This window comes from Cedecea sp. FDAARGOS_727 (assembly GCF_012273235.1).
GTDB classification, from domain to species: domain Bacteria; phylum Pseudomonadota; class Gammaproteobacteria; order Enterobacterales; family Enterobacteriaceae; genus Cedecea; species Cedecea davisae.
The window spans coordinates 3,390,631-3,448,301 of sequence record NZ_CP050966.1 but is presented as its reverse complement, the minus strand read 5'-3'; the positions used below and the strand labels follow the sequence as shown (position 1 = coordinate 3,448,301).

50 protein-coding genes, 1 pseudogene and 1 riboswitch (2 of these 52 only partly in view) are annotated in these 57,671 nt (G+C 54.4%); of the genes and pseudogenes, 23 read left to right on the top strand and 28 right to left on the bottom strand.

Annotated features, from left to right (window positions below):
• The 6 genes from baeS to yegS form a co-directional block, all read left to right on the top strand.
• On the top strand, positions 1-1,360 hold the 3' portion of the coding sequence (gene baeS / locus FOC35_RS16230; RefSeq protein ID WP_016537262.1) for a two-component system sensor histidine kinase BaeS. Its footprint begins 35 nt before the window's first position; the window shows 1,360 of its 1,395 coding nt (coding positions 36-1,395); its start codon lies off the left edge, out of view; the stop codon is at positions 1,358-1,360.
• Complete coding sequence (baeR, locus tag FOC35_RS16225) at positions 1,357-2,079, top strand: two-component system response regulator BaeR (protein WP_016537263.1); 723 nt, start codon at positions 1,357-1,359, stop codon at positions 2,077-2,079. Before baeS ends, baeR begins: the two co-directional genes overlap by 4 nt.
• 108 nt (positions 2,080-2,187) lie before the next feature.
• Positions 2,188-2,445 carry a hypothetical protein gene (locus FOC35_RS16220; protein WP_172569483.1) on the top strand — a complete coding sequence of 86 codons (258 nt, stop codon included), beginning with the start codon at positions 2,188-2,190 and terminating at the stop codon, positions 2,443-2,445.
• 129 nt (positions 2,446-2,574) lie between these two features.
• On the top strand, positions 2,575-3,936 hold the full coding sequence (gene yegQ / locus FOC35_RS16215; protein WP_016537265.1) for a tRNA 5-hydroxyuridine modification protein YegQ: 1,362 nt from the start codon (positions 2,575-2,577) through the stop codon (positions 3,934-3,936).
• Between the two features lie 427 nt (positions 3,937-4,363).
• Positions 4,364-5,494 (top strand): acyltransferase, encoded by a 1,131-nt coding sequence (locus FOC35_RS16210; RefSeq protein WP_172569482.1) that lies wholly within the window; start codon positions 4,364-4,366, stop codon positions 5,492-5,494.
• A gap of 179 nt (positions 5,495-5,673) precedes the next feature.
• Complete coding sequence (gene yegS, locus FOC35_RS16205; RefSeq protein ID WP_172569481.1) at positions 5,674-6,573, top strand: lipid kinase YegS; 900 nt, start codon at positions 5,674-5,676, stop codon at positions 6,571-6,573.
• A 40-nt stretch (positions 6,574-6,613) separates the two neighbouring features.
• Here yegS and fbaB read toward each other — a convergent pair whose 3' ends face one another.
• The 3 genes from fbaB to thiM form a co-directional block, all read right to left on the bottom strand.
• Positions 6,614-7,666 carry a class I fructose-bisphosphate aldolase gene (gene fbaB / locus FOC35_RS16200; RefSeq protein ID WP_039898441.1) on the bottom strand — a complete coding sequence of 351 codons (1,053 nt, stop codon included), beginning with the start codon at positions 7,664-7,666 and terminating at the stop codon, positions 6,614-6,616.
• A gap of 168 nt (positions 7,667-7,834) precedes the next feature.
• Positions 7,835-8,635 carry a bifunctional hydroxymethylpyrimidine kinase/phosphomethylpyrimidine kinase gene (gene thiD / locus FOC35_RS16195; RefSeq protein ID WP_172569480.1) on the bottom strand — a complete coding sequence of 267 codons (801 nt, stop codon included), beginning with the start codon at positions 8,633-8,635 and terminating at the stop codon, positions 7,835-7,837.
• Positions 8,632-9,420, bottom strand: coding sequence for a hydroxyethylthiazole kinase (gene thiM / locus FOC35_RS16190; RefSeq protein ID WP_172569479.1), 789 nt, complete (start codon positions 9,418-9,420; stop codon positions 8,632-8,634). Before thiM ends, thiD begins: the two co-directional genes overlap by 4 nt.
• A gap of 38 nt (positions 9,421-9,458) precedes the next feature.
• A riboswitch (TPP riboswitch) is annotated at positions 9,459-9,555 on the bottom strand.
• A gap of 227 nt (positions 9,556-9,782) precedes the next feature.
• On the opposite strand from thiM, the gene lpxO reads away from it, so the two are divergent.
• Positions 9,783-10,685, top strand: a complete 903-nt coding sequence (gene lpxO / locus FOC35_RS16185; RefSeq protein ID WP_172569478.1) for a lipid A hydroxylase LpxO — start codon at positions 9,783-9,785, stop codon at positions 10,683-10,685.
• 44 nt (positions 10,686-10,729) lie between these two features.
• Here the strand turns inward: lpxO and FOC35_RS16180 are convergent, their stop codons facing one another.
• Both FOC35_RS16180 and FOC35_RS16175 read right to left on the bottom strand, forming a co-directional pair.
• Positions 10,730-11,134 carry a DoxX family protein gene (locus FOC35_RS16180; RefSeq protein ID WP_172569477.1) on the bottom strand — a complete coding sequence of 135 codons (405 nt, stop codon included), beginning with the start codon at positions 11,132-11,134 and terminating at the stop codon, positions 10,730-10,732.
• A 42-nt stretch (positions 11,135-11,176) separates the two neighbouring features.
• Entirely contained in the window at positions 11,177-11,788 is a 612-nt protein-coding gene (locus FOC35_RS16175) for an FMN-dependent NADH-azoreductase (protein ID WP_216845769.1), read from the bottom strand.
• A 269-nt stretch (positions 11,789-12,057) separates the two neighbouring features.
• On the opposite strand from FOC35_RS16175, the gene FOC35_RS16170 reads away from it, so the two are divergent.
• The 4 genes from FOC35_RS16170 to FOC35_RS16155 all read left to right on the top strand — a co-directional run bounded on the left by FOC35_RS16170 (position 12,058) and on the right by FOC35_RS16155 (position 19,646).
• Complete coding sequence (locus FOC35_RS16170; RefSeq protein WP_172569475.1) at positions 12,058-12,984, top strand: LysR family transcriptional regulator; 927 nt, start codon at positions 12,058-12,060, stop codon at positions 12,982-12,984.
• 292 nt (positions 12,985-13,276) lie between these two features.
• On the top strand, positions 13,277-15,997 hold the full coding sequence (locus FOC35_RS16165; protein WP_172569474.1) for a hypothetical protein: 2,721 nt from the start codon (positions 13,277-13,279) through the stop codon (positions 15,995-15,997).
• 215 nt (positions 15,998-16,212) lie between these two features.
• Entirely contained in the window at positions 16,213-17,343 is a 1,131-nt protein-coding gene (locus FOC35_RS16160) for an ABC transporter substrate-binding protein (RefSeq protein ID WP_172569473.1), read from the top strand.
• A gap of 167 nt (positions 17,344-17,510) precedes the next feature.
• Entirely contained in the window at positions 17,511-19,646 is a 2,136-nt protein-coding gene (locus FOC35_RS16155; protein ID WP_172569472.1) for a TonB-dependent siderophore receptor, read from the top strand.
• Between the two features lie 72 nt (positions 19,647-19,718).
• On the opposite strand, the gene FOC35_RS16150 is transcribed toward FOC35_RS16155, so the two are convergent.
• Together FOC35_RS16150 and ascF are read right to left on the bottom strand one after the other, a co-directional pair.
• Complete coding sequence (locus FOC35_RS16150; protein WP_172569471.1) at positions 19,719-21,149, bottom strand: 6-phospho-beta-glucosidase; 1,431 nt, start codon at positions 21,147-21,149, stop codon at positions 19,719-19,721.
• Positions 21,150-21,161: 12 nt separating this feature from the next.
• Positions 21,162-22,616 (bottom strand): PTS cellobiose/arbutin/salicin transporter subunit IIBC, encoded by a 1,455-nt coding sequence (ascF, locus tag FOC35_RS16145; RefSeq protein WP_172569470.1) that lies wholly within the window; start codon positions 22,614-22,616, stop codon positions 21,162-21,164.
• Positions 22,617-22,784: 168 nt separating this feature from the next.
• Here ascF and FOC35_RS16140 point away from each other — a divergent pair, with 168 nt between their 5' ends.
• Entirely contained in the window at positions 22,785-23,831 is a 1,047-nt protein-coding gene (locus tag FOC35_RS16140; RefSeq protein WP_172569469.1) for a LacI family DNA-binding transcriptional regulator, read from the top strand.
• A 54-nt stretch (positions 23,832-23,885) separates the two neighbouring features.
• On the opposite strand, the gene FOC35_RS16135 is transcribed toward FOC35_RS16140, so the two are convergent.
• The 3 genes from FOC35_RS16135 to FOC35_RS16125 form a co-directional block, all read right to left on the bottom strand.
• A complete protein-coding gene (locus tag FOC35_RS16135) occupies positions 23,886-24,299 on the bottom strand; it encodes a heme-binding protein (protein ID WP_172569468.1) in 414 nt (137 codons plus the stop codon).
• Positions 24,300-24,311: 12 nt separating this feature from the next.
• On the bottom strand, positions 24,312-25,535 hold the full coding sequence (locus FOC35_RS16130; protein WP_172569467.1) for an MFS transporter: 1,224 nt from the start codon (positions 25,533-25,535) through the stop codon (positions 24,312-24,314).
• Between the two features lie 83 nt (positions 25,536-25,618).
• On the bottom strand, positions 25,619-26,611 hold the full coding sequence (locus FOC35_RS16125; protein WP_172569466.1) for an aldo/keto reductase: 993 nt from the start codon (positions 26,609-26,611) through the stop codon (positions 25,619-25,621).
• Positions 26,612-26,682: 71 nt separating this feature from the next.
• Between FOC35_RS16125 and FOC35_RS16120 the strand changes: the two genes are divergently transcribed.
• Together FOC35_RS16120 and FOC35_RS16115 are read left to right on the top strand one after the other, a co-directional pair.
• Positions 26,683-27,612, top strand: coding sequence for a LysR family transcriptional regulator (locus FOC35_RS16120; RefSeq protein ID WP_216845768.1), 930 nt, complete (start codon positions 26,683-26,685; stop codon positions 27,610-27,612).
• A gap of 200 nt (positions 27,613-27,812) precedes the next feature.
• A complete protein-coding gene (locus tag FOC35_RS16115; protein WP_254065296.1) occupies positions 27,813-28,106 on the top strand; it encodes a hypothetical protein in 294 nt (97 codons plus the stop codon).
• A 43-nt stretch (positions 28,107-28,149) separates the two neighbouring features.
• On the opposite strand, the gene FOC35_RS16110 is transcribed toward FOC35_RS16115, so the two are convergent.
• The gene (locus FOC35_RS16110) at positions 28,150-28,623 is read right to left on the bottom strand and encodes a DUF1456 family protein (RefSeq protein WP_016537289.1); all 474 of its coding nucleotides are present in this window, start codon (positions 28,621-28,623) and stop codon (positions 28,150-28,152) included.
• Between the two features lie 171 nt (positions 28,624-28,794).
• Between FOC35_RS16110 and FOC35_RS16105 the strand changes: the two genes are divergently transcribed.
• On the top strand, positions 28,795-29,223 hold the full coding sequence (locus FOC35_RS16105; protein WP_016537290.1) for a GNAT family N-acetyltransferase: 429 nt from the start codon (positions 28,795-28,797) through the stop codon (positions 29,221-29,223).
• 49 nt (positions 29,224-29,272) lie between these two features.
• Here the strand turns inward: FOC35_RS16105 and apbC are convergent, their stop codons facing one another.
• A complete protein-coding gene (apbC, locus tag FOC35_RS16100) occupies positions 29,273-30,385 on the bottom strand; it encodes an iron-sulfur cluster carrier protein ApbC (protein WP_172569465.1) in 1,113 nt (370 codons plus the stop codon).
• Positions 30,386-30,547: 162 nt separating this feature from the next.
• On the opposite strand from apbC, the gene metG reads away from it, so the two are divergent.
• A complete protein-coding gene (metG, locus tag FOC35_RS16095; protein WP_016537292.1) occupies positions 30,548-32,581 on the top strand; it encodes a methionine--tRNA ligase in 2,034 nt (677 codons plus the stop codon).
• A 36-nt stretch (positions 32,582-32,617) separates the two neighbouring features.
• On the opposite strand, the gene FOC35_RS16090 is transcribed toward metG, so the two are convergent.
• A complete protein-coding gene (locus FOC35_RS16090) occupies positions 32,618-33,850 on the bottom strand; it encodes an MFS transporter (protein ID WP_172569464.1) in 1,233 nt (410 codons plus the stop codon).
• 193 nt (positions 33,851-34,043) lie between these two features.
• On the opposite strand from FOC35_RS16090, the gene FOC35_RS16085 reads away from it, so the two are divergent.
• The 3 genes from FOC35_RS16085 to deoR all read left to right on the top strand — a co-directional run bounded on the left by FOC35_RS16085 (position 34,044) and on the right by deoR (position 36,209).
• A complete protein-coding gene (locus FOC35_RS16085; protein WP_172569463.1) occupies positions 34,044-34,766 on the top strand; it encodes a phosphatase PAP2 family protein in 723 nt (240 codons plus the stop codon).
• Positions 34,763-35,371 (top strand): undecaprenyl-diphosphate phosphatase, encoded by a 609-nt coding sequence (gene ybjG / locus FOC35_RS16080; RefSeq protein WP_016537295.1) that lies wholly within the window; start codon positions 34,763-34,765, stop codon positions 35,369-35,371. The genes FOC35_RS16085 and ybjG overlap by 4 nt, the downstream gene beginning before the upstream one ends.
• Before the next feature lie 73 nt (positions 35,372-35,444).
• On the top strand, positions 35,445-36,209 hold the full coding sequence (gene deoR, locus FOC35_RS16075) for a DNA-binding transcriptional repressor DeoR (RefSeq protein WP_172569462.1): 765 nt from the start codon (positions 35,445-35,447) through the stop codon (positions 36,207-36,209).
• Positions 36,210-36,212: 3 nt separating this feature from the next.
• On the opposite strand, the gene dacC is transcribed toward deoR, so the two are convergent.
• A complete protein-coding gene (gene dacC / locus FOC35_RS16070) occupies positions 36,213-37,403 on the bottom strand; it encodes a serine-type D-Ala-D-Ala carboxypeptidase (protein WP_115586386.1) in 1,191 nt (396 codons plus the stop codon).
• A gap of 261 nt (positions 37,404-37,664) precedes the next feature.
• Between dacC and FOC35_RS16065 the strand changes: the two genes are divergently transcribed.
• Positions 37,665-38,291 carry a glutathione S-transferase family protein gene (locus tag FOC35_RS16065; RefSeq protein ID WP_016537298.1) on the top strand — a complete coding sequence of 209 codons (627 nt, stop codon included), beginning with the start codon at positions 37,665-37,667 and terminating at the stop codon, positions 38,289-38,291.
• Here FOC35_RS16065 and FOC35_RS16060 read toward each other — a convergent pair.
• The 6 genes and pseudogenes from FOC35_RS16060 to FOC35_RS16035 form a co-directional block, all read right to left on the bottom strand.
• Positions 38,283-38,387: pseudogene (locus tag FOC35_RS16060) on the bottom strand (PQQ-dependent sugar dehydrogenase); the annotation flags it as partial. The gene FOC35_RS16065 and the pseudogene FOC35_RS16060 overlap by 9 nt on opposite strands.
• A 213-nt stretch (positions 38,388-38,600) precedes the next feature.
• Positions 38,601-38,828 carry a hypothetical protein gene (locus FOC35_RS16055; RefSeq protein WP_172569461.1) on the bottom strand — a complete coding sequence of 76 codons (228 nt, stop codon included), beginning with the start codon at positions 38,826-38,828 and terminating at the stop codon, positions 38,601-38,603.
• Positions 38,829-39,011: 183 nt separating this feature from the next.
• Positions 39,012-39,836 (bottom strand): BglG family transcription antiterminator LicT, encoded by an 825-nt coding sequence (gene licT / locus FOC35_RS16050; protein WP_172570382.1) that lies wholly within the window; start codon positions 39,834-39,836, stop codon positions 39,012-39,014.
• Between the two features lie 72 nt (positions 39,837-39,908).
• Positions 39,909-41,327 carry a glycoside hydrolase family 1 protein gene (locus tag FOC35_RS16045; RefSeq protein WP_172569460.1) on the bottom strand — a complete coding sequence of 473 codons (1,419 nt, stop codon included), beginning with the start codon at positions 41,325-41,327 and terminating at the stop codon, positions 39,909-39,911.
• Between the two features lie 18 nt (positions 41,328-41,345).
• Positions 41,346-43,208, bottom strand: a complete 1,863-nt coding sequence (locus FOC35_RS16040; protein ID WP_172569459.1) for a beta-glucoside-specific PTS transporter subunit IIABC — start codon at positions 43,206-43,208, stop codon at positions 41,346-41,348.
• 209 nt (positions 43,209-43,417) lie between these two features.
• Positions 43,418-44,023: a hypothetical protein gene (locus FOC35_RS16035; protein WP_172569458.1), complete on the bottom strand. Its 606-nt coding sequence runs from the start codon at positions 44,021-44,023 to the stop codon at positions 43,418-43,420.
• Positions 44,024-44,358: 335 nt separating this feature from the next.
• Between FOC35_RS16035 and rimO the strand changes: the two genes are divergently transcribed.
• The gene (gene rimO, locus FOC35_RS16030) at positions 44,359-45,684 is read left to right on the top strand and encodes a 30S ribosomal protein S12 methylthiotransferase RimO (RefSeq protein ID WP_039898454.1); all 1,326 of its coding nucleotides are present in this window, start codon (positions 44,359-44,361) and stop codon (positions 45,682-45,684) included.
• Positions 45,685-45,724: 40 nt separating this feature from the next.
• Here rimO and FOC35_RS16025 read toward each other — a convergent pair whose 3' ends face one another.
• The 7 genes from FOC35_RS16025 to FOC35_RS15995 all read right to left on the bottom strand — a co-directional run bounded on the left by FOC35_RS16025 (position 45,725) and on the right by FOC35_RS15995 (position 55,042).
• On the bottom strand, positions 45,725-46,465 hold the full coding sequence (locus FOC35_RS16025) for a MipA/OmpV family protein (RefSeq protein ID WP_172569457.1): 741 nt from the start codon (positions 46,463-46,465) through the stop codon (positions 45,725-45,727).
• Between the two features lie 36 nt (positions 46,466-46,501).
• Positions 46,502-47,413 carry a glutathione ABC transporter permease GsiD gene (gsiD, locus tag FOC35_RS16020; protein ID WP_172569456.1) on the bottom strand — a complete coding sequence of 304 codons (912 nt, stop codon included), beginning with the start codon at positions 47,411-47,413 and terminating at the stop codon, positions 46,502-46,504.
• A 2-nt stretch (positions 47,414-47,415) separates the two neighbouring features.
• Positions 47,416-48,336 carry a glutathione ABC transporter permease GsiC gene (gsiC, locus tag FOC35_RS16015; protein WP_172569455.1) on the bottom strand — a complete coding sequence of 307 codons (921 nt, stop codon included), beginning with the start codon at positions 48,334-48,336 and terminating at the stop codon, positions 47,416-47,418.
• Positions 48,337-48,497: 161 nt separating this feature from the next.
• Complete coding sequence (gene gsiB, locus FOC35_RS16010; protein WP_172569454.1) at positions 48,498-50,036, bottom strand: glutathione ABC transporter substrate-binding protein GsiB; 1,539 nt, start codon at positions 50,034-50,036, stop codon at positions 48,498-48,500.
• Between the two features lie 11 nt (positions 50,037-50,047).
• Positions 50,048-51,922, bottom strand: a complete 1,875-nt coding sequence (gene gsiA / locus FOC35_RS16005; protein ID WP_172569453.1) for a glutathione ABC transporter ATP-binding protein GsiA — start codon at positions 51,920-51,922, stop codon at positions 50,048-50,050.
• A complete protein-coding gene (locus FOC35_RS16000) occupies positions 51,922-52,875 on the bottom strand; it encodes an isoaspartyl peptidase/L-asparaginase (RefSeq protein ID WP_172569452.1) in 954 nt (317 codons plus the stop codon). The genes gsiA and FOC35_RS16000 overlap by 1 nt, the downstream gene beginning before the upstream one ends.
• Before the next feature lie 205 nt (positions 52,876-53,080).
• Positions 53,081-55,042 carry an autotransporter outer membrane beta-barrel domain-containing protein gene (locus FOC35_RS15995; RefSeq protein WP_172569451.1) on the bottom strand — a complete coding sequence of 654 codons (1,962 nt, stop codon included), beginning with the start codon at positions 55,040-55,042 and terminating at the stop codon, positions 53,081-53,083.
• Between the two features lie 210 nt (positions 55,043-55,252).
• Between FOC35_RS15995 and moeA the strand changes: the two genes are divergently transcribed.
• Both moeA and moeB read left to right on the top strand, forming a co-directional pair.
• Positions 55,253-56,485 (top strand): molybdopterin molybdotransferase MoeA, encoded by a 1,233-nt coding sequence (moeA, locus tag FOC35_RS15990; RefSeq protein WP_172569450.1) that lies wholly within the window; start codon positions 55,253-55,255, stop codon positions 56,483-56,485.
• 1 nt (position 56,486) lies between these two features.
• Positions 56,487-57,239 carry a molybdopterin-synthase adenylyltransferase MoeB gene (gene moeB / locus FOC35_RS15985; RefSeq protein WP_172569449.1) on the top strand — a complete coding sequence of 251 codons (753 nt, stop codon included), beginning with the start codon at positions 56,487-56,489 and terminating at the stop codon, positions 57,237-57,239.
• A 34-nt stretch (positions 57,240-57,273) separates the two neighbouring features.
• Here the strand turns inward: moeB and FOC35_RS15980 are convergent, their stop codons facing one another.
• Positions 57,274-57,671, bottom strand: partial view of a magnesium transporter gene (locus FOC35_RS15980; RefSeq protein ID WP_172569448.1) — the final stretch only. The gene runs 649 nt beyond the window's last position; only the last 398 of its 1,047 coding nucleotides appear in the window; its start codon lies off the right edge, out of view — the gene reads right to left on this strand; it ends in the stop codon at positions 57,274-57,276.

Here is a 57,671-nt window from a genome sequence, read left to right as displayed (position 1 = left end):
ATTCCTGGCAATTTTCTCTACCTGCCTGCTGCTGCTGGCCATCATGCATTGGGGGGTCCGACTCAGTTTTGAACACGGTTTTATCGACTACATCAAACGCGGCAACGCCCAGCGGCTTGAGATGTTAAGCGATGCTCTCGGCGAGCAGTACGCGCTTCACGGAGACTGGAAATTTTTACGCCACAATGACCGCTTTGTGTTTCAGATTTTGCGTTCTTTTGAGCGTGACGGCGACGAAGGGCGTGGCCTGCCGCCCCACGGCTGGCGCACCCAGTTTTGGGTCGTTGACCAGAATTATCGCGTGCTGGTCGGCCCGCGAGAAAAGCCGCCGATGGACGGCATGCGTAAAGCAATCAATGTCGATGCCAAAGACGTGGGCTGGGTTATCGCCTCCCCGGTTGAGCGCCTGACGCGCAGCACGGATATCAATTTTGATCGCCAGCAGCGGCGAACCAGCTGGATAATCGTCGCGCTCTCTAGCCTGCTTGCGGCGGCGGCCACCTTCCTGCTCGCCCGCGGGCTGCTTGCGCCGGTAAAACGGCTGGTTGAGGGAACCCATAAACTCGCCGCCGGGGACTTTACCGCTCGCGTGGACGTCAGCAGCGGCGACGAACTGGGGCGGCTGGCCCAGGACTTTAACCAGCTAGCCAGCACGCTGGAGAAAAACCACACCATGCGCCGCGCCTACATGGCGGATATTTCCCACGAACTGCGAACGCCTCTGGCGGTATTACGCGGCGAGCTGGAAGCTATTCAGGATGGCGTGCGCAAATTTACCCCTGAGTCGGTGACCTCGCTGCAAATGGAAGTTGCCACGCTGACCAAGCTGGTGGACGACCTGCACCAGCTATCGATGTCCGATGAAGGCGCGCTGGCGTACCAGAAGAAATCCCTCGATATCATTACGCTTATCGAAGTGGTTGCCGGGGCGTTCCGCTCTCGCTTTGATTCGCGCGGCCTGACCATACGCCTGGCGCTGCCGGACAGCGCGATGATCTTTGGCGACGGCGACCGCCTGATGCAGCTGTTTAATAATCTGCTGGAAAACAGCCTGCGCTACACGGACGCAGGTGGCCAACTTGTGATTAGCGGCAAAGTGGTGAACCAGCAGTTTGTGATGAACTTCGACGACAGCGCACCGGGCGTTTCCGACGAGCAGCTGAAGCAACTTTTTGACCGTTTTTACCGCGCCGAAGGGTCGCGAAACCGGGCCAGCGGAGGCTCCGGCCTTGGCCTGTCTATCTGCCAGAACATCGTTACCGCCCACGGCGGTACGCTAAGCGCCGACCATTCGCGTTTGGGCGGGGTTAGCATTACAGTAGAACTTCCTCTGGAAGCCGAAACGTCGAGAACACTATGACCGAGCTACCGATTGATGAAAACACGCCGCGCATTTTGATAGTAGAAGATGAGCCAAAGCTCGGGCAGCTGCTGATTGATTACCTGCGCGCGGCCAGCTATGCGCCCACTCTACTGACCCACGGCGACCAGGTGCTGCCTTATGTGCGCCAGACCCCGCCGGATCTGATCCTGCTGGATCTGATGCTCCCCGGCGTAGACGGCCTGACGCTGTGCCGGGAAATCCGCCGCTTCTCCGAGGTGCCCATCGTAATGGTGACGGCTAAAATCGAAGAGATCGACCGCCTGCTGGGGCTGGAAATTGGCGCGGATGACTATATTTGCAAACCCTACAGCCCACGCGAAGTCGTCGCCAGGGTAAAAACCATTCTGCGCCGCTGCAAGCGCCAGGCCGCCAATATTCCCGGCTCCGAAGAAAGCCCGCTGATCATCGACGAAGGCCGTTTCCAGGCCATATGGCGCGACAAGCTGTTAGACCTCACGCCAGCCGAATTTCGACTGCTAAAAACGCTCTCCCACGAACCGGGAAAAGTGTTCTCACGCGAAATGCTGCTGAATCACCTGTACGACGATTACCGCGTGGTCACCGACCGCACCATCGACAGCCACATCAAAAACCTGAGGCGCAAGCTTGAGGCGCTGGATGCCGATCAGTCGTTTATTCGTGCAGTTTACGGGGTTGGCTACCGTTGGGAAGCCGATGCGGGGCGGGTTATCTAACGTTAAGGGCGACTACTACTTTTAGTAACTGCCCTACACGTCGAAAACGCTCTACGATAGGTTATTAGCCAGCCTTGTTGACCGGCACTTCCCTTCAAGGAGTTCATCGTGGAAAAGTATGTTTTCTATAGCAAAGATATTGCCTTCAATATCTACCCGAAAACATCTCTCGGTGCAGAAGAGAAAAGGCAGCTGGCCGCCGACGGGTTTCAAAAAATCGGTTTCCAAACTCGGGCGGCGGATGAAGCCGAGGCGCTGGAAAACTTCATCGCTCACTTCAAAGAAAATACCGAGGCGTTAAAAGAATACACGGAGAACATTGCCTTCGCGTCGCTGCTTTTTGTCGGCATCCCGCTGATAGCCTGACTTAGCAAGAGGGTTTACTCCCCCGCCCCACGGCGCTACAATTCCCGCCCTTAAATTGTGGTAATCCACTCGACTTTAGCCGTTCCACCTGGTGGGGCGGTTCTGACCTGATATCAGAACGAGAAATTCATGTTTAAACCGGAACTCCTTTCCCCGGCGGGAACGCTGAAAAATATGCGTTACGCTTTCGCCTATGGCGCAGATGCCGTGTACGCTGGCCAGCCTCGCTACTCGCTGCGCGTGCGCAACAACGAATTCAACCACGAGAACCTGCAGCTGGGCATTAATGAAGCCCACGCGCTGGGTAAAAAATTCTACGTGGTGGTTAACATCGCCCCGCATAACGCCAAGCTGAAGACCTTTATTCGCGATCTCAAGCCGGTCATCGACATGGGGCCAGACGCCCTGATTATGTCCGATCCTGGGCTGATAATGATGGTGCGTGAAGCGTTCCCGGAGATGGACGTTCACCTCTCGGTGCAGGCCAACGCCGTCAACTGGGCCACAGTGAAATTCTGGAAACAGATGGGCCTGACGCGCGTCATCCTCTCCCGCGAGCTGTCGCTCGACGAAATTGCCGAAATCCGCGAGCAGGTTCCTGAGATGGAGCTGGAAATTTTTGTTCACGGTGCACTGTGTATGGCCTACTCCGGCCGCTGCCTGCTCTCCGGCTATATCAACAAGCGCGACCCGAATCAGGGCACCTGCACCAACGCCTGCCGCTGGGAATATAAAGTTCAGGAAGGCAAAGAGGACGATATCGGCAATATCGTTCACGTTCACGAGCCGATTCCGGTACAAACCGTAGAGCCTACGCTCGGCGTTGGCGCGCCGACGGATAAAGTGTTTATGGTGGAAGAAGCCCAGCGCCCTGGCGAATACATGACCGCCTTTGAAGACGAGCACGGCACTTACATCATGAACTCGAAGGACCTGCGCGCCATCGAGCACGTAGAGCGCCTGACCAAAATGGGCGTACACTCGCTGAAAATCGAAGGGCGCACCAAGTCTTACTACTACTGCGCACGTACCGCTCAGGTTTATCGCCGCGCAATTGACGATGCCGCCGCGGGCAAGCCGTTCGACCCGACGCTGCTGCAAACGCTGGAAGGCCTGGCCCACCGCGGCTATACCGAAGGCTTCCTTCGTCGCCACACCCACGACAGCCACCAGAACTACGAATACGGTCATTCAATTTCTGAGCGCCAGCAGTTCGTCGGCGAATTCACCGGCGAGCGCCGCGGCGAGCTTGCTGCGGTAGCGGTAAAAAACAAATTCCTGTTTGGCGACAGCCTGGAAATGATGACCCCGCAGGGCAACATCACCTTCCAACTGGATAAAATGGAAAACGGCAAGGCGGAACCGATTGAAGTGGCCCCGGGCGACGGTCATACCGTATGGATACCTGTACCCCAGGACATCGCGCTGGATTATGCGCTGCTGATGCGCAATCTGGCTGGTCAGACAACCCGTAAACCGCACGCTAACTAGTTAATTAAGGTTATTTTTTCGCGCTAAGACCATTCTTAGAAACCGATCACATACCGTTACACAAGATGACGTTATTATCCGCGAGCTGAAAAACATAACCGATAAATGCTAGCTGTACCAGGAACCACCTCCTTGGCCTGCGCAATCTCCCTTGCGCAGGCTTTCTTTTTTGTCATCGTTTAACTAGACTCACGCTCTCCTACCTGCTACAGATGGGTTGCTCAGGCCATCAGTGAGCCCCCAGTAAAAATGTCGCCTTTCTGCATTAACTTTACCGCCTCTGGTCCGCAGATTTGCCAAAACAATGTGAAAGACATATCCCAACAATTATGCTCTCATAAAAGAAAACTGGTTTTGACAAAAGAGAATATAGGTGCCTTGAAGGAGGAATTTGAGTATAGTTTGCCAGAAAATTTATGAGGTATGTATGAATAAGAAACTAGAATCTTTGCAGGCTCTGCGCGGTATAGCAGCACTTTTAGTTATGTTTTTTCACTATCGTTTTTTCTTAAAAGAGCAACAAAAAATTAGCCAAAGCATTTGGGATGCACTATTCGGCTGGGGGATAATCGGCGTAGATATTTTCTTCTTAATTAGCGGCTTCATTATGGTTTATACTACTCAGCATTATTCAAAAAACTTACTTTCAGCAAGGCGATTTCTGATCAATCGAGCAATACGCATTTTCCCATTATATTATGCAGGACTTTTTATTGCATTCCTTTTAGCAGGTGCGATGAGTACTTTTCATTACCCCGATAAAGTACAAAACTTACTGAGTGCACTGACATTCACTGTATATAAAACGTCTATAACACCGCATTATATTGATGATGGTGGCATGTATAATGTCCGCTGGACTCTTAATTATGAGGTTTATTTTTATATCGTATTCGCATTATGCCTACTGGTTAAACATCGCTTGTTAGCTCTTATTGGCTTTGGTGCATTAACGACATGTATTATCCCTGTTATTTTTGGGTTCCAGCCTACAATTAGTGTAGCAGGTTACCCTTTCAATTCCCCTACACCAGGGCTATTAACCAACCCTATTTTTCTTGAGTTCATCATCGGAGCTGTCGTTGGTAGTTTATATCTCAAGCTTAAAAATAACAAATTATCTGAAAAAACACCGATTATTGCGAGTTTAATTAGCCTGGCTCTTTTTTTATACATTTCCTTTGGCATCTACAGCGGAAGCATACGGGCACTTAATATAGAAAGCACTCTAATTATGGGCATATTTATTCTTTTCATCGCACTTGGAGAACCTGTCCTAAAAAAAGCCATCCCGAACATACTCATCTATATCGGTGATATTTCGTTTTCACTCTACCTACTTCACGGTGCCGTAGGCATAGCTGTAATGAAAAAAATGGATTCATTTGGAGCTTTTGCATACAAAGGATTCGCGACTCTGATAATGGCTATTTTATTATCTATACTGGCATCTCATTTAACACACAAATACATCGAAATCCGATTAACTCGAAAACTGAAAAATAAATTATTGCCAAAATCGCCATCTAAATATACGGTTGATAATTTGGTTAATTAAGACTACATACAACTGATAAGCAGCCAGTACGCACCAGGGTTGAGATGATATTTCAGGGGGATCAGAGTATCTGGCGTTACTCTCCCTCCTTGCTTTTTTCTGCTGATTCAGCCAGTTCTTACTCCTCCGCCCCCGGTTTGCTCTACACTTTGATAATGCTCATTTTTCTGAGGTAAGTCATGGAGACATTTCCACTTTCACTTTTGGTATTAAACGGCAAGGGTGCCGGTGACCCGCTGCTGCGTGAAGCGGTGAAAACACTGCGCGAGGAAGGTTACACACTGCATATCAGAGTGACCTGGGAGAAGGGCGACGCGGAACGTTATATCGAAGAAGGGCTGGAGCTCGGCGTGGATACCGTGGTGGCCGGAGGCGGCGACGGCACCATCAACGAAGTCGCTACCTGCCTCGCAAAACTCGCCCCTGACAGGCGCCCGGCTCTGGGTATTTTACCGCTCGGGACGGCCAACGACTTCGCCACCAGCGCGGGTATTCCGGAAGATCTTGAAAAAGCGCTGCGCCTGGCAATAGCTGGCAAAGCGGCGGATATCGATCTGGTACAGGTCAATGACCACGCCTTTTTCATCAACATGGCGACCGGTGGATTTGGCACCCGCATCACCACTGAAACGCCTGAAAAGCTGAAAGCGGCGCTCGGCGGCGTCTCCTACTTCATTCACGGACTCATGCGTATGGATATGCTAAAGCCCGATCGCTGTGATATTCGTGGAGACAATTTTAGCTGGCAGGGCGACGCGCTGGTGATCGGCATCGGCAACGGGCGTCAGGCTGGCGGCGGCCAGCAGCTTTGCCCCGAGGCGCTGATCAACGACGGTTTGCTTGAACTGCGAATTTTTACCGGGGAAGATTTACTCCCGGCGCTGCTGACGACGTTAACGCGGCCGGAAGAAAAACCCAATGTGGTAGAAGCAAAATCGGCGTGGTTTGAAATTTCTGCTCCGCACGATATTACTTTTAATCTGGACGGAGAGCCGCTGAGCGGCAAGCACTTCCGAATCGAAGTACATCCCGGCGCTCTGGCCTGCCGGTTACCGCCAAACTGCGCGCTATTGGGATAAAGTAAACTCAGCCGTACCGCGAAGGTACGGCTGTTTGCTATTACGCTATCGTCACTTTGCCGCTCAGGTATACATCCTGTACCGCATTGATCAGCTTCACGCCGTCGGCCATGGACTTCTTGAATGCTTTACGCCCCAGAATCAGGCCCATGCCGCCCGCTCGTTTATTGATAACCGCCGTGCGAACCGCATCCGCGAGATCGGTTTCACCGCCCGCCGCGCCGCCGGAGTTAATCAGCCCCGCGCGCCCCATATAGCAGTTTGCCAGCTGATAACGAACCAGGTCGATTGGGTTATCGGTAGTCAGTTTGCTGTAGACTTTCTCGTCGGTATAACCAAAGTTCACCGCTTTATAGCCGCCGTTGTTCTCGGCCATTTTCTGCTTCACGATGTCGGCCCCGATGGTTGCCGCAAGGTGGTTAGCCTGGCCGGTTAAGTCGGCGCTTACGTGATAATCCACCCCGTCTTTTTTAAACTCCGGGTTGCGCAGATAGGCCCACAGCACGGTAACCAGCCCCAGCTCATGTGCGCGTTCAAAGGCGGCAGAGATCTCTTCTATCTGGCGGCGAGACTCGGGTGAACCAAAGTAAATTGTCGCCCCAACCGCCACGGCCCCCATATTGAACGCCTGCTCGACGCTGGCATACAGCGTTTGGTCATAAGTCGTTGGGTAGCTGAGGGTTTCGTTGTGATTAAGCTTCACAAGGAAGGGGATGCGGTGCGCGTAGCGGCGTGAAACCGAGGCCAGCACGCCATAAGTCGAAGCCACACAGTTACACCCGGCCTCGATGGCGAGCTCAACAATGTTTTTCGGATCAAAATAGAGTGGGTTAGCGGCGAAAGAAGCGCCGGCGGAGTGCTCAACACCCTGATCGACTGGAAGAATAGAAAGGTAACCCGTTCCGGCAAGACGCCCGGTGTTGTACAGCGTCTGCATGTTTCGCAGCACCGCTGGCGGGCGATTATTGTCAACCATGACTCTGTCAACGTAGTCCGCACCGGGCAGGTAAAGCTGGTCTGCCGGAATAGTCATACAACGATGCTGTAACAAGCCGTCGGCGTCTTTGCCAAGCAACTGCGCAATATCAGTCATAATACGCTCCCGTAACGGCGGCGGGCACCCTGCCCTCCGCGCAAGAAAAATCCCGGCCCACGCAGTCAAAAAATGTGGGCAGCCCTAATCCTGGTACCCACAGCCCAGATTCGCCAGTTAAAGCGCACTTTTGCACCCTTTCCAGGAGTAAAGCCAGCATGACACCGGTTACCACCACTCATGGAAGTGGTGCACCGGCCCAATGCCATGCCCGACTTCCAGCGAATCCGCCTGCGCCAACGCTTTCGATAGCCATATTTTTGCCGCAGCCACGGTCTGCCCCCAATCATCATGGCGCGGACGCAGCGCGGCTAACGCGGCAGATAAGGTACAGCCGGTGCCGTGGGTATTTTTGGTCTGAACGCGTGGCGCGGTAAAACGCTGAGTGTCGCCCCGGGTAAACAACCAGTCCGGGCTTTCCTCATCGTCAAGGTGGCCGCCTTTCATCAGCACCGCCTCGCAGCCCATACCCAGCAGCGCTTCGCCCTGCTCACGCATCTCTTTTTCAGTTCGGGCGTGGGGAGCGTCAAGCAGCGCGGCAGCCTCGGGAAGATTTGGCGTAATTAAAGCTACGCGGGGCAGCAGCCTACGGCGCAGGCTTTCCACCGCCGAAGGCGCCAGCAGCGCGTCTCCGCTTTTCGCCAGCATAACCGTATCCAGCACCACATTTTGCGCCTGATAAAATGCCAGCCGCTCCGCCACCGCCTCAACGATGTCGGCCTCTGCAAGCATGCCTATCTTGGTTGTATCTATGCGCACGTCGCTTAAAACCGAATCCAGCTGGGCGGCAACAAATTCTGGCTCGATACGGTAGACCGACTGCACGCCGCGAGTGTTTTGTGCCACCAGTGCCGTAATCACGCTGGTGCCATAGGCGCCGAGCGCCGAGAAGGTTTTAAGGTCGGCCTGAATACCCGCCCCGCCGCTTGGGTCCGTGCCTGCGATGGTTAACGCGTTGATTCGTTTCATGCCAGCACCTCCGCATTCAGCTGGTAGAGCGCATCGAGAAACGCGGGCGTAAAACTGCCTGAGCCGCGGCTGACGGCGATAGCCTGTTCCCCCGCCAGCGACATAAACCGACATGCGCTGGCGACGTTTTCAAGCATTGAGCCGGGCAAAGCGCAGCAGGCCGCCACTACCGCCGACAGCGCACAGCCGGTGCCTACCACGCGCGTCATCAGCTCCCCGCCACCGCTCACCGCAATAATCCTTTCGCCGTCGGTGACGTAGTCTGTCTCCCCGGTTACGGCGACCACCGCCCCGGTTTGCCGCGCTAGTTTCTGCGCCGCAGGCAGCGCGGAAAGGGCATCGTCCGTGCTATCCACGCCGCGCCCGCCGGCCTGCTCACCCGCCAGCGCGAGGATTTCAGAGGCATTACCGCGTATTGCTGCGGGTTTCAGGGCGATAACTTCATGGGCAAAACGAGTGCGGAATGCTAATCCGCCTACCGCAACGGGATCGAGTACCCAGGGCGTACCCGCCTGGTTCGCGGCCTGAATAGCCGCCAGCATCGCGCCCTGTCGCTCAGAGGTCAGCGTACCGATGTTAATCAGTAATGCGCTTGCCAGCGGGCTGAACTGAGCGGCCTCTTCGGCCTCAATGACCATCGCAGGCGCGGCCCCCAACGCCAGCAGTACATTGGCGGTAAAGGTTTGCACTACGTCGTTGGTCATACAGTGAACCAGCGGGGAATGATGGCGAAGATGAAGTAAAACGGACGCGGCGGTGGCGCCGGGTAGCAGGTCAGGTTGCATAAGGTTAAGGCTCCTGTCCGGCGTGAAAGAAGGGACGCCGGACAGGCATCTGACTTCCCTACGCTGGCATTATCCAGATCAGGTGGTACGGGTATTTCTCAGCCTTCACGTGGAAGGGCACCCCGAGTCATTTAAAATCAAAATGTTGTGATTAATACATTGTGTTAATCGCGTTCAGAATAATGCCAGCGGGCAAGCATTTAGACAAGCGCCAAACCTGTCCGGCGATTATTTACTTCGCTAAAACCACTGCTAAGCTGTATTGCTGCAACAGATGCGAATTTAGTGTTCAGGGTACTCTGAACCTTTATAAAGGTTCGGCTGGGAACGATAAAAAACACACAGCGGTCAGATAATAGAATATGAAATATATCATTTTGCTTATTCTCGTTATTTCAGTGGTCTACGTGCATTATCGCGGCCGGGTTCGCTTCCGCTTCTGGCGGCAGCTCTCCGATCATTCAACTTTTACCGCCCCGCTCAACGGCTTTATGTATCTGTTTTCCAGGGTGCCCAATACGCCTTATTTAAACGTGCAGACTTTCCCCGAGCTGGCAATTTTGCAGCAGAATTGGGATGTTATTCGCGAGGAAGGGATAAACCTGCAAAAGCTGGAGCAAATTAAAGCCGCAGAGAAATTCAGCGATGCCGGGTTTAACTCATTTTTTAAAACCGGCTGGAAGCGCTTCTATCTGAAGTGGTATGAAAACGCCCACCCGTCCGCAAGCCAGCTTTGCCCGAAAACAACCGAGCTGCTGCGCGCCATTCCTTCGGTCAAGGCGGCGATGTTTGCCACCCTCCCGGACGGCAGCCGACTGCCTCGCCACCGCGATCCTTACGCAGGATCTCTGCGTTTTCATCTGGGGCTGGCAACGCCAAATGATGACCGCTGCTTTATCGAAGTGGACGGCAAACGCTACAGCTGGCGGGACGGCGAAGGCGTGCTGTTTGATGAAACCTATATTCACTACGCGGAAAATACCAGCGGCGAGAACCGCCTGATCCTGTTTTGCGATGTCGAAAGACCGATGCGCTACCGCTGGGCGCAGTGGGTCAACCACTGGCTGGGGCGTAATCTGATGAGCGCCGCCTCTGCGCCTAATGATGAAAACGATCGGATCGGGGGAATTAACCGGGCTTTCCGCTATATCTACCAGATTCGCATCGTTGGCAAGAAGCTGAAAAGCTGGAATAAGACGATTTATTACATCGTCAAATGGATTTTGTTTGGCGGTATTGCGGTACTTATCTGGCGGGCCTTTTAATACGGGATTGAGGCCTCTGTTGAAGAGGCCTCTGATAAAGCGAATTACCGCAGTTGACGGCGCAGGCGGCGCGTATCAAAGCTCAGTGAAGTTGCCCCCAGCGCGGAGATTTGCAGCAGCCCTGACGCGATCATCAGGTTCTTCAGGAAGTGCAGCACGGTGTTCTGGTCGGCAAAGTTGTGGTGGAAGAATAACGCCGTCGCCACGGTGAAGATTGCCAGTAACGCAGCAATCAAACGAGTGCGATAGCCCACCAGCAGCAACACGCCGCCTCCCACTTCAGCCGCCAGGGCGATAATGTACCCGAGCAACGGGAACGGCAGCCCTACCGAGGCAATATAGCCCTGCGTCGCCTCAGGCGCGGCAATCTTCCCAAGACCGCTGACGATAAAAATCGCGGCAATCACAATACGACCCACGGTCGCGAAGTTAGTAGCGTATCTGTCCATTCGGGTTTCTCGTTAAATTGATTTAAGGCGCGAGGTCAGTTATCAGGACAGCGCGGCAATCTGCTCTTTTGCCTCGGCAAGCGCCGCGTTTTTAACTTCATCACCGCGGCTTACGCCCTCGGCACGGATCACGGTCACATCGGTCAGGCCAATGAAACCAAGCACCGCTTTAAGATAGGTTTCCTGGTGTTCGAGGAATGCCACCGGGCTGTCGCCTGTGTACTGGCCGCCTCGCGAGGAAGCGATAAATACCTTCTTGCCTTTTGGCAGCAGACCTTCCGGGCCGTTAGCGCCGTACTGGAAGGTGCGGCCCGCCACACAAACGCGGTCGATCCACGCTTTCAGCTGTGAAGGAATGGAGAAGTTGTACATCGGCACGCCGAGAACAATAACGTCAGCGGCAAACAAGTCGTCGATGTAAGCGCCGCCAACGGCCAAGTCGGCACCCAGTGCGGCATCGGTTACTTCTGCGCCCTGGAAGGCGGCGATGTGTTTATCGGAAAGATGCAGCGCTGGCGCTTCCACCAGGTCACGATAGATAACTGTCGCGTTGGGATGCAGGGTTTTCTGGCGAGCAACAATCTCGGCCGACAGCTGGCGGCTGACGGAGTAACCGCCAAGGATACTGGTATCAATATGCAGAATGGTCGACATGGTTTTAGCCTCCGGGCTGGAACTCTGAGTAGTGGATGAACGGGTAAAGAGCTTTTTCAGGGCAGTGAACATAGGCGCGCTCAATTCTTTGGCATTCGCTGAACATGGCTGCCACTATGCCACCGCCTTTTTCACCCGAATAGCCGTTATATTTCGATGCAATCCATCGCCTCAGCCGATGGATGAATTTACCAATGTCCGCGATGACAAAGTCAGGCGTTAGGGCTATATTCCGCTTCTCCCCCTGCCACAGCTAACAAGGCGCAACCATGCTGGACGGTATTTCGCTCGATCAACTCAGAACTTTCATTGCCGCCGTAGATGAGGGCAGCTTTTCTGCCGCAGCCCGCAAAATGTATCGGGCGCAGTCGGTTATAAGCGATCTGATTAGAGGACTTGAGGCGCAAATTGGCGTGCAGTTGTTCGACCGCTCGGGCCGTTACCCGAAGTTAACCGCAGAAGGGACCGTGCTGCTGGCCGATGCCCGGGGCATTGTCTCACGCGTTGATTTTATGAAAGCCCGGGCGCGCGGCATGTCTTCCGGGCTGGAGTCCGAGCTTTCGGTAGTCGTGGATGTTTTCTTCCCGCTGGAAGCTATCACCTCGGCGGCAAAAGCCTTCAGAGAACAGTTCCCGGGCACGCCGCTGCGGCTGCTTGTCGAAGCCCTGGGCGGCGGCTATAAGCCGGTACTCAACGGCAGCGCGGGCATTGGTATTCTCGGCTCGCTGCCGGATATGCCCGACTCATTAACCGGCGAACGTCTGACCGGCGTTTCACTGGTGATGGTTGCCGCGCCCGAGCACCCGCTGGCGCAGATCAAAGGCATGGTGCCAAAAGCAGAACTGAGTAAACACGTTCAACTGGTGCTGACAGACCGCTCCGAGCTTTCCAAAGGAAAAGAGTTTGGCGTGATGTCGCCTTCCACCTGGCGGCTGGGCGACCTTTTAGCCAAGCATGCATTTTTGCTGGACGGCCTGGGCTGGGGCAGTATGCCGTCGCACGTGGTGCAGCGAGATATTCAGGAAGGTCGGCTGGTTGAGCTGTCTATTGAGGATGTTCCGCCGGGCGGGCTGGCGCTGCCAATGTTTGGCGTTTACCCCATCGCTTCACCTCCAGGCCCCGCAGGACGTTGGCTGATAGAGCGGCTGAAAAATTTATGCCCGGCGAAGCTGGCCGCCAGGCAGAGCAGGAGCTAGCCGCTGATAGCTATAATTTAGCCGGTAGTCAGCGGTATTATTTATATCAGAGGAGGGCGGCTTATTCTCTATATACATCGCCACAACATTTATCATTCATTTTAATAGTATTTCATTAAAGACAATAAAAAATAGCCAACATATTAGCCACTCAATATTGATTGAGATCTTATTTACTCTTAAAACTCTATGATCAAGTTCACGCGTTTATAACTCAATCATTATTTCAAAGTAATTTGCAATTACTCTCCCCTTCATTATCACTGAGGGAACAACCCCAACCGGAGGATAAATGCTAAATCTAACCCCTAATATTTACAGCGCAAACACACTTGCAAAAAGTGACTATTTAATCCGACGCCATTCCTTTTCTGTAGGCGATGCAGTTACATTCACCGACAAGATAAAAGAGATACAAAACTCATCGACAACACCGATGCACGAAAAATTAAAGGAGGGTCTAACACTTACCAGCAATAACAAATCCACTCGGCACATGGCGAGAATAAAATACAACGAAACCTTAGCTAACAATATCAGCTCAAAAAACTATGTATATTGTGGCATGGCAAAAACGCTACCCATAAATAGTTTAGGCATGTCTATTGACGATGAGGGTCACCTTGTATTAATCAAGGGAAAGCAATATGATTTATTTAAAGGCTTAGTCGTAAAAAACACTTCTGGTTATAAATACAAAACGGCGCAGCTTATAAATTATAAGTGTGACATACGTTTTAAAGAGCTTTATATAAATGATGATGGGCTATTGATCGGCGTTGACAAAAAAACTGAAAAAAGCTATTCCATTGAAATATCCGCCCCTGAAACCAACATTAACACCAGCGAACAATTTGTTAATCTCAACTTTTCAGAACTTAGAAAAAACAATAAAATTGATGAACTGGCATTTAAAACTGACGAAAACACTTCCTCTTCTTATTTTTGTAAAAATGGAAAGCTTTACCTGAAATCTATTAAGAAAGAAAACAGCATAAAGGACTACTCTTTTATGCAATATGAAATAAAAATCCCTCTTCCGTCCGGATTTAGCGTAATAAGTATAAAAAAATCCATGGGCTTCCTGCAAATAAACACCAGCAATGGGAAAAAGGGAAGAGTATTTTTCATTAACCCAAAACACATATCAAACAGGAGGCTTTCAGTAAGTAGAATAAGCCATAAACCGCCACAGAATTTCTCATCACGTTTGGGCAATGACCCACATGAAAAGTACCACGCCGGTCTCCCGTTTACTTCAGACCGCAAAGCCAACTTCAGCAGCACGACGATCCCTCTCTTTTCTTCAATCGTCGATAATTTTAGAACTCATATAAAGCGTTCCAGGTCCTGTTCTGCGGAAGGTCTAAAGAAACGAACCCTGATCCATGCAGCAAAAGCTATTGATCCGGGCGTAAGCGGCATTTGCGCTACCGTCTCGGCAAAAATCAGGGCGGCCTCCGGGCTGCAAGGAAGCAAGGTCACTCGTAAAGGTGAATTATACAACCGCAATATCAATATTTTAGGGTCACCGAATCACCCTTTATCCAGAGCGGTTGATAACGCTCTGGGTATTGAATCCAGGACGGAAACGTCAGAGTCGTTACTTCATCTGGCAAAACAAATAAAGCCCAAAGAGGCGATTCATCTGACCAGAACTGACAGAATCGCTGCATTTTTCGGTATATCCTCCGGCGGCATACCTTTCGCTCCCGGGTGGTTTGCTGGTGTGGTCGCTGAGCTATCAAACAGCCATAACTTGACGATTTCAAAAACAGACATGGGTAATATTAAGTTATCATTTAGCAACAGGCGTAAGTCTGCTGTCACTGGTCTGGCAGGGGGTGGGCAGGGCTTAGAAAAAACTATGCTTAGTGCAAGCGGTCTAGATTTCATGACGATAATGCCTTTCGAGGCCAATGCTATAATGGCGGCGAAATGTATTTCTGGAAATGATTTTTCATTTGACCTGTCGGAAGATAACTTCTATAAGTTTGCCACGCAATTTTCCAACCCGCAAAAAAAGTCAGAGATTAAGAATATAATTATTAATAAATCTGAGGCTGAAAAAATAAAGGAAAAAGAATTTGTTATTAAAATAGAAGCGAAAAGTGAACTCAGACTACAGGCAGGTGGAATGGCCAATGCCAGCACGTATATGGTTATGCCGCGTACCGCCGTTGGTGCCCGACTCGCTTTAGAGTTATTAAATATAAAGAGTAAAACATCAAAATCAGTAGTGGGTAAAGAAAATGAATTCTCGGCTAAGAAGAGCAACGTAAAGATCACAACACTCTCTCAGAATGCCAATTTGTTTGCTGAATGGAAAATCATGCCCGTTGCCATGTACGAGACAGAGAATGGAATGCACCTGTGCCAGCCATTACCCTTACTGGAGGAAAATAAGGCATTAGGTAAAGTCTACAGCAAGGATGGTCTGACTCTGATTGACACCCAACAAACCAATAATAAAAAAATGGCATTAGATAATGTTTTTCACAACACAAAAAACATTAGCAGCGTAGAAAAAACCCCAATGTTCATCACTCTTGATGGTAAGAAAAAGCTCAAGAAAGTTCTTTCTCTGAAAAAAATGGCGATGGTGGATAAAAGAATAAGTCTGGTGAATGAAACAATCGATCATTTGAGAAAAACTTTACTCTCCCAGGAGAGAGATAGCCAAAATAAGGCTTGCGTGATCAATGTTGTGTCTCACTACGAGCTTATTCCCGGCACACCCCCAGCCTTACATGATTCAATCAACGTCAAATCCCCGGAAGGAGCGATACACAGTTCTGATGGAAAAAGATCCTATCGATTAAAAAAACTAGAATTTCGCCGGGTCAGTTCGTTGCTGCTAAAAAAATCAACAATCCCTTTGCCGATTTTGAGTTTCTCCAGCACCAACGGTATAACCTATGATCAACTCCTGGGCGAGATTGACTTTCAGTACAACAACAATGGCGATATATCGCCCGCCAGCGTGAGGCGCAAACTGGCTACGCTGTACTGATAGCCAGTAAACAAAGCGCGAGTGTATAGATAAAGCTCCGGTCCGGAGGACGGCGCTTTATTGCTCACTAAGTCCGTTAATCACCAGTACTTAATCCTGAGGTTCCACACGCGGCCGCATCCTGGCGCTCAGAAAAATTCCCGCAGCCCCGTTCCAAACGGTATGAGATCGATTATCATTCCCTTTCGAAATATTCCCCGTTCTGAAGGTCACCCATGTTCACAGTGTTTACCGCCAAAGCTCGCTGGCTGCTTGCCGCCGTTACATTACTGAGCTGCGCGGCCCAGGCTGCACCGATTGTAGTTACCGACGTCGCCGGGCGCGAAGTTACCCTGCCAGGCCCGGCAAAACGCGTGATGCTGGCCGATGCCCGCGCCCTGCTGGCGTTGAATATCATCCACCCGAAAGATCCTCTCCAGGACGTTATCGCCTGGGATAACTCGCTAAAAACCAAAGCGCCGGATCTGGCGGAGGCCTACGCGAGAAAATTCCCGCAGGTCAGCAAAATCTCCATGTTTGAAAACCCCTACTACACCGACTTCAGCGTAGAAAAAGCGGTGAGCCTGCAGCCGGATTTAATCATTTTTGATATTGGCGTCCTGCCAAAACTGAAGAACAGCGGCGTGCTGGGCCAGTTGGAAAAGGTAGGCATTCCGGTACTGATTATCGATTTCCGCCAGCAGCCGCTGACCAATACCCTGCCAAGCATCGAACTGCTGGGTAAAGTGTTTGATGAGCAGAAAAACGCCGATGCTTTTATTCAGTATTACCAGCAGCGCATGAACCTGGTGCGCGAGCGCGTTGCCACTCTGAAGCCGGAGCAGCGCCCGAGCGTGTTTATTGAACGTGCGGCAGGCATTCGCGGCGACGAATGCTGCCAGACCTTCGGCAAAGGTAGCTATGGGCAGTTTATTGATACCGCCGGCGGGAATAACATCGGCAGCAAGCTGTTCCCGGAAATGAGCGGCCAGGTGAACACCGAGCAGGTTATCACCAGCAATCCGGACTTCTACCTGATGACCGGTGCCGACTGGAACCGCGGCAACCGTTCGCCTCAGGCCGTGCCGCTGGGCTACGTTGCCGATAAAGCAGTTGCAGAGCAGAAGCTCAAAGCACTGATGAACCGCACCGGAATCAACGTGCTTACGGCGGTAAAAGAGAAGCGTGTTATGGCGATTTACCACCAGTTCTACGACTCACCGCTGAACTATATCGCCGTGGAAACCATCGCCAAATTCCTGCACCCGGATTTGTTTAAAGATATCGACCCGCAGGCTGACATCGAACAGGTGCATAAACAGTTCACCGCCCTGGACTACAGCGGCGTGTTCTGGGTAACGCCTTAATCCAACCCGAGCCGGGTCTGAAATAAAGACTCGGCTTTCTTTGCTTACTTTTCGTCTTATCCCGAATTATTCCGCAACAAAACTATTTACTTGAAAATAATTATCATTAAGATTGTCATTTCCAAAAAAATAACATAACAGCAAACCCACGTTGTAAAGGAATGATGATGCGCCCCCTCTTTCGTGTCTCTCTCTTGGCCAGTGCGATAGCCTTTGCGTTACCGACGCTTGCCGCAGAACAAACTCAAACTGATAAAACCAAAACCGAGAAACCGGCTGATGACATTACCGTCGTCGGTAACTGGCTGGATAACCCGGACAACAGCACCGTACTGCTTAACCACCCGGGTGCCCGCTCGATCGTAACCGAGCAGCAGCTGCGCGAGCAGGGTTCCGAAACCGTCGCCGATGCGCTGAAGGGCATTCCTGGCGTTCAGGTTCGCGACAGCAACGGCACCGGCGGCAGCGATATTTCCCTCAACGTTGGCGTGCGCGGCCTGACTTCGCGCCTGTCTCCACGCTCCACTATTTTGATGGATGGCGTACCGTTGGCAGTAGCCCCTTACGGCCAGCCTCAGCTTTCTATGGCTCCGCTGGGCATCGGCAATATTCAGTCCGTTGACGTGGTTCGCGGCGGCGGTGCGGTGCGTTACGGGCCGCAAAACGTCGGCGGCGTGATTAACTTCGTCACCCGCGACATTCCAAAAGATTTTGGCGGCACCGTTAGCGCTCAGACCCAGGGCGCAAGCCACGGCGGCCTGAAAACGCTGACCAGCGCCTCCGTCGGCGGCACGTCCGATAACGGTCTGGGTGCCGAGCTGCTGTACTCCGGCCTGCACGGCCAGGGCTACCGCGACAGCAACGACAATACCGACATCGACGACTTTATGCTGAAGACGAAGTACGCCTTCACCGAACGCGATGAACTCCAGGCTAACTTCCACTATTACGATGCTAAAGCAGGCATGCCGGGCGGCCTGACCAGCGCGCAATATGCGGCTAATCCGTTCCAGTCCACCCGCGCGTGGGATCAGTTTGAAGGCCGCCGCAAGGATATGTCCTTCAAATATAAGCACAGCGAAGATGACAAGCAGCTCGAAGTCCTGACCTACTTCACCGACAGCTATCGCGGCAGCGATATTGCGCAAAAGGTGGGTAACAAAGGCCTGTTCCAGATGGGCTCCTTCCCGCGCCATTACACCACCTGGGCTTTCGAACCTTCTTATTCACAACTGTTCCGCTTCTGGGATATGTCTCATGAAGTCACCGTCGGTTATCGTTACCTGAACGAAACTGCGGATGAAAAAGCCTTCCGCTCGACCAGCTACAACCCGGATAAAACCTGGCAACAGCCTGATGCATCGACCTATTATCAGCACACTTACGGCGGCACGGCGGCAAACGCATTTTATATTGATGATGCCATCAACGTCGGCAACTGGACCATTACGCCGGGCATGCGCTATGAAAGCATCAAGACCCACATAAGCGACGACTTTAACAACATCAGCCGCGAGAAGAACTACAGCCAGCCGCTGCCTTCCATCAGCGTGATGTACCACCTGACGGATTCCTGGAATGTCTTCACCAACGCCAGCACCTCGTTTGGTAGCATGCAATACTTCCAGCTGACCAAAGGCGGCAACGGCAGCCAGCCTGCACCGGGCCTGACGCCGGAGAAAGCGCATACCTACGAAGTGGGTACCCGCTACGATGATACGGTAATCAAAGCCGAAGCAACCCTGTTCTACATCGACTTTGACGATCAGCTGCAATACATCAGCAATACCGTCGGCTGGACTAACCTTGGCGCAACCAAACACCAGGGGATTGAGCTGGCGCTAAACTACGATCTGAGCGAGCTGAACCGCGCGCTGGACGGCGTGAGCCTTTACACGACTTATACCTACACCAAAGCCACCAGCGACAACGGCGCCTTTGCGGATAAAGACCTGCCGTATTACTCGCGCCAGGTTTACACCGTTGGCACCCGCTATGCGACCGGAGACTGGGTGTGGAATCTGGACAGCTTTGCCCAGTCTAAGCAACGCTCTCCGGGTACCGGCGATACCTACATCACCGACGAAAGCGCGGACGGCCAGTACGGCAATATCGCGGGTTATATGGTGTGGAATATGCGCGGCGAATATGACTTCGGCCCGTCTCTGTCTCACCTGAAACTGGGCGCAGGGATTAAAAACCTGTTCGATCAGCGTTATTACACCCGCTCAAGCGACAACAACTCGGGCAAATACGTTGGTGAGCCGCGTACCTTCTTCGTACAGGGTTCTATCGCGTTCTGATAAACATCCTCACCCTCTCCCAACGGAGAGGGTTTTCCCCCCATCCGCCTGGAGGGGGGAAACAAAGGAGATTTACTCCAGATCTCCGCCGTTGCTGGCAATCACCTTCTTATACCAGTGGAATGACTTCTTCGGCGTACGCGCAAGCGTGCCTTTTCCTGCATCATCGCGGTCAACGTAGACGAAGCCGTAGCGCTTGCTCATCTCGCCGGTAGAAGCGGAAACCAGGTCAATACAGCCCCAAGAGGTATAGCCCATCACCGGGATGCCATCCTCAATTGCTTCGCCCATCGCCTTAATATGCTCACGCAGATAGCTAATGCGGTATTCGTCGTCAACTTCCCCCTTCGCATTTAGCTCGTCCTTCGCGCCCAGCCCGTTTTCCACCAGGAACAGCGGCTTCTGGTAACGGTCATACATCATATTCATGGTAATGCGCAGGCCAAGCGGGTCGATGCCCCAGCCCCATTCGCTGAAAGTAATATGCGGGTTCTTGAGCGACTTAATGATATTAGCCGGGTTAGTATTCCCCTCGTTCATGTCTGCTGAAGCACAGCGCGAGGCGTAATAGCTGAAGGAGACGAAGTCTACGGTATTTTTCAGGATCTCCGCGTCGCCCGGCTCGGTCACAATCTCAATACCTTTCTCACGGAACATGCGTCCGGCATAGGCCGGATAAGCCCCACGAGCCTGAACATCAATAAAGAACAGGTTTTCACGATCTTTTTCCAGCGCCGCCCAAACATCCTCCGGCTTGCAGCTGTATGGGTAGAAGTTGCCGCCCGCCAGCATGCAGCCGACCTGGTTTTCCGGGTTAACTTCGTGGGCGATTTTGGTCACCAGGGCGCTGGCGACCAGTTCGTGGTGCGCGGCCTGGTACATCACCTGCTCTTTGTTATCGCCTTTCTCAAACACCAGCCCGGCCCCGGAAAACGGGCTGTGGAGCATGATGTTGATTTCGTTAAAGGTCAGCCAGTATTTCACCTGGCCGTTAAAAGCCTCAAAGCAGGTGCGGGCGTAGCGGCTGAAGAAATCCACCATTTTACGGTTGCGCCATGAGCCGTATTCACGCACCAGATGCATCGGCACGTCGAAGTGACACAGGGTAACCAGCGGCTCAATATTATACTTTTTACACTCGGCAAACAGTTCGCGGTAGAACGCGATCCCTTGTTCATTTGGCGTAGCTTCATCGCCATTCGGGTAGAGGCGGCTCCACGCGATAGAGGTGCGGAACACGGTGAAACCCATTTCTGCCATCAGGGCGATGTCTTCTTTATAGCGATGGTAAAAATCAATCGCCTGGTGGCTCGGATAAAATTCATCATCGCGCAGCTCAAAGCGTTTCTCCACGCCGAGCTTTACCCCAAGGCGATTTTCACCATGAGGGATCATATCCACGGTGCTCAGCCCCTTTCCGCCTTCCTGATAAGCGCCTTCCGCCTGGTTAGCCGCTATTGCTCCGCCCCACAAAAATCCTTTTGGAAATGCTGTCTCTGCCATGTTTACCTCTGCTTAAAGTGTTTTTACTGCATTATCTGGTGCTACAAACGCCGTAGTGCTGCCCTTCTCCACCGCTTCTTCAACCGGGATATCTTCGAAGCCAAGAATAAGCGTAGTGATAAATGAGAGCACCACGGCCAGAATCATTACAGCGGCGACCCAGACAATGCTCATTGGGTTAGCCGGGTCAAAAAACTGCACGCTGGTGAATAAGCCCGGCGAGGCCATCGAATGGCTTGCCAGCCCGCCGATACCGGCAACGGCGCCGCAAATAAACCCGCTAATCAGGCAGGCAATCAACGGGCGCTTGAGCCGCACCGCCACGCCATAAAGCGCGGGTTCAGAAATACCTGCCACAATAGCCGAAGCCGCAGCGGCCAGGGCCGTCTGGCGCAGTTCAGGGTTTTTCGTTTTCCAGGCAACGGCAAGCGAAGAACCGCCCAGAGACAAGTTGGCCCCGATTTCCGACGGCATAACCATGCCCTCTTTTCCGGTTTCAGCTATGGTCTGAATAATTGTTGGAGTGAATACGCGGTGCATCCCGGTCATCACCAGCAGCGGCCAAATCGCCCCCATAATGGCAACGGACAGCCAGCCCAGATAGCCGTGAACGGTATAAACCAGCGATGAAATACCGCTGCCAATCCAGATGCCCAGCGGGCCAATTAGCAGAATTGCTATCGGAGCGGACACCAGCACGATAAGCATCGGCTTAAGGAAGTTTTTTGTTACCGCTGGCGTGATACGGTCGATGGCCCTTTCGATATAAGACAGCAGCCAGGTCATCACCAGCGCCGGAATAACGGTGTAGGTATATTTCACCGCCGTCACCGGCACGCCCATAAAATCAACATGCTGGCCCTGAGCCGCTTTTGCCATCAGGTCGATAAACGCCGGATGAACCAGCACCCCGGCAATAGCAATCGCCAGCGACATATTGGTTTTAAATTTCACCGCAGCGGAGGCCGCCACCATCACCGGCAAGAAGAAGAATGCTCCGTCGCCGATAAGATTCAGGATAATCAGCGTGGAGGAGGTTTTTTCGAACAGGCCCGCCATATCAAGGATCATCGCCAGCAGCTTAACCATCGAGCCGCCGATAATGGCCGGAATAAGCGGCGACATGGTGCCTATCAACGCATCGAGTATTCCCGCGCCAATTCGCTTTAAGGTCAGTTTATTTTTTCCGGCAGGCACTGTCGCGGGCCGCGAGCCTTCGGGCAGATGTTTCAGCACTTCGGCATAAGCCTGAGAAACGGTATTGCCGATAATAACCTGGCACTGCTGGTCGCTTTTCACCACGCCCAGCACGCCGTTAATAGATTTCAGCCTTGCGCCGTCAATAGCGGCGTCATCCCGCAATACGAAGCGCAAACGGGTCATACAGTGGGTCACCGCCACTACGTTTCCTGGCCCGCCTAAAGCCTCAACAATCTGCCGGGATACATCCACATATTTGTTCGCCATGAAGTAGGGTTCTCTTATTATGATTTCGTAGGTAACCGGTTCCACACAATCATGTTAAGTTGAAAATAAGATCACAATAATTATTTTTATATTGATCTAAATTTGTGATTCAGATCGCCAGATAACGCACACTGCTTCCGTGAGACGAAAAGTGTAAAATGGCGGAAAATGAACAAGCTACGGGAAGCCTTTATGTCAACAATGCAGGAAGTGGCGAAAAAAGCAGGCGTCTCGAAGGCAACCGTTTCGCGCGTGCTGACCGGAAAAGGCTACGTCAGTGAAGCCACTAAAACGCTGGTTTATCAGGCTATTGAGGAAACGGGTTACCGGCCAAATATCATGGCCCGTAATCTGGCAACCCGCAAATCAGGCTATATCGGCCTGGTGGTAACCAACACCCTGTATAGCGGCAATTACTTCAGCGAGCTGCTGTCGCAGGCGGCGCTTAAGCTTGAGGCCAGCGGGCGGCAGCTCATTCTGGTAGACGGAAAACACAGCGCCCGGGAAGAGCAGGAAGCGGTGCAGTTTCTGCTCGACCTTCACTGCGATGCGGTGATTATCTATCCACGCTTTTTGAGCGTGGACGAAATGGACTTGCTTATCGGGCAGCACAAGCAGCCGATAATGGTGATGAACCGCAAGCTGCGTAAGCACCAGAGTCACTGTATTTGCTGCGATCACAAAGGCTCCAGCTATAACGCCACGCGCCATTTAATTGATAACGGGCACCGTGAAATCGCTTTTATCAGCGGGGTGCTGGACTCCCCTACCGCGCGGGAGCGTCTGGCGGGTTACAAAGAGGCGCTTGAACACGCGGGTTTAACCCCGCGTGACGAACTGATCGTTGCCGGAAAATGGACGCCAGCGAGCGGCGCTGCGGGTGTTGAAAACCTGCTTGCCCGCGGGGAAAAGTTTAGCGCTCTGGTTGCCAGCAACGACGACATGGCCATTGGCGCCATCAAGCAGTTGAGCAACGCCGGGCTTAGGGTTCCCGACGATGTTTCGATTATCGGCTTTGATAACGTTCCCACAGGCGCATTTCTCAGCCCGGCGCTGTCCAGCGTGAAAGAGCCGGTAAGCGACATGATCCATGAGGTGATAAACCGCCTGACCGCGATGCTGGACGGGGGCTATTTCTCCAAAGATAACCTTTACGCTTCTGACCTTATCGTGCGGGATTCGGTGGCGAAAGGTCCGCATTTTATGGCGAAATAACCTCTCTCAGTAAAACCGGCAAAGGAGACTCACCCCACTCTTTTGCCGGTTTTTTTATGCCGGAGCGCCCATCACCGCTTCAACCGTAAGAGCGGCAATCTGCCCGTCCTGCTCTTTAGTTGCCCCGGAAATACCGAGCGCGCCAATCACTACGCCTTGAGCATTGCGCAGCGGAATGCCGCCGTCGATACCCACCAGCCCGCCGTTACTGTTTTCCAGCGAATAAGCCGGTCCGTTGGGGTGCAAATTAGCCCCAACATCGCCGCTGTTTGCCTGAAATAGCACCGCAGTTCGCGCTTTTTGCACCGCAATATCGATGGTTGCCAGGAAAGTCCCGTCCATGCGGCCAAACGCGGTCAGGTGGCCGCCAGCGTCCAGCACCACCGCCGACACGGGCGGCAAATCATGGGATTTCACCACGGTTTTAACGCCGTCGAGAAGCGCTTCTGCGAGAGTAAGAGTTAACATCACGGGGAAACCTTAATGGGTTAAAGGAGCCTGTTTTTTGGCGTCAATAACCGCCCAGGTGTGGATAATCAGGCCGAAGACCGCCAGAATCGCGCCAACCCAGCCGGTGGACTGCCAGCCAAAGCCCGCAGAGATAGTCACCCCGCCAAGCCAGGCGCCGAGCGCATTTGCAATATTGAACGCAGAATGGTTCATCGCCGCCGCCATGGTTTGCGCATCTCCCGCCACGTCCATCAGGCGAATTTGCAGCACAGAAGAGAGCGAAACCATAGTGCCGACCAGCATCACAGTTACCGCCCCAAGCCACGGATAATGCGAGGTATAGACGTAGGCGCTGAGCACCAGAATGGCCCATATCAGCAGCAGGCGAACGGTTTTCTCCAGCCCTCTGTCCGCCAGGCGGCCGCCTACGATATTACCGACGATCATCCCGAGGCCAAACATTGAGAGAATAACCGGGATCATGCCCACGGACTGATGAGCCAGCTCCAGCATGGTTGGCTTAACGTAGCTGAATACCGAGAACATACCGCCGCTGCCGATGGCCCCGATAGCCAGCGTCAACAACACCTGTTTGCGGGTAAGCGCCGTCAGTTCCCGCAGCGGACTGGCGTCTTTGTCGCCTTCACTCCACGGCACCCAGGCGCGAACCAGAATAAGCGTCAGCACCGCAAGCCCGCCGACGATGGCGAACGCGCTGCGCCAGCCAAACAGCTGCCCGATAGCGGCAACCGCGGGCACGCCCAGCAGGTTGGCAATCGTCAGGCCGAGCAACACCATCGACACCGCTTGGGCGCGTTTCGCCCGGTCAACCAGACTTGCCGCCAGCAGCGCGGCAACGCCGAAGAAGGTGCCATGCGGGAAACCGGCGAGAAAACGCGCCAGCATCATCGAGTAATAACCCGGCGCAAAGGAGCTCAGCAGGTTGCCGACGGCAAACATCGCCATCAGGACAATAAGAAAATCACGGCGCGCCATGCGTGCGCCGAGCACGGCCAGCAGAGGTGCACCAATAACCACGCCGAGCGCATAAATACTAATCAGGTGACCGGCTGACGGAATAGAAACGTGCAGCCCGTTGGCCGCATCGGGCAATAAGCCCATGATGACGAATTCGCCGGTGCCGATAGCGAAGCCGCCCATACCAAGGGCGAACAGCGCTTTCAGCAGCCCGGCACGCGACAGAGAGGATGACCCCGCTTCCGCGCTTACGGTCTGTTCATTGAGTGATGACATAGCGTTTTTTACTTATGCAGGTGAACAAAAAAATGCGCCTCAGGCAGCGGTCTGCATGAGGCGCGGGACTCTTTTACGCCAGGTTATGCGCGGTGCGGTGGTGCCATAAATTCGGCGCCAAGCGGCTCCGGGATATGCTTATTCAGGATAGCGTCGATATCGCGCATGTTGTCAGCGCTAAGCTGCCAGCCATACACTTCCTCAACACCTTCAAGCTGCTGAGGGCGGCGTGCGCCCCACAGTGCGATAGTTGGGCCGGAGTCCAGCACCCAGCGCAGCGCCAGGGCCATGACGCTTTTGCCGTAGCGCTGGTGAGCAAAGGCTTTCAGCTCTTCAACCGCAGCCAGAGACTGCCCAAAGCGCGGCGGCTGGAACTTAGGATCGAAGCTTCGCAGGTCGCCTTCGCCAAAGGTGGTTTGCGGATCCATACGCCCGGACAGCAGGCCGCGGCAGATAGCGCCGTAAGCCAACACCACCAGTTGATGATATTTCGCATAGGGCAGCAGTTCGGTTTCGGTTGCGCCACGTTCGAACAGGTTAAGCGGCGGCTGAAGCGTTGCCAGCGGGGCCACGCCGCGGAACTTATCCATCTGAGCCGGAGAATAGTTGCTGACGCCAAGCGCCAGGAACTTGCCTTCGCGGTGCAGGTCTTCAAGCGTACGGGCGGTTTCTTCTATCGCCACCAGCTTATCCGGCCAGTGAACCTGGTACAGGTCGATATAGTCGGTTTGCAGGCGGCGCAGCGAGTCTTCTATTTCCTTGCGGATGCGTTCCGGGGTGGAATTACGGGTAACGCGCCCGGCATCGTCCCAGTCCAGCGCCACTTTGGTGGCAATAATTGCCCCGTCACGACGGCCAAGCAGAGCCTTGCCCACCACCTCTTCAGAATGGCCAAAACCATAAACCGGGGCGGTATCAATCAGGTTGATGCCTCGCTCAAGCGCGGCGTGCAGTGTGGCAATCGACTCGTCGTCGTTGCTCCCGCCCCACATGCTGCCGCCAATTGCCCAGGTGCCCAGCCCGACGCGGCTGACCGGTTTAGAAATGCCTGCGATGTGAATCGTTTCGACTGCCATTATTGACTCCCGTCTGTTCTGTGAATCTATAATAACTCATGTCAGGTTGAATTAATTTCAACGAACCCTTGATGATTGAGGCCACTTTTATGCCGGTTCCGGTACGCGGCGAGCTCGCCGATCTGAACGTTTTTCTCGCTATCTGCCGCCGCAAAAGCTTTCGCCTGGCGGCCTCTGAACTGGGGGTTTCCACCTCGGCGCTGAGCCATACCATGCGCGGGCTGGAGGAGCGCCTTGGCGTGCGCCTCCTCAACCGCACCAGCCGCTCGGTAGTGCCCACCGACGCCGGAGAGGCGTTGCTGGGCCACCTGGAAACCGGCTTTTCCCATATCCGCATGGCGCTGGACGAGCTGGATCATTACCGCGAATCCCCCGTCGGCCGGCTGCGCATTAACATCCCGCGCGACGCGGCTCAGCTGCTGTTCACTCCGGTGCTGGCGCGGTTCATGACCATGTACCCGCGGCTCCAGCTGGAAATCACCGTCGACAATACGCTGGTAGACATTATCGGCAGCGGTTATGACGCGGGCATTCGCTACGGCGAAAGCGTTCCCCGGGACATGATTGCCATGCCGGTGACGCGCAAGCTGAAATGGATTGTCGTCGCCTCGCCCGGCTATCTGAAGAATAGCGCTCACCTGCCCTTATCACATCCCAACGATCTGCTGGCGCACCAGTGCATCCGCATGCGGCTCGGCAACGGAACGCTTTATAAATGGGAGCTGAATCATGCGGGAGAGGCGCTGGCGCTGGATGTGCCCGGCTCGCTTATCCTCAACGAGAGCGAGATGATTATTGATACTGCCTTAAACGGCTTCGGGCTTGCCTACTGCCTGGACGTGCGCGTGCGCCCGCTGCTGGAGAGCGGCCAGCTGGTGCAGATTATCCCGGAATGGGTGTGCGAAGACGAACCGATGGTGATGTATTACCCCAGCCGCAGGCAGCTGCATCCGGGTTTGAGAAAGTTAATTGAGATGATGCGCGAAGTTACGCTGTACTGACCGGGATAACATCTGGGGTATCTCCTTCTGCACCGAGCGCGACTCCAGAAACATGTGAATATTTCATCTGGCGGGTACGACCCGTTTGATTTCGGTCAACGCGAAAAGCCCCCGTAAGCGCAAGATGCGGCGGCGGAAATAATAGATATCTTATTATCCCGTAACGAAACAAATAATCTAACAGGGTCGATGAGTGAATGATGAGTAAGCTGAAATTACTGGTGCTGGCGTTGGGTCTGGCCAGCGGTATGGCAAACGCCGCGCTGCCGCTGTTTAACGGGCACGGTGCGCCGGGCGATGTGCATATCGACAACGGCGGGCCGGTATACCTTAACGGTAAAGAGATGGTTTTGAAGAAGGTGAACGATAACTTCTATGAAGCGCGTGGCCAGGACGTGGTTCTGTCTATCGCTATCATGCCGGACGGGACGGCCTCGGTGAGCTGGAACGGCAAACGCCGGGCGAATGGGATGATTGCGCCAGTTCAAAAATAACCACGCTTTCAGGCGGGTGAGTTTGCCTCACCCGCTGCACCGTTTATTCCGCTTTAGCCGGCTTAACGCGCTGGGTCAGGCCACGCAGGAAGTAGCGCAGAAACTGATCGCCACATTCGCGATAGTTTTTATGATCCGGGTTACGCATCATCGCGGTGATTTCCGGCATAGAAATGCGGAACTCCTGGGCAGTCAGGATCTCGAGCACGTCGTCGGACTTCAGCTCAAAAGCGATACGCAGTTTTTTCAGGATGATGTTATTGGTCATCCGGCGTTCGATCTTCGGCTCCGGCTTGCTCTCATCTTTGCCGCGTTTGAAGTAGATAAGCCCGTTGAGAAAGTTTGCCATGATAAGATCCGGGCAGGCCTTAAAGCCTTCTTCGTCCTCTTTCTTCAGCCACGGAACGATTTGTTCCGCGGGGACGTCGGTGCCGGTCAGGGCAAGGATCTTAACGATTCCATCGTTATTCAGGTTCAGCATATAGCGAACGCTTAGCAATACGTCATTATTCAACATGGGGCAATCTCAGGGTCTAAAAGCGGGCAGTATATAGATAAGCGAGCCCATTGTAATAAAAACCGAGCGTATTTACCCGCCAGAGCCTAAATTAGTGGCTATTTATTGGAAGCCTGATGGCGTAAAGTCAGGCTCAGGCTGATAAACATTTTCACGCTAAAAGGTAGACATTTGATCTTAAGACTCTGGCAAGAATCCGACCGCCCTTTCTTACGCACCCTTTACCTCCATTCCCGCCGCGAAGCCTGGCCCTGGCTCGATAGCAGCAGCTGGCACCTCGAAGATTTTGATAGCGTGACTCAGGATGAAAAAATCTGGGTAGCCGAAGATGATGGGCATCGCATCGGCTTTGCTTCGGTATGGGAGCCGGATAACTTTTTACATAACCTGTTTGTTAGCCCGGACTACCACGGTAAGGGCGCGGGTAAGGCGTTATTGCAGAAAGTACAAAGTGAATTCACCAGCACCGGCTCGCTGAAATGCCTGGTGAAAAACCAGCATGCCGCCGAGTTTTATCAGCGTAACGGCTGGCATATTGAAGCCACCGGGGACAGCCCGGACGGCGAGTATTATTTAATGCATTTTGTGTTGGGCCGCTGATGCTAAACCTCCCCCTCAGCGGGAGAGGTTTATAGCGAAGTCCGCCGTATTATACCGCTCTGAAAGCGATTTCAGCCGGGATAACTTCCCCATTCCAGTAAAGCTGAGCCGCAACGCTCCCCGCCAGTTCGCGGTAAAGCGTGGTGATGTCGCTTTCCGGGCGGTTAACCACCGTTGGTTTACCGGCGTCCAGGTCTTCACGCAGCGAAATATGCAGCGGCAGCTGACCCAGCAGGGTTGTGTGGTACTGCTGCGCCAGCTTCTCCGCGCCGCCGGTGCCGAAAATAGGCTCGTGGTGGCCGCAGTTGCTGCAAATGTGGATGCTCATGTTCTCGACGATGCCGACCACGGGCACTTCGACCTTCTCAAACATCACAATGCCTTTGCGGGCATCGATAAGCGCGATGTCCTGCGGCGTGGTGACCACCATCGCGCCGGTTACCGGGATATTTTGCGCCAGCGTCAGCTGAATATCGCCGGTGCCGGGCGGCATATCGATAACCAGATAATCCAGGTCCGGCCACAGGGTTTCCTGCAGCATCTGCATTAACGCTTTGCTCGCCATCGGCCCGCGCCACACCATGGCATTTTCGTCGGTCACCAGGTAGCCAATGGAGTTGGTTGCCAGCCCATGAGCAACAATCGGTGCCATATGTTTGCCGTCCGGCGAGGTTGGGCGCTCGTGCTCCGCGCCCAGCATGTTCGGAATAGACGGGCCATAAATATCGGCATCCAGAATGCCCACTTTCGCCCCTTCGGCAGCCAGCGCCAGCGCCATATTGACCGCCGTGGTGGACTTGCCTACCCCGCCTTTGCCGGAGCTGACGGCGATAATGTTTTTCACGCCGTTCACGCCGGGCTGGTTTTTCACCCGCTTAAGAGTGGCAATCTGGTGAGTCAGCTTCCAGTCCACCGCCTTCGCGCCGGTGATGCGCAGCAGATCCGAACTGCAACTCTCTTTTAGCGCTTCAAACCCGCTTAACCACGCAAACGGCATTTGCAGTTCAACGTGCAGCGTGTCGTCCAGCATCGCAACGTGATGCAGCGCTTTCAGGGCAGTGAGATTGTGTTTCAGGGTAGGGTGCTGAAAATTTGCCAGGGTCCCGGCGACCATCGCGCGTAGCTGTTCCGGGGACTTGCTGGACGGGGATTGAGAGTTCATCCCGGCTCCTTATGTTTTTATCGGACATTGCAGTGTGCTAAGCATACCAGAAAGGCGAACAGCTATTCATATCCGGTTATTGCGGGCTTTGGGGTTACTAATCAATTGCCAATCCGGTAATATCAAAACCCCTTTTTTAAATCAGAAGATGCAATTCCCACTATGGCTCAAACCGCGAAGAAAATATTGGTAACGTGCGCCCTGCCGTACGCAAACGGCTCAATCCACCTCGGTCACATGCTGGAGCATATTCAGGCTGATGTCTGGGTCCGTTACCAACGAATGCGCGGCAACGAGGTCAACTTCATCTGCGCCGATGACGCTCACGGCACGCCTATCATGCTGAAAGCTCAGCAGTTGGGCATTACCCCGGAACAGATGATTGCCGAAATGAGCCAGGAGCATCAGACCGATTTTGCCGGCTTCAACATCAGCTATGACAACTATCACTCCACCCACAGCGACGAAAACCGCGAGCTGTCGGAGCTGATCTACGGCCGCCTGAAAGAAAACGGTTTTATCAAGAACCGCACCATCTCTCAGCTTTACGATCCGGAAAAAGGCATGTTCCTGCCGGACCGGTTCGTAAAAGGCACCTGCCCGAAATGCAAAGCGCCGGACCAGTACGGCGATAACTGCGAAGTCTGTGGCTCAACCTACAGCCCAACCGAGCTTATCGACCCTAAATCCGTGGTCTCCGGGGCAACGCCCGAGATGCGTGATTCCGAGCACTTCTTCTTTGACTTGCCTTCCTTCAGCGAAATGCTGCAAGCGTGGACCCGCAGCGGCGCGCTGCAGGAGCAGGTTGCGAACAAAATGCAGGAGTGGTTCGAGTCCGGCCTTCAGCAGTGGGACATCTCCCGCGATGCGCCTTACTTCGGCTTTGAAATTCCAAACGCGCCGGGTAAATATTTCTACGTCTGGCTGGATGCGCCAATCGGCTACATGGGCTCCTTCAAGAACCTGTGCGACAAGCGCGGCGACACCACCAGCTTTGAAGAATACTGGAAGAAAGATTCCTCTACCGAGCTGTATCACTTCATCGGCAAAGACATCGTTTACTTCCACAGCCTGTTCTGGCCGGCCATGCTGGAAGGCAGCAACTTCCGTAAACCGACCAACCTGTTTGTGCACGGATATGTGACGGTAAACGGCGCGAAGATGTCCAAATCTCGCGGCACCTTTATCAAGGCCAGCACCTGGCTTAAGCATTTTGATGCCGATAGCCTGCGCTACTACTACACCGCCAAGCTCTCCTCACGCATCGACGATATCGACCTTAACCTGGAAGACTTCGTGCAGCGCGTGAACAGCGACATCGTGAACAAAGTGGTTAACCTGGCCTCCCGTAACGCTGGCTTTATCGCCAAGCGCTTCGACGGCCAGCTGGCGGCGGAAATTGCCGATGCCGACCTGTACAAAACCTTTACCGACGCGGCAGCAAGCATCGGCGAAGCGTGGGACAGCCGCGAGTTTGGCCGTGCGGTCCGCGAAATCATGGCGCTGGCCGATATCGCTAACCGCTATGTGGACGAGCAGGCTCCATGGGTGGTGGCAAAACAGGAAGGCCGCGATGCCGACCTGCAGGCCATCTGCTCCATGGGCATTAACCTGTTCCGCGTGCTGATGACTTACCTGAAGCCGGTGCTGCCAACCCTGACCGAGCGAGCTGAAGCTTTCCTTAACGCCGAGCTGAGCTGGGACAGCATTCAGGAGCCGCTGCTGAATCACAAAGTGAACAGCTTCAAGGCGCTGTATAACCGTATTGAGATGAAGCAGGTGGAAGCCCTGGTAGAAGCGTCTAAAGAAGAAGTTAAGGCGCTGTCTGCTCCGGTCACCGGTCCGCTGGCCGACGATCCGATTCAGGAAACCATCACCTTCGACGATTTCGCCAAAGTCGATATGCGTATTGCGCTGATCGAAAAAGCAGAATTTGTGGAAGGCTCTGACAAGCTGCTGCGCCTGACGCTGGATTTAGGCGGCGAGAAGCGCAACGTGTTCTCCGGTATTCGCTCCGCATACCCGGACCCGGCGAAGCTGGAAGGCCGTTTAACCGTAATGGTGGCGAACCTTGCGCCGCGTAAAATGCGCTTTGGTATTTCCGAAGGCATGGTGATGGCCGCAGGCCCTGGCGGGAAAGACATCTTCCTGCTCAGCCCGGACAGCGGTGCTCAGCCTGGTATGGCGGTTAAATAAAAAACAAAACCCCGGATATCCGGGGTTTTTCTTTTGTCAGGCGTCTCTGGCCTGCCCTACCGTTTTGTCCTTCAGGAACAAGAACATCAGCCCCAACCACACCAGGCCACCCAGCAGGTTAAACAGGTTGAACAGCCCGTTGCCGCCAAGTTGATAAGCGTGCTTGCTCAGCTCAATACCCACGGTAAAGATCAGCATTTGCAGCATTCCCATCGCCGCAGATACCGTGCCTTTACTCATGTCGCTGGCGAACAGCGTCAGGCGAACCAGGCCGGCGTTTGCAAGGCCAATCCCGAATGCATACAGACTCAGCCCGGCGGTCATCCACAGATAAGCGTGGGACGAAACCACCGTCGCGACGGCGGCCACAATCAGACCAGGCACAATCCACCAGCCACCCATAATAATCAGGCTGCGGACGCTGCGGCGTGCGGTCAGCTTTGCCAGCACCAGGTTACCGAGGATCAGCGCGCCAAAAATCGGCACCTGCAACAGGCCATATTCATAGCTGCTGAGGTTTTCACCGCTAATAATGATAACCGGCGACTGGGCAATCCACGCCAGCAACGGCAGGCTTACGAAGCCGGTAGCCAGCGCGCCCGCCACAAAGCGAACGTTCTTCAGCACCAGCTTGTAATCACGGCCAAGCTCGGGCAAAGAGAGCTTTTCGCCAAGGCGGGTCGCGGTTTCAGGCATCGCTTTGTGCAGGCCAAAGAAGGAAACAGCGGCCAGCACGGCAAACAGCACAAACATCGTTTCCCACGGCGCAACATGGATCCAGGCAGCCCCAACCAGCGGGCCGAGCAGCGGCGCTATCAGCGCTACGTTTGCCATCAGGGCGGTGATTTTAATGCACACCGCCTCTTCAAACGATTCCTGAATTGCGGCGTACCCCACCGCGCCAATAAAGCAAAGGCTGATGCCCTGCAGGAAGCGCAGGAAAGTAAATTGCTCAATATTTTGTGCCAGCAGCGTCGCCAGGCAGGTGACGATAAACCACACCACGCCGGTCAGCATTACCGGACGGCGGCCGATACGGTCGGACAGCGGCCCCAGCAACCATTGCAGGAACATGCCGCCCGCCAGGTAGGCGGTCATCGAGGTCGGCACCCATTCAATGCCGGCCTGGTATTGATCCACCACGGCCAGCATTCCCGGCTGGATCATATCGTTGGCGATATAAGTTGAGAATTCGTAGAGCACCAGGCAGAGCGGAAACAGCAACGCCTGACGGCCTAACGATTTGTTAGCTATCGTATTATTTTGCATTAGGAACTCAGAAGATAAAAAAACGCGCAGAGTGTATTCAATTGCCCGCGCGGATAACAGTTTGTTGCAGATGAAAAGCACGGGTTGTAAAAGCGCGCATATGATAACCCAATTGTATTAAGGATTTCTTAATCTGTGATGAATATTCTCTCCTCATCATTTTCCTAACCGCGCAGCACTCGCCGTTTACATAATGCAAAGTTTTCCTAAACCAACGGTAAATAAGACAAAACTGCTTTACCGACTGCCGCCACGCTTCTATCTTTTCCAGCTTTTCATCCTGATAATGCTGGCTGTCATTTTTAGCTGGCTTGCCAGAGATGAAGGGCTGGATCGCTGGATAACCGGGTACTGGTTTGATGCCGCCACCCGGCAGTTCCCGCTACAGAACAACCGGCTGCTGGATTTGCTGAACCACCGCCTGTTAAAGGATTTGGTGATAGTCGGGGGAGCGCTGTCCCTGATTTGGGGCCTCTGGCACCGCCAGCCACGGCTGGTGGTCGTGGCGCTCTTAATCGGTCTCGGGGCCTTAACCGTCGGCATCCTGAAGGATTTTAGCCACCACTCCTGCCCGTGGAGCCTGGCCGAATACGGCGGTAATGCCGTTTCTTACCCGCTGTTTGGCGCCGTTCCGGCAGGCAGCGGGCCGGGGAGATGTTTTCCCGGCGGCCACGCGTCCAGCGGCTTCGGGGTGATGGCATTGTTCTTTTTGTTTTATCGCGAACGCCCGCGCCTGGCATGGTTTTGCCTGTTTGCCGGTGTCTTTCTCGGCCTGATGATGGGCTACGGCCAGGTGATGCGCGGCGCGCACTTTTTCAGCCACAACCTGTGGGCGGGTTGGTGGGTATGGTTAACCCAGGTGGCGATTTATGGCCTGCTGTCCACCTGGCTTGTAAAGGAACAGGAAACGTTATGATGGAAAGTCTCAACCAGAATCTGTTTTTGCTGATTAACGCCACTCCGGCCTCTCCGGAATGGATAATCAAGCTGGCTATTTTCTTCGCCAAAGACCTGATAAGCATCGTCCCGCTGCTGATAGCCATTCTCTGGCTTTGGGGGCAGCGTAAGCAAATGACCGCCCAGCGCCAGGTGGTTATCAAGACGGCGATGGCGCTGATTATCAGCGTGATACTCTCGTGGGTCATTGGGCAACTGTTCCCGCACGATCGCCCGTTTGTTACCGGGCTGGGCTATAACTTCCTGCATCATGCGCCGGACGACTCCTTCCCGAGCGACCACGGCACGGTGATTTTCACCTTCGCGCTGGCCTTCCTGTGCTGGCACCGCGTCTGGTCCGGTATTTTGCTGTTTGTTATCGGCTGCGCGATTGCATGGTCCCGCGTGTATCTCGGCGTGCACTGGCCGCTGGATATGCTGGGCGGCCTGCTGGTCGGCATGAGCGCCTGCCTGCTGTCGCAGCTGGTCTGGAACCTGCGCGGGCCGCAAATCCACCGACGCCTGCACCTGATCTACCGTTTTTGCTTTGCGCTGCCTATCCGTAAAGGTTGGGTGCGTGACTAAGCCTCTTGCGGCAGGTAAAATACGTTAACTAAAGCCCTGCCTTAGCGGGGCTTTTTAATGTTCAGAGGCCGCTATGGAAACCCGCCGTGACGAGCGCATTAACCGCCTGGTACAGGCGCTAAAGCGCAGCGATAAAATGCATCTTAAAGAAGCGGCGCAGCTGCTTGGCGTGTCGGAAATGACCATCCGCCGCGACCTGAACAGCGAGACGGGCCAGGTCGTGCTGCTTGGCGGCTATGTGGTGCTTGAGCCAAGAAGTGCGGGTGCCAGCCATTACCTGTTAAGCGACCAGAAAACACGCCAGATTGATGAGAAACGCCACGCCGCGCAGCTTGCTGCCCGCCACGTTGTTGCTCACCAGACGGTGTTCTTCGACTGCGGCACCACCACGCCCTATATCATCGATGCGCTGGACGACGAGCTGGTCTTCACCGGCGTTTGTTACTCGCTGAACACTTTTCTGGCCTTGCAGGACAAACCTAACTGCCGGGTGATTTTAAGCGGCGGTGAGTTTCACGCCAGTAATGCGATTTTTAAGCCGATAAACTTTCAGGAATGCCTCGGCAATATCTGCCCGGATATCGCGTTTCTTTCCGCGGCAGGGGTTCACCTTCGCCACGGCGCGACCTGTTTTAATCTCGATGAATTACCGGTTAAACACTGGGCGTTGAGCATGGCTCAGCAGAGCATTCTGGTGGTGGATGATACCAAGTTTGGCAAGGTGCGCGCCGCCTGCATGGGACCGCTGACGGCGTTTGATACAATAATCAGCAATCAGCCTCCCGCCGCAGAGTTTGTGGACTACGCCGCGGCGGAAAGCATTACTCTCGAGTGGTAAGCCTTACGAGAACCAACTGCCGAACCAGCTGTGGAATTTCATCAGCACAAAGTCCCACATGCGGCTGAAGAAGCCGCCCTCTTCTACCGGCTGCATCACCATCAGCGGGCGCTGCTCGATAGATTTGCCGTTCAGTTGGAAGTCGATAGTGCCGACAACCTGCCCCTGCTTCAGCGGAGCGGTAAGCTGCGGCTGATTCAGCGTAAAGCTGGCTTTCAGGTTTTTAAGCTGGCCGCGAGGAATAGTGACCGAGCCGCCCTCGCCCGCACCAAGATTCACTTCGCTCTTATCACCGAACCACACGCGCTGGGTCACAAAAGTGGCATCCGGCTTAATCGGGGTTACGGTTTCATAGAAGCGGAAGCCCCACGTCAGCAGCTTTTCGCTTTCGTTAAAGCGGATGCGGTCGGTTTTAGCCCCGAGCACCACGGAGATAAGGCGCATATCCCCGGAAGTTGCAGAAGCGACCAGGTTGTAGCCCGCCCCTTCGGTGGTGCCGGTTTTCATACCGTCCACGTTCAGGTTAGAGCTCCACAGCAGGCGGTTGCGGTTCGGCTGCTTGATGTTATTGAAGGTGAACTCTTTCTCTTTATGTACCGCATATTCGTCCGGCACATCATGAATCAGCGCCTGCCCCAGCAGCGCCATGTCGCGCGCGGTGCTGAACTGGCCCGGCGCATCGAGGCCGTGCACGGTTTTAAAGGTGGTATTGGTGAGCTTCAGTTTTTGCGCGTAGTTGTTCATCAGGCTGACGAACGAGTCCTGGCTACCCGCCACGTAATCGGCAATGGCGATGCTGGCATCGTTGCCGGACTGAATAATCACGCCTTTGTTTAAATCCTCAACCGAGACTTTATCGCCCGGCTTCAGGAACATCAGCGACGAGCCTCGCAGCACCGGGTTGCCGGTAGCCCAGGCATCTTTACCGATGGTCACCATATCCGTTAGGTGAATTTTGCCGGCCTTGAGCGCCTGCCCCACCACGTAGCTGGTCATCAGTTTGGTCAGGCTTGCCGGATCCAGCTGCGAGTCAGCATTCCCTTCGGCCAGCACTTTCCCGCTGGCGTAGTCCATCAAAATCCAGGCTTTGGCGTCTACCTGGGGAGCATCTGCGGTCTGCTCAGCGCTCAGCGCAGGAGCCGCCACCAACAGCAGGGTCGTTCCCGCCGCTAAAGCACGTAACGTTGCAGGCATTTGCAAGCTCTTCATAAAACCACCTGAGTATCCATTCTTAAAAATCACGGCGCGCGCCGCCACCCATATGTCAGGATGTGAGTAATAACGCACGAATCCACTTAAAGAAACATAGAGTTGGTAAAGTTTGTTAAGTTTATTCGATATCTGGCCGACTTGCCGCCGTTGCGCTTATTTTTTTAGCTTTGGTTGAGTTGTTGTGGTGTTTTCGTCATCAAGCTGCGCGATACTCAACCTCCACCAGCAAAAAAAGGAACCATCATGATTACCGTTTGGGGCAGAGATAATTCCACTAATGTTAAAAAAGTGTTGTGGTGTCTGGAAGAGCTGAACCTGCCGTACCGTTCTATTCCCGCCGGAGGGAAGTTTGGCCTGACGCACGATGCAGAATACCTGGCGATGAACCCGAACGGGCTGGTACCTTGCCTGCATGACGACGCGCACGGGTTGACGCTCTGGGAGTCGAATACCATCGTGCGCTATCTCGCCGCTGAATATGGCCGCGATAAATTATGGGTAAATGAACCCGCCCGAAGAGCGAAAGGGGAAAAATGGATGGACTGGTCGGCAACGGCCGTTTCCGGCCCTTACCGCGACGTCTTCTTCAATATGGTGCGCCTGCCGCCCGAGCAGCGCAGCCAGGAGCAAATTGAGCGCGGCATCATCGCCTGCAATAAGCTGTTCGCTATTGCGGATGCGGAACTCGCCAGACAACCGTGGCTCGGCGGCGATGCATTCGGCACCGGCGATATCGCCTTCGGCCCGCAGATTTACAGCCTGCTTAACCTCGACATTCCGTGGGACGCAGTGCCAAATCTACAGCGCTGGTATCAGCAGTTGACCCAGCGCCCGGCGTTCCAGAAAGTCATTATGATCCCGCTAAGCTGACGGGCTCAGCTTTAACAGCTCGCCGTGAGTTTCGTCGGTCAGGACATACAGATAGCCGTCCGGGCCGACTCTTACATCACGAATGAGCTGTTTTCTCCCTGCGCGATAAATAAATGGCCTTTGCCGTCAAACGCGCGGCGACAATAACATGCCGCAACGTCGGCCACAGGCCAGAATCCAGAACAGCTAAGGGCTGTCAATCCGGTGGCGACTAATCCCGAATAATTAAGAATAAGCTTCAAAAATATCACTGTCTCAGATGCTCCCGACTGCATAAAGGATGAATTAACCATTGATTGAATAAGTTATCTATTTTTTCGATTGTAGATATTTTTCTGCATTACCGAAGCACTTATTAAAAAGCGCATCAAGCTGCCTTTTATCTTCGGACGTCTGCAGTGGATATTTTTTCGGTACATCAACGGTATTTGTAACTTTATTAACTATACCAGCAATGCCGACAGGCCTACCTTTTGAATCATTATAGACACGCCCATCAGTAACAGTATGCTGAAGTGATGATTTATTAACATTCATATGAAAACCTCGAAACCAAAAGTAAAGTAATAACATTCAAAACTTCTCAGCCTGAAGGCATATTTTTTCACATAGAGTTTAAGTCATTATCTTTGGAAGCGATATTTTCACGTTGAGAAATGAGTGAGATTTTAATGTTTCAATAGCAGCACCCAGCGATCCCTGCTGCCGTTTTTATAAAATTTAACCACGCAGCCGGTTGATATGAATGGTCAAAAACATGATTTCATCGTGGCTCAGGCTGTAGTTATAGTTTTTGCTGAGATAAGCGTTAATTTTATGAGCGCATTGCCAGGCCTGCGTCATTGCCTCTTTAATGCCTTCGTACAGGCTTTTATCTTCATGGCTAACCGCCTGGTTACTCATCATTCGCAGGGTGAAGAACTTCAGGTGGGTAATAATGCGCTGGTAGTTCAAAGAACTTTCATCGTATTTAATTTTTAATTCATACTTAATAATCGAAAGAACATCTTTGATGATATTGGCGCTCTGCATCGTGCTTTGCATATCGTTCACTTTGGCATTAGCCAGATGCAATGCAATAAATCCGGCCTCGTCTTCCGGCAGTTCAACCTCAAGCTTGCGGTTGATTAACGCGACGGCTTCGCTCGCCAGATCAAACTCCGGCGCGTAAAACTTTTTAATATCCCACAGCAGCATATTCTTTATCGCCAGCCCTTTTTTATGGCGCCGCACGGCAAAGTTAATATGGTCGCTAAGAGCAAAAATAAGCGACTCCTGTACTTCAATAGCCAGACGCTGCTGCGCCAGCTGCAAAATGGCCTGAGTGATAAGCAAGTGTTCCAGCGGAATAGAGTTCACCAGCTCGCTGAGCACCTCGCTGATGCCGCCGCTTTTTTTAATGAACTGGCTCTCTATTTCCAGTGCCGCAAGCGGGTCGCCTTCGCGTTTACCAAACCCGATCCCACGGCCAACAGCCACAATCTCGCAGTGCTTGTCATCAACGGCAATTACCGCGTTATTGCTCAAAACTTTCAGGACTGTAATCACTGAAACCCCTATCGGTTACTGATTGACGGCGGCAGCACTCCGGCGCTGCCGCTCGTCGCTGGATGGTTGTTATAACGCGTTATTTTTCATAACGTCAGCATACCAGCCAGCGCTTTTTTTCGGGATTCGACGCAGATCCTTCAGGTCAAATTCGTCGCGATTAACATAGATAAGACCGTAGCGTTTGGCGCAGCCCTGGTGGGTGGAAATCAGATCCAGCGCCGACCATGGCGTATAACCAAAGACCTCAACCCCATCGGTGATAGCCAGCTGCATCTGTTCAATGTGCAGGCGCAGGAAGTCAATACGGTAATCATCATTAATCTCGCCATTCTCATCGAGTTTATCAAATGCGCCCAGTCCGTTTTCGGTTATCAACAGCGGCAGATGGTAGCGGTCCCAGATTTCACGCAGCGTATTACGGAAGCCCACCGGATCGATTTCCGTACCAAACTGCGTACGCGGTAGATGCGGGTTCGCCGCCCCACGGTGTACGCCATCTTCCCCCGACTTCAGCAGCTTATTGCCGCCGCGCACCACTTCATCGTTGCCGTCGCCGCGGCTGGCCTCAACCGCCTGCGTGGTGTAGTAGTTAAACGCGATAAAATCTGGGCGGCCGCTTTTTAGTACTTCGGCATCCCCAGGCAGCATCTCCGGGGTGTAGCCTTTCTCTTCCATATAGCGCCAGGCGAGAGTGTTGTACTCACCTCTCGCCGCCACATCCAGATACAGCCAGTTGCGGATAGCGTTGTAGTTAAAGGCCGCCTGAATATCTTCCGGCTTGCTGCTGGCCGGGTAAATCACCGCAATATTGGGCGCGGGGCCAATTTTTGAATCAGGATATTTAGTATGCAGATCCCGCATCGCCATCGCCTGCGCCACCATCATATGGTGGTTTTGCTGGTAGAGGTTTTTCTTTTTATCGGCCTGGGTCGAGAGTTTAGGATCAAGCGTTCCCAGCGCCTCGCCCTGAAGGATCATTAAGTTCTGCTCGTTGATCGTCAGCCAGTACTTCACCTTATCGCCAAATTCATCAAACAGAACGTTGGCGTAGCGGGCAAAAGCATCGACGCTCGCGCGGTTATGCCAGCCGCCTTTTTCCTGAAGCGCCTGAGGAAGATCGAAGTGATACATCGTCACAATCGGCACAATATTATGCGCCAGCAGTTCGTCTATCAGGTTGCGGTAAAAATCTACCCCGGCTTTGTTAACGTCCCCTTCTCCGTCCGGGATTATTCGTGTCCAGGCAATCGAGAAACGGTAGGTTTTAAACCCCAGTTCGGCAAACAGGGCGATATCTTCGCGGTAGCGGTGGTAATGATCGCTGGCGACTTTGAAGTCGGTTGTTCCCTCGGGGTAGCTTTCACGGACATCAATTACCGACGGCCCTTTACCGCCTTCGTTCCATGCGCCCTCAACCTGATAGGCCGAGGTTGAGGCTCCCCAGAGAAAGTTTTTTGGAAAGGGTTTGAGTTCCCGATATCTCATAGTTAACTCCTTAATAAATCATGATAAAGAGAGCAGCGTGTCGCCAACGCGAGCCTGCGGCTGGGTCTGTTTTTGCAGCTGTTGGTAACTGTCAGCATTGGCAATGATGACCGGCGTAATGGTGTCGTACCCCGCCAGCTCTATCGCTTCTCTGTCGAACTCGAGCAGCAGATCGCCGCGCTTAACCTGCTGGTTTTCTGCGACGTGGATTTGATAGTGCTCGCCGTTGAGCTGCACGGTATCGAGGCCAACGTGGATCAGAATTTCGGCCCCGTGTTGGGAGAGAATTTGCAGCGCGTGGCCCGAGTCAAAAGTGGCCGAAACCGTGCCGTCGACCGGAGAAAAAACTTTGTTGCCGTCAGGCCGGATGGCCAGGCCGTCGCCGACAACGCCGCTGGAAAAGACCTTGTCGTTAACCTGCTCCAGCGGAACGATAGTGCCGCTCATCGGTGCCACAATTTTTTCGGCACTCACGGCAGCAGTCTGGGTCGCCGCAGGCTTATTATCTGCCGTCGCCCCGGCGCTGCCTTCTTCGGGAATATCCTCGAAACCGACGATATAAGTAAGGACGGCAGCAAGTACAAACGAGACACAAATCCCAAGGATCAGCCCGCCGAAACCTTCACCATAGAAAATCGGCAGCGTCAGCAGGCTGGGGATACCGGTAGAAATCGCCGCGCTGTTAGAATACCCAACGATGCCGCCCCCGACCGCCGCCGCAATAACGGCGCAAACGAACGGTTTTTTCAGCTTTAAGGTCACGCCATACACGGCGGGCTCGGTGATGCCAAACAGAGCCGTAATAAAGGTACTTCCTGCCAGGGCCTTCATTTTCTTATTTTTGGTTTTCAGCATAACCGCCAGCACCGCCCCGGCCTGGGCAAATACCGCCGGTACGGTGGCAGCCTTGAGGGTGCTGCGCCCGATAGTCGTGATGTCGTTGATGATCACCGGCGTAAACGCCCAGTGCATCCCAAAGATAACCAGAATCTGCCACACCGCGGCAATCAGCGCGCCGGCCAGAATCGAGTTAAAACCGAAGATGGTGACGAAGAAGCTGGCCGCCAGTTCGCTGGTATAAATACCGATTGGCCCGATGGTTATCAGCGTCAACGGCACCATAATCACTAACAGCAAAAACGGAGTGACAATGCTGCGCACCGTTTCATGGATGAATTTGTTGAACAGTCGTTCCAGCTGACACATCACCCAGATGGATAAAATAATCGGAATGACGGTTGAGGTGTATTTCATCAGCACCACCGGAATACCGGCAAAGCTAACGTCCGCTTTGGTATTGAAAAGCTCGATAATGGAGGGGTAAATCAGCGCCCCGGCTATCGACACCGCAACAAAAATATTGCCCTGGAATTTCCGCGCCGTGGTAATTGCCAGCATGATCGGCAGGAAGTAAAACAGGCTGTCCGCCGCCGCCGCCAAAATCACATAGGTGCTTTCGGTTTTGCTCATCCAGCCTTCTGCCAGGGCAATGCTCAAAAGCCCTTTCAGCACGCCGGATGCGGCCATTGCCCCAAGCAGCGGGGTAAAGATCGATGAAATAATGTCGATCATTTTGCTAAACACGTTGGTATTATTGGACCGGCTGCCCTGCTGGCTAGCGTGAGAGTCATCCAGCAGGGATGAGATCTCTCCAATCTGGCGATATACCTCCGAAACCCGGTTGCCAATAACCACCTGAAACTGGCCAGAAGCCTTCATTGTGGCAATCACGCCTTCGAGCTGTTCGAGGCCAGCCACATCCACTTTATTGATATCACGCAGAGAAAAACGCAGTCGTGTAGCGCAGTGCACCACCGTCACAACGTTATCTTCTCCGCCAACAAGGCGCAAAACATTTTCAGCCAACCATTTGATATTCATATTATTTACCTTTCGCTTAGCGCGCTTTTGTTATCCATGGGCCAAAAAAAAACCTGACCAGCAGCATGTCGGCACAGGGCAACATGCTGCTGGTCAGGTTTCGCTCGGGCTTTGCCCGATAACGTCCTTAATCAGGTTTCGTTATATAAAACTCCCTCGTGGCTAACAATCAACAGTTTGTGAATCTGTGACTGAGAGCAGAAAAATTGTTACCGGGAACAATGTGGAAACTCACTGCCGTCCAGCAATGACTCGCAGTGGCTGAAGTGAACCGGGCTAGATTCCTGCTGTACCGCCCAGACGCCTGCCTGGCCAAGCATAGCGAAGTGACGCCCGTTGTGAACCGGCACGATAACCTTATTGCAGTAGCGCCTGATGTTACTAATCAGGACCGGAAAAATGGGCCTGCTGATGTTCAAAGTGGCGTAATGCTTATTAAAGCGGACAACTTCACAACCCTGAGTGAATAAGGGGATCGCGCTGCTATTGAAGGCTCCCATTTCATCAATCCAGAATCCAGTCTCTGGCCGCTCGCGGGAGTGATTACTGAAAAATTTAATAAACGGCAGCCCCTGCGCCAGGGATTTTGCCTCGCTGCTGACAATGCAGAACAACCCGTTATCGATAAACCAGCCGGCTTTTCTATCCAGCCACCCGGCCTCCTCCTCAAAAATACGCCTGCCGATACTTTCGTCCTGCATAGCGTAATTTGTTAACACCCGACACCCGTTAACCTCAACACGGGTTTCCAGTTCAACGCCTAATAATTGCCCATCCGGAGAGGAGATTGGCAGCGCCCAATGCTGCATGTTCATTAATATTCCCTTATTATCGTAACCCACTGATAATTGATCGTTTTTACCAATCAATCAAATAAAATTGATCGTTCTCGCAAAACCTACCAATTTTAGTGGTATATCCATCTGGTTGATTTAAGGAAAGATTAAAATCTACAATGAGATTAATCGCAGTCGATATCCAGCATTTTTCACCGCTCAATCAGCGCCCAGGGCTGAGGGTTAAAGCAACACCTGTTGAATGCAGGAGTGCACGCTCAAAAAACGAACTGCAATTATCCAGTACAAATTCCGGCCCAACCTCTGTAGAATCGCTGCCTTAATATTTCTAATAATTGAACACTTTTTAAGCTATGAGCAATGTAACCCACCAGCCGCGTATCGGCTTTGTCTCCCTCGGCTGCCCGAAAAATCTCGTGGACTCCGAACGTATCCTGACCGAACTGCGTACCGAAGGCTACGACGTGGTGCCAAGCTATGACGACGCCGATATGGTTATCGTCAACACCTGCGGTTTTATCGACAGCGCCGTGCAGGAATCGCTGGAAGCGATTGGCGAAGCCCTGAACGAAAACGGAAAAGTGATCGTCACCGGCTGCCTGGGTGCAAAGGTAGATCAGATCCGTGAAGTGCATCCTAAAGTGCTGGAAATCACCGGCCCGCACAGCTATGAGCAGGTTCTGGAGCACGTTCACCACTATGTGCCAAAACCTCAGCACAACCCGTTCCTGAGCCTGGTGCCGGAACAGGGCGTGAAGCTGACTCCGCGCCACTACGCATACCTGAAAATCTCCGAAGGCTGCAACCATCGCTGCACCTTCTGCATTATCCCGTCTATGCGTGGCGATCTGGATAGCCGCCCGATTGGCGACGTGCTGGCAGAAGCTAAGCGCCTGGTAGAGGCCGGCGTCAAAGAGCTGCTGGTTATCTCCCAGGATACCTCAGCCTACGGCGTGGACGTGAAGCACCGCACCGGTTTCTGGAACGGCGCGCCGGTCAAAACCAGTATGGTGAGCCTGTGCGAACAGCTGGCTAAGCTTGGCGTGTGGACGCGCCTGCATTATGTCTACCCTTACCCGCACGTTGACGACGTAATTCCGCTGATGGCCGAAGGCAAAATCCTGCCGTATCTGGACATCCCGTTACAGCACGCCAGCCCGCGTATCTTGAAGCTGATGAAGCGCCCTGGTTCTGCTGACCGCCAGCTGCAACGCATCAAGCAGTGGCGCGAAATCTGCCCGGATCTGACCCTGCGTTCGACCTTTATCGTCGGCTTCCCGGGTGAGACCGAAGAAGATTTCGAGATGCTGCTCGAGTTCCTGAAAGAAGCTCGCCTGGATCGCGTTGGCTGCTTCAAGTACAGCCCGGTTGACGGCGCAACGGCCAATGAGCTGCCGGACCAGGTACCGGAAGAAGTGAAGGAAGAGCGCTGGAATCGCTTTATGCAGCTCCAGCAGAAGATCTCCGCCGAACGCCTGCAGGAAAAAGTGGGTCGTGAAATTCTGGTGATGATCGACGAAGTTGATGAAGAAGGTGCGATTGGCCGCAGTATGGCAGACGCCCCGGAAATCGACGGCGCGGTTTACCTGAACGGTGAAACTAAGCTGAAGCCGGGCGACGTAGTACGCGTGAAAGTAGAAAACGCGGACGAATACGATCTCTGGGGTTCAGTCGTTTAATCCTTTCTGTCCTCCTCCACCCGGAGGAGGACAATTCTACTCAGAACGTATAGCTCATCCCCACCGTAAGCTCACACAAATTATTCTTATTCACCATCGGGCTGTCGCTTATCGTATCCGGGTAAAAGCGCTGGGTAAGCTGCGCCCAGGTATTCCACTGCGGCGTCCAGGCATAGTTCATGGCGAGCCGGGCATAAGGCAGGAAGCTTGCCTGCGGCCGCCAGGTCGCTAACCCGGTCTTCGCCGATTCTTTATCAGAGATACCGTAGTAGTAGCGAGTATTCTGCGCGTTAGAGAAATCCACGCCCACTTCCGGCACCAGGGTAAACCCGCCCCACTGCGCCATCGCTATCCAGCCGGCGTTAGCAACCACGCCATTACTGACCCCCAGGGTATCCGCCGCCAGCGTGGCGCTCAATGCACCCAGCGGCGTGGTGTATAGCAGCTGCATGCCACCCATCATGGTGCTGTTACGATTATTCAGCCCACGCAGCGCAGGCGTTTGTCCCATTGAGGCGCGGTATTGTGTGTCGTAGTAATAGACTTTGGCGCGCAGCAGGAGCGTGTCGGTATTGATGAAGTTGTAGCCAGCCTCGGTGCCGTCGATATACCAGGTTTTTCCGTCGTAGCCGATATAGGGCAGCGCCCAGCGTTCCTGATGGCGGGTCTGGTAGGGTAACTGATACAGGCCGCCCTGCACCCCGGCGGACCAGTTAGCGGCAGGGCTGGAGGTGGCAACAAGGAGCGGGCTTAACAGCAGAGCTCCGGTAATTTTTCGCATTTGTTCACTCCGGGGCGACGGCTTTACGGCGTATCGCTACCCTTTAATCTTCGGATCCAACGCATCCCGCAGTCCGTCCCCCAGCAGGTTGAACGCCAGCACGGTAAGAAAAATGGCAAGACTCGGGAAAATAGCAACGTGCGGGGCAATAACCATATCCGCCCTCGCCTCGTTCAGCATCGCGCCCCATTCAGGGGTTGGCGGCTGAGCACCAAGCCCGAGAAACGACAGGCTGGCGGCGGAGATAATAGAAGTTCCGATGCGCATCGTAAAGTAAACCACGATAGATGAGACGGTCCCCGGCAGGATATGCCGGAAGATAATAATCGCATCCGGAGCGCCAATACTACGAGCAGACTCGATAAAAGTTTGCTGTTTAAGCACCAGTGTATTGCCGCGCACCAGGCGAGCGAACGCAGGAATACTGAAAATGGCGACGGCAATGATGACATTGGTCATGCCGCTGCCCATTATCGCCACCACGGCAATAGCCAACAGAATACCGGGGAAGGCAAACAGAACGTCGCAAATGCGCATCACAATGCGGTCCCACCAGCCTTCGTAATACCCCGCCAGCAGGCCGAAGAAGGTGCCTATCAACGCGCCAATCAGCACCGAAAAGACCCCGGCGGCCAGGGAAATTTGCGCGCCCACCAGCACGCGGCTAAAGATGTCGCGCCCGAGAGAGTCAACGCCAAACCAGTGCAACATCGAAGGCCCTTCGTTCAGCCTGTCATAGTCGAAGTAGTTTTCAGCATCAAAAGGCGCAATCCAGGGGGCAATCAAAGCAACCACAATCAGCAGCAGCACAAACAATCCGGCGGTCATGGCCACCGGCTGCTGGCGGAAGCGGCGTAAGAACTCGCTCCACGGAGTGCGAATTTGGCCGCTGCGAACGGTGGGCATCGCGTTTACTATGGCCTGGCGTCGCCAGTTTAAAAGTCGCATCCTTATTTGTACCTGATGGCCGGGTTAATGGCGGCGTAAAGCAGGTCCACCACTAAGTTGATAACAATAAACTCCAGCGAAAACAGCAGCACTTCCGCCTGAATCACCGGGTAGTCGCGCATCTCTACCGAGTCCACCAGCAGGCGCCCTAACCCCGGCCAGTTAAACACTTTCTCGACCACAATCGATCCGCCAAGCAGGAAACCAAACTGTAGTCCCATCATGGTGATAACCGGGATCATCGCATTACGCAGGCCGTGCTTAACCACGATAAGCGTCTCGCTCACGCCTTTAGCGCGCGCGGTGCGCATATAGTCCTCATGCAGCACATCGACAAACGAGGCGCGGGTAAAACGAGCCATCACCGCGGCGACGGCAGCACCAAGGGTTATCGACGGCAGGATATAGTGTTGCCAGCTGTCGGCGCCTACCGTCGGCAGCCAGCCCAGTTCGACCGAGAAAACCTGCATCAAGAGCATGCCGAGCGCAAAAGCCGGGAACGAGATCCCGGAAACGGCAAGCGTCATACTCAGGCGGTCCGGCCAGCGGTTGCGCCAGACGGCGGCCACAATGCCGGTCACCAGGCCAAACAGCGTCGCCCAGGCCATGCTGGTTATCGTCAGCCATAGCGTTGGCATAAAGCGGCTGGCAATCTCTTCGGAAACCGGGCGGCGAGAAACCAGCGAGGTACCAAAGTCGCCCTGCACAACGTGGGTGATGTAGTGCAGGAACTGCCGCCACAGCGGCTGATCCAGCCCCAGCTGTTTACGCACCAGTTCGATGACGGTGGCGTCGGCTTCCGGCCCGGCAATCAGCCTCGCCGGGTCGCCCGGCAGGAGGTGCACAAACAGGAATACCAGCACCGCCACAATAAGCAGCGTTGGGATCAGGCCGAAGAGGCGTTTGAGGAAATAGTTAAACATCGAGGCCCCTCCCCCTCACCCTAACCCTCTCCCCAGAGGGGAGAGGGGACGAAAGGCAGAGTATGGCCCCCCTTTCCCTTAAAGGGAGAGGGAGCAGAGACCGACCTCGTTTTCCCCCTCTCCCTTCCAGGGAGAGGGATGGGGTGAGGGTAAAAGCCACTCTACTTCAGGTCCGCATTATCAAAGCTGAATCCGGTATCCGGCATCACATAGAACCCGGTGAGGTTTTTGCTGTGGGCGGAAACCAATTTTTCTACCACCAGCGGCACCCACGGAGACTCTTTCCAGATGGTGTCCTGGGCGTCTTTATACAGCTTCGCTTTCTCCTGTGGATTGGTGGTTTGCAGCGCCCCGGTCAGGTCTTTGTCTACCTGAGGGTTGCTGTAGAAAGCGGTGTTGAACAGCGTTGGCGGCCAGTTCTGGGAGGCAAACAGCGGAGACAATGCCCAGTCAGCTTCACCGGTAGAGGCGGACCAGCCGGTGTAGAACATTCTTACGCCGCTCTCTTTCTGCCCTTTGGCTTCCACTTCAGCCGCGCGCTGCCCGGCGTCCATCGCCGTCACTTTCACTTTGATCCCCACCTGCGCCAGCTGCTGCTGGGTAAACTGCAACACTTTCTGCGCGGTGCTGTGGTTATGGGAAGACCAGAGCGTTGTTTCAAATCCGTTCGGGAAACCGGCTTCTTTCAGCAACGCTTTTGCTTTGGCCGGATCGTAAGGCCAGGGTTTGAATTTTTCCGCATAGGCGATAGACGGCGGCACCACGCCTTCGGCCGGCGTTGCAAAACCGGAGAAGGCCACTTTCACCAGCGCCTGGCGGTTAATGGCGTAGTTAATAGCTTCGCGCACTTTCGGGTTATCGAACGGCTTCTGGGTGACGTTCATGCTGATGTAGCGCTGCATGATGGATGGAGAAGCCACCAGCTCCAGCTTGCTGTTTTTCTCCAGCACGCCTGCCTGCTCGTAAGGAATTGGGAAGGCGAACTGCGCCTCACCGGTTTGCAACATCGCCGCACGGGTGTTGTTGTCCACCACCGGGCGCCAGGTAATGCTGTCGAGCTTAGGCAGCCCCTGCTGCCAGTAGCCGCCGAATTTCTTCACCTTCACGAAGTCGGTCTGGTTCCAGGTATCAAGCTGATACGGGCCGGTGCCGACCGGGTGGAAGCCAATCTCTTTGCCGTATTTTTGCAATGCGGTCGGGGAAATCATTGCCGTTGCAGGGTGGGCAAGAATGTTGATAAACGCCGAGAACGGCTCCTTCAGGGTGATTTTTACCGTGGTCGGGTCAACCGCTTCGGTCTTCGCGATGGCTTTATACAGGTTATAGCGTTTGAGGTGATTGTCAGGGTTGCTGGCGCGATCGAGGTTGGCTTTTACCGCTTCGGCGTTAAAGTCGGTACCGTCCTGGAACTTCACCCCGGAGCGCAGCTTGATGGTGTACACCAGGCCGTCATCAGAAACTTTATAGCTTTCCGCCAGCACGTTTTGCAGCTTCATATCTTTATCAAGCCCGAACAGCCCCTGATAGAAAGACTTGGCCACCGCCTGCGACAGCGTGTCGTTGGCGTCATACGGGTCGAGCGTGGTGAAGTTGGAAGCAACCGCTACGACGACATCTTTAGCAGCGAAGGCGGGCGCGGCGATAACGGTGGAGGCAAGCCCCGCCGCCAGCAGCCATTTTTGCGTTGTGTTAGCTGTCATTATTGTTTTCCTTATAGTCGATTTTCACTGCTGCCGATGGCGTGACGGGCGACAAAATGCCCCGGCCCCACGGCAACCAGCGGTGCTACATGCGGTTCATCCCCCAGGCTGCGCGTGGCGCTGGGGATCTCGTCAGAGACTAAAACAGGCTTGCGTCCCTTGCGGGATGGATCTGCAACCGGCACCGCCGCCATAAGCTTGCGGGTATACGGATGCTGGGGGTTTTCAAACACCGCGCGGCGCGGGCCAATCTCGACAATCTGGCCGAGGTACATGACCGCCACGCGGTGGCTGATGCGTTCCACAACGGCCATGTCGTGGGAGATAAATAGAAAAGCGATGCCGAACTCGCGCTGTAAGTCGAGCAGCAGGTTCACTATTTGCGCGCGGATAGAGACATCCAGCGCCGAAACGGATTCATCGGCAATCACTACTTTCGGGTTCAGCGCCAGCGCGCGGGCAATGCAGACCCTCTGACGCTGGCCGCCGGAAAACTCATGCGGATAGCGCCAGGCGTGTTCGGGCTGCAATCCTACGCGCTCAAGCAGCCAGGCTACGCGCTGCTGGGCTTCTTCCTTCGGCATTGCGTTATGCACCAGCAGCGGCTCCATAATCGAATAGCCGACGGTCTGGCGCGGATCCAGCGAAGCATAAGGATCCTGGAAGATAAACTGAATGTCTTTGCGCACGTGCTGTAACTCGCCGTTGGGCAGGTTATCAATGCGCTGGCCGTTAAAGGTAATAGTCCCGCCCTGAGTTTCCACCAGCCGCAGCAGCGAACGCCCGGTTGTCGATTTCCCGCAGCCGGACTCGCCCACCAGCGCCAGCGTTTCACCGGGCAGCAGGTCGAAACTCACTTTTTCTACGGCATGAACCTGGCGCGTAACGCGGTTGAAAATACCGCTGCGCAGCGGGAAGCGGGTGACCAGGTCCCGCACTTCAAGCACCGGCTTCGCGCCGGGGGGGATGGTGTCCTGCTCGATTTCCGTCTCCTGCTGGTTCGGCTCGCCCGCTACCACCAGCGGGAATTTTCGCGGTAAATCACTGCCGTTCATCGCGCCTAAACGCGGAACGGCGGCCAGCAGCGCCCGGGTATAAGCGTGCTGCGGGTGATTGAATATTTGATCCACGGGGCCGGTTTCTACCGCCTCGCCGCGGTACATCACCAGCACCCGGTCGGCAATATCTGCAACCACGCCCATATCGTGAGTGATAAAAATCACCCCCATTTGCATTTCGTCTTGCAATACGCGGATCAATTGCAGGATCTGCGCCTGAATGGTGACGTCCAGCGCGGTAGTGGGCTCATCTGCAATCAATACCGCTGGGCGACATGAAAGCGCCATCGCAATCATGACCCGCTGGCGCATACCGCCGGAAAGCTGATGAGGATAGCGGCTGAGGATCGACTGCGCCTCCGGGATCCTTACGCGCTCAAGCATGCGTTTCGCCTCCGCCAGTGCGGCCCGTCCATCAAGTTTTTGATGCAGACGAATAGACTCTGCTATCTGCTCGCCCACGGTAAACACCGGGTTCAGCGAGGTCATCGGCTCCTGGAAAATCATCGCCACATCCGCACCGCGCACGCGGCGCATCTGCGAATTGCTGAGTTCCGGCAGGCTGAGTACTTCTTTATTTCGGCGGCGCAGCAGCAGCTTTTCGCAGTTAACCTCACCGCCACCCTGCTCCAGCAGGCGCATTAACGCCATTGCGGTGACCGACTTACCGGAACCGGACTCGCCGACAATCGCCAGCGTTTCACCGCGGTTCAGGGTAAGCGAGAGGTGGCGCACCGCGTCGGTGACCTGCTGCTGCTGACGAAAGCGAATATTCAGGTCGCTGACAGCCAGTACCTGCTCGTCCGGTAGTTCATGGCCTTGCGACATTAACTCTCCTGGTCACGATAGATTCCTACGTTCGGGGAATCATTCACGAAGCCAAAGCCGCGATACATTCCTTCGCTGTTAAAAGGCAGCGCCACGTTGCCCTGATTATCAATCGCTATCATGCCGCCGCTGCCGCCGAGTGCGGGCAGTTTTTCCAGCACCACGCGGTCCACAGCCTGCTGAAGGCTCAGGCCAGCGTATTCCACCAGGGCGGCGATATCGTAAGCCGCCAGCGTGCGCATAAAGACTTCACCCGTGCCGGTGCATGAAACGGCGACGTTGGCGTTATTGGCATAGCAGCCCGCGCCAACTATCGGCGAGTCGCCCACGCGGCCCGGCAGTTTGTTAGTCATCCCGCCGGTTGAGGTTGCCGCCGCAAGATTGCCGAACTTATCCAGCGCTACTGCGCCAACGGTGCCAAATTTTTTATCAGCGTCTATCGGCTCGGCTCCGTCGTGATCCAGCACGGTTTGCTGACTTTCACGGGCGCGGAGCAGCTGCTGATAGCGCTCTTCGGTTGAAAAGATATCCGCCGCTACCGGCTCAAGCCCCTGCCCGGCGGCAAAATGCTCTGCCCCCTCGCCAATCAACAGGACGTGTGGACTGTTCTCCAGCACCTTCCTGGCGGCCAGAATAGGGTTGCGGATATGGCTGACGCCCGCTACCGCTCCGGCCTCAAGCGTGTTGCCGTCCATTATGCAGGCATCCAGCTCGTGCTTGCCCTCGCTGGTATAAACCGCGCCAATACCGGCGTTAAACAGCGGGCACTCTTCAAGCAGGCGCACCGCTTCGGTAACGGCGTCAAGAGCACTTCCCCCTTGCTCAAGGATCTTCTGCCCGGCAACAACAATGTCTGATAGCGCAGCGATAAACTGCAGCTCTTTTTCCTGCGTCAGTCGGGCGCGGGTTATAGCCCCGGCCCCACCGTGAATAGCGATAACGGCTTTAGTCATTCGGCATTGCCTGCAAAGAGTGGTATCCGGCAGCGTTTTTTCTATAAATATCAGAATAGTTGCCAAACATTGATACGATTTTTGAATATAGAAAGACGTAAATGTGTTGTAAAGATAATTGACTTTAGTCTTCGGGACGCGGCAGGCAGCGTGCAGGCCCCTTCGCCGCAGCAAAGAGGCCAACTTACTAAGGGATAAGAAAAAGTTAGAACTTCGCGCTAATGCCAAGGTTGTAACTGGTCTGATTACCGTCGCTCAGGCCGGCCGTTTGTGATACGGCGGCAAAAGCGGAAACCGTAGCGGAAAGCGGCATGTCCGCGCCGACAGAAAGCTCGGCCCAGTTTTTATCCTGCTCTTCGCCGGTACGACTGAAGGTTAGCGCGGTGGATTTCAGCCCGCCGTTAACGCTGTACTCGCGGTCGCCAAACTGGTGGCGGTAGCTTGCCTGCGCCCACGGATTAATGACGCCGGGGTGGGCATCAACCCGCCAGCCCGCGCTGCCAATCTGCGAATGCCCGTTCTGGTCGCCAAAACGCATCGCCGTGCTGCTGCTGCCGTTTTCACCGTAGCCATTGACGTGGCTGTAATCCCATGCATATTGCAGTGTCGGCCCCGTGGTCAGCCAGGGCGTCAGCGCAAAGTCATAGCCCGCGGTGAGCCTCGCACCATAGAGCCTTCCGTCGGTATCACCCTTTTCAGTGCGCGTTAGCTGCCCGAGAGTGATATCGCGCCGAATGTTGGTGAAGTCCGCAGAGAGGTAGTGAACGTCGCCGTTAATCCACGCCTGGCCCACGCGCAGCTGGCTGAACAGCGCCGCCTGAACGCCTCGGGTGTCGTAGCGGTAGTTATCGTCCGGGCGCTGGTTATCCAGCGAACCCGCAATCAGCCCGCCCACCAGCAGGCTGTCGTTAAGCTGGTAATCGACCCCGACGGTGAGGTTGTTGGTATTTCCTTTTCCTTCACCGCTGTAACGCTGATAGCCCCCGCCGTAGCCGCCGAACACGCCCAGCGAACCTACAGCGTTATCGTTATGGCGCAGTTGCTGGTAGCGGCCGTCGAGCGTTGCCCTGCTCCCACGCACCATCGCCAGCGTGCCCTGATTAAGGCGAGTGACCTGCACCGGAGCGGCAATAATTGACTCAATATACTGGGCGATGATGCTGTGAACCTGCGGGCTGGGGTGGAAGTGATCGGCAAACAGGTAATCCTGAGACGGGTTGAAGCCCGGCGTTGAGCTGGTGCAATCGCTGGCAGACACGCCAGCCGGGCACGCCATGCCGGCGGTATTGGTGAGGCCAAACGCCTGCGGATTAACAAGGATTTCCTGGAACACGCCGTTGATGTCCGCGCGGGCAATATTTCCGCCGCGCTGCGACAGGGCTTTATCCTCAGCACCGTTGTAAAAATCGGTTAAGGCAGAAGCCTGCTGTGCCGCCGCGTCATAGGCGGCAATAAGCTGAGCGGCAGCAGCTTGCTGGACGAGCGGATTAGCACTGACCACCGAGGCCGCGGCGCGAAGCGCATCGTGAATAGCCTGCTGGCGGCTGGCGAGATCCGGCGTTTTTGCGGCATCAAGCGAGGCGTAAGCGGCCTGAATCGCGGGCGTTGCCGCCGCGCCCAGCCCCACGCTCAGCACCATCTCCATCAGCGTTGGCGTCGCGCTGATGTCCGGCACATTCGGGACGACCACCAGCCCTGCCCCAGCATCCAGTAATGCACCAACCTGGGCTGCGGCATTTGCAGCGCTGTTCGCGGCAATGCCCTGCGCCAGCGCCGGTTGCGTTGCGGCGGCGGCCAAATCATTCCCGCCAATCCAGTGAATATATAAGCCGTTGCCGTCCGCCCTGCCTCCGGTCTGGCTCAGATATTGCTGCACCTGGCTTTGGGTATTATCAGCCAGGTTAAGCCCCGGCACGGCGGTTCCACCGCCTGCCGCATAGTTACTCCCGCCGGTGCGTGAAGGGGTTAACGTCAGTCCGTAGCGGTCGGCCAGCTGCTCGTCATAAAGTTTGTTTTGGCTGCTGTTCCACGTCCAGCGGCCGTTATTACCGGTATCGCTGAGGCTGTCGCCGAATACGGTCAGCGAGTCAAAGGCGAATGCAGATGAAGTGAGTCCTATTGCCACGGCTAGCGTACTGAATTGAAATGCTTTTTTTATGTCTGTCATCAGTTCTTCCTTGCAGAGGTTTTGAGTAGCCACAATGACTATAGCCAATAGCCGTTTGCGTGCAGGCCGAGAGTAAGCAAGAAACGTGACAACGTGATGTAACGCATAGGGAGTAGAGGGGGAAAGGATTTTGCTGATCCGGGACATGCAGCCCACGGCCATTTTCTGCCATACTAAGCCCTTATTTTGCCCCTGCCCCAGGAGTTATGCATGGAATTTACCGCCGGGCTGATCCCGCTTGAAACCGCACTTGGACAAATGCTTTCCCGCATTAAACCGCTCACCGAAACGGAAACATTGCCGCTGCTACAGGCAGTCGGTAGGGTTACCGCCGAACCGGTGATTTCTCCGCTGGATGTTCCGGGGTTTGATAATTCGGCAATGGACGGTTATGCGGTGCGCATGGCGGATATCAAAGCCGGGGGCGCATTGCCGATAGCGGGTAAAGCCTTCGCCGGGCAGCCGTTTAGCGGCGAATGGCCGGAAGGCACCTGCGTGCGCATCATGACCGGTGCGCCAATACCGCAGGGTGCCGAAGCCGTCGTGATGCAGGAAGAAACCAAATCTACCGAGTCCGGCGTACGCTTTAACGCCACGGTACAAAACGGCCAGAATATTCGCCGCCGTGGGGAAGACATCCGCCAGGGCGCAAGCGTGTTAGCCGCAGGAACAAAACTCACCGCGGCCGAACTGCCGCTGATTGCTTCGCTGGGCATTCCCGAAGTCACCGTTTACCGCAAGGTTCGCGTCGCCGTGTTCTCCACCGGGGATGAATTACAGCTGCCCGGCCAGCCGCTGGCCGAAGGCCAAATCTACGATACCAACCGCCTGGCGGTGCATCTCATGTTGAAAGAGCTGGGCTCGGAAGTTATCGACCTCGGGATTATTCGCGATGACCAGGACGCTCTGCGCGCCGCATTTAAAGAGGCAGACAGCCGTGCGGACGTGGTTATCAGCAGCGGCGGCGTGTCGGTTGGCGAGGCGGATTACACCAAACAAATCCTCGAGGAACTGGGCGAAGTGGGCTTCTGGAAGCTGGCGATTAAGCCTGGCAAACCCTTCGCCTTTGGCCGCCTGGAAAACAGCTGGTTCTGCGGCCTGCCGGGCAACCCGGTTTCCGCGGCGCTGACCTTCTATCAACTCGTACAGCCGCTGTTGACGACGATGGGCGGCCAACAGGGCAACCCTCTTCCGCCGCGGATGCGGGTGCGCACCGTCGGCAGGTTGAAAAAATCGCCTGGCCGCCTCGACTTCCAGCGCGGTATTTTACGCCGCAACGAGCAGGGCGACCTGGAAGTGCTGAGTACCGGCCATCAGGGCTCACATATTTTCAGCTCCTTCAGCCAGGCCAACTGCTTTGTGGTGCTCGAGCGCGAGCGCGGCAATGTCGAAGCCGGGGAATGGGTAGAAGTCGAGCCGTTTAACTCGCTGTTCGGAGGCTAACGTGGTCGAGCTTAGCGATGCAGAAATGCTGCGCTACAACCGCCAGATAGTCCTGCGCGGCTTTGACTTTGACGGCCAGGAAAAGCTGAAGGCCTCGCGGGTGCTTATTGTCGGGCTTGGCGGGCTGGGCTGCGCGGCGGCTCAATACCTTGCTGCCGCGGGCGTCGGGCATCTCACCCTGCTGGACTTCGACACCGTCTCGCTCTCTAACCTCCAGCGCCAGACGCTGCACCGCGACGCCGCTATCGGCCGGCCCAAAGTTGACTCAGCCCGGGAGATGCTGGCCGCCATTAACCCGCATATCCGGCTGGAGACGGTGAACGCCCTGCTGGACGAGCAGCAGCTTGCCGAGCTGGTGGCGCAGCATGAGGTGATTCTGGACTGCACCGATAACGTGGAGATCCGCAACCAGCTTAACCGCAGTTGCTTCCTGCATAAGCGGCCGCTGGTATCGGGGGCGGCGATTCGCATGGAAGGTCAGATAAGCGTGTTTACTTATCAGGCCAATGAGCCCTGCTACCGCTGCCTGAGCCGCCTGTTTGGCGAAGGCACGCTAAGCTGCGTGGAAGCTGGCGTGATGTCGCCGCTGGTGGGAATTATTGGCTCGCTGGAAGCGATGGAGGCCATCAAACTGCTGGCAAATTACGGCACGCCAGCCAGCGGGAAAATCGTGCTCTACGATGCGATGACCTGCCAGTTCAGAGAGATGACGCTGGCGCGTAATCCTCAATGTGAGGTTTGCGGCTGCGAATAAATAAACGGGGATAATATTATCCCCGTTTCTTATCTTAGATGGCGAGATCGGTCAGCATGAGTTCGGCAATTTTAAAGTAAATAAGCAGCCCTGTGCCGTCGATTAAAGTGGTAATAAACGGAGCGGAAACCACCGCCGGGTCGATATTTACTTTACGCAGCAGCATCGGAATAATCGAAGATACAATAGCGCTCCACACGGTAATCGCTATTAGCGTCAGGCTCACGACCATCATCACTTCCATCCCCACGCCCAGCATCCACGCCCGGATAAATCCGGCGGTGCCGATGGTGATGGCAATTAATACCGAAGCGGAAATCTCTTTTCTTAATATCGCGCCAAGATCCTTCAGCCCGACTTCTCCCAGCGCCATCGCCCTGACCAGGGTCGAGGTAATTTGCGTCCCGGTATTGCCGCCGGTGCCGATTAAGA

Excerpts from the sequence above, each read along its gene's own strand:
- thiD (WP_172569480.1), bottom strand. The coding sequence starts at position 8,635 with ATGAAACGAATCAACGCGTTAACCATCGCAGGCACGGACCCAAGCGGC.
- baeR (WP_016537263.1), top strand. The coding sequence starts at position 1,357 with ATGACCGAGCTACCGATTGATGAAAACACGCCGCGCATTTTGATAGTA.
- FOC35_RS16115 (WP_254065296.1), top strand. The coding sequence starts at position 27,813 with ATGAGTAAGCTGAAATTACTGGTGCTGGCGTTGGGTCTGGCCAGCGGT.
- FOC35_RS16160 (WP_172569473.1), top strand. The coding sequence starts at position 16,213 with ATGTTCACAGTGTTTACCGCCAAAGCTCGCTGGCTGCTTGCCGCCGTT.
- FOC35_RS16090 (WP_172569464.1), bottom strand. The coding sequence starts at position 33,850 with ATGCAAAATAATACGATAGCTAACAAATCGTTAGGCCGTCAGGCGTTG.
- FOC35_RS16085 (WP_172569463.1), top strand. The coding sequence starts at position 34,044 with ATGCAAAGTTTTCCTAAACCAACGGTAAATAAGACAAAACTGCTTTAC.
- dacC (WP_115586386.1), bottom strand. The coding sequence starts at position 37,403 with ATGCCTGCAACGTTACGTGCTTTAGCGGCGGGAACGACCCTGCTGTTG.
- moeA (WP_172569450.1), top strand. The coding sequence starts at position 55,253 with ATGGAATTTACCGCCGGGCTGATCCCGCTTGAAACCGCACTTGGACAA.
- yegQ (WP_016537265.1), top strand. The coding sequence starts at position 2,575 with ATGTTTAAACCGGAACTCCTTTCCCCGGCGGGAACGCTGAAAAATATG.
- gsiA (WP_172569453.1), bottom strand. The coding sequence starts at position 51,922 with ATGTCGCAAGGCCATGAACTACCGGACGAGCAGGTACTGGCTGTCAGC.
- gsiD (WP_172569456.1), bottom strand. The coding sequence starts at position 47,413 with ATGCGACTTTTAAACTGGCGACGCCAGGCCATAGTAAACGCGATGCCC.
- FOC35_RS16155 (WP_172569472.1), top strand. The coding sequence starts at position 17,511 with ATGCGCCCCCTCTTTCGTGTCTCTCTCTTGGCCAGTGCGATAGCCTTT.
- FOC35_RS16210 (WP_172569482.1), top strand. The coding sequence starts at position 4,364 with ATGAATAAGAAACTAGAATCTTTGCAGGCTCTGCGCGGTATAGCAGCA.
- FOC35_RS16175 (WP_216845769.1), bottom strand. The coding sequence starts at position 11,788 with ATGTCGACCATTCTGCATATTGATACCAGTATCCTTGGCGGTTACTCC.
- FOC35_RS16140 (WP_172569469.1), top strand. The coding sequence starts at position 22,785 with ATGAACAAGCTACGGGAAGCCTTTATGTCAACAATGCAGGAAGTGGCG.
- gsiC (WP_172569455.1), bottom strand. The coding sequence starts at position 48,336 with ATGTTTAACTATTTCCTCAAACGCCTCTTCGGCCTGATCCCAACGCTG.
- FOC35_RS16165 (WP_172569474.1), top strand. The coding sequence starts at position 13,277 with ATGCTAAATCTAACCCCTAATATTTACAGCGCAAACACACTTGCAAAA.
- lpxO (WP_172569478.1), top strand. The coding sequence starts at position 9,783 with ATGAAATATATCATTTTGCTTATTCTCGTTATTTCAGTGGTCTACGTG.
- FOC35_RS16135 (WP_172569468.1), bottom strand. The coding sequence starts at position 24,299 with ATGTTAACTCTTACTCTCGCAGAAGCGCTTCTCGACGGCGTTAAAACC.
- FOC35_RS16110 (WP_016537289.1), bottom strand. The coding sequence starts at position 28,623 with ATGTTGAATAATGACGTATTGCTAAGCGTTCGCTATATGCTGAACCTG.
- ybjG (WP_016537295.1), top strand. The coding sequence starts at position 34,763 with ATGATGGAAAGTCTCAACCAGAATCTGTTTTTGCTGATTAACGCCACT.
- gsiB (WP_172569454.1), bottom strand. The coding sequence starts at position 50,036 with ATGACAGCTAACACAACGCAAAAATGGCTGCTGGCGGCGGGGCTTGCC.
- FOC35_RS16120 (WP_216845768.1), top strand. The coding sequence starts at position 26,683 with ATGATTGAGGCCACTTTTATGCCGGTTCCGGTACGCGGCGAGCTCGCC.
- FOC35_RS16125 (WP_172569466.1), bottom strand. The coding sequence starts at position 26,611 with ATGGCAGTCGAAACGATTCACATCGCAGGCATTTCTAAACCGGTCAGC.
- FOC35_RS16150 (WP_172569471.1), bottom strand. The coding sequence starts at position 21,149 with ATGGCAGAGACAGCATTTCCAAAAGGATTTTTGTGGGGCGGAGCAATA.
- FOC35_RS16025 (WP_172569457.1), bottom strand. The coding sequence starts at position 46,465 with ATGCGAAAAATTACCGGAGCTCTGCTGTTAAGCCCGCTCCTTGTTGCC.
- FOC35_RS16170 (WP_172569475.1), top strand. The coding sequence starts at position 12,058 with ATGCTGGACGGTATTTCGCTCGATCAACTCAGAACTTTCATTGCCGCC.
- FOC35_RS16065 (WP_016537298.1), top strand. The coding sequence starts at position 37,665 with ATGATTACCGTTTGGGGCAGAGATAATTCCACTAATGTTAAAAAAGTG.
- rimO (WP_039898454.1), top strand. The coding sequence starts at position 44,359 with ATGAGCAATGTAACCCACCAGCCGCGTATCGGCTTTGTCTCCCTCGGC.
- FOC35_RS16055 (WP_172569461.1), bottom strand. The coding sequence starts at position 38,828 with ATGAATGTTAATAAATCATCACTTCAGCATACTGTTACTGATGGGCGT.
- FOC35_RS16045 (WP_172569460.1), bottom strand. The coding sequence starts at position 41,327 with ATGAGATATCGGGAACTCAAACCCTTTCCAAAAAACTTTCTCTGGGGA.
- metG (WP_016537292.1), top strand. The coding sequence starts at position 30,548 with ATGGCTCAAACCGCGAAGAAAATATTGGTAACGTGCGCCCTGCCGTAC.
- apbC (WP_172569465.1), bottom strand. The coding sequence starts at position 30,385 with ATGAACTCTCAATCCCCGTCCAGCAAGTCCCCGGAACAGCTACGCGCG.
- ascF (WP_172569470.1), bottom strand. The coding sequence starts at position 22,616 with ATGGCGAACAAATATGTGGATGTATCCCGGCAGATTGTTGAGGCTTTA.
- FOC35_RS16130 (WP_172569467.1), bottom strand. The coding sequence starts at position 25,535 with ATGTCATCACTCAATGAACAGACCGTAAGCGCGGAAGCGGGGTCATCC.
- FOC35_RS16180 (WP_172569477.1), bottom strand. The coding sequence starts at position 11,134 with ATGGACAGATACGCTACTAACTTCGCGACCGTGGGTCGTATTGTGATT.
- FOC35_RS15995 (WP_172569451.1), bottom strand. The coding sequence starts at position 55,042 with ATGACAGACATAAAAAAAGCATTTCAATTCAGTACGCTAGCCGTGGCA.
- FOC35_RS16035 (WP_172569458.1), bottom strand. The coding sequence starts at position 44,023 with ATGAACATGCAGCATTGGGCGCTGCCAATCTCCTCTCCGGATGGGCAA.
- FOC35_RS16040 (WP_172569459.1), bottom strand. The coding sequence starts at position 43,208 with ATGAATATCAAATGGTTGGCTGAAAATGTTTTGCGCCTTGTTGGCGGA.
- FOC35_RS16000 (WP_172569452.1), bottom strand. The coding sequence starts at position 52,875 with ATGACTAAAGCCGTTATCGCTATTCACGGTGGGGCCGGGGCTATAACC.
- fbaB (WP_039898441.1), bottom strand. The coding sequence starts at position 7,666 with ATGACTGATATTGCGCAGTTGCTTGGCAAAGACGCCGACGGCTTGTTA.
- deoR (WP_172569462.1), top strand. The coding sequence starts at position 35,445 with ATGGAAACCCGCCGTGACGAGCGCATTAACCGCCTGGTACAGGCGCTA.
- thiM (WP_172569479.1), bottom strand. The coding sequence starts at position 9,420 with ATGCAACCTGACCTGCTACCCGGCGCCACCGCCGCGTCCGTTTTACTT.
- yegS (WP_172569481.1), top strand. The coding sequence starts at position 5,674 with ATGGAGACATTTCCACTTTCACTTTTGGTATTAAACGGCAAGGGTGCC.